This window comes from Bartonella sp. OC68QHHN (genome assembly GCF_042193875.1).
In the GTDB taxonomy this organism is placed as follows: Bacteria; Pseudomonadota; Alphaproteobacteria; order Rhizobiales; family Rhizobiaceae; genus Bartonella; species Bartonella grahamii_A.
Map to the genome: position 1 here is coordinate 1 of NZ_JBHIME010000011.1, position 47,100 is coordinate 47,100.

Below are 47,100 nucleotides of genomic sequence, written 5' to 3' on the forward strand. Positions count from 1 at the left end.
ATTGTGAAAAACCATCGCTGGAGCCACAGACATAGACAATACCGCATCTGTAGAGGGAGTGGTTAAAAAGTGAGAAACTGATTGATTTTGATGTAAATACCGCGCAGATCTTCTCCTACTACGTGGCAAACTGTTTAGAAATAAAACATTATCAATAAATACCGCAGATAAATACCAAACTTTTTCACCTCCATCTCCATCAACTCTCTATTTTAAACCATACGTATAGGTTCCGCCATCAATAGTTTTAATATTTGCACCAGAAAAATTCTCAGGGTAAAATGTGCTCCTCCACTTTGATCCACAATTAAATCAAGTTCTGTTGAAGAAGGATCAACAATTTCAATACCGGAATCTACAATACTTATTGTGTGAGAACCACGACCATTTTTGATAAAGAGATAATTACCCTCTCCTTCTGCAAGACTGACATTAAAATCGAAATGTAGACTCCTCAAAAGATTATCAATATAAAGCTTCGAATAATGTAAATCGGATTCTGTAGAAGTAAAAATAATATTTCCTACACCGCTTAGCTTCTTAATATAGGTTTCTGTGTTTCCATATCCATTAGAAATAGAGTATAATTTAGCGTTTTCTCCCTCTAAATTAATATCGTCTACTGTTGTCTGATAATTTTATATTCAGTATAAAAGCTGTTATTTCCAGCATAAAGATGGACTTGTCCCCAATCATGAATCTTTATTTTTCCTTCCAACATCGCACCAGCAAAAACCCATGATTGTGCTTGGTGATTGATTGTTAGATCATCCGTGTATCCAGAATCATATATCTTCTGAGTAGCTCTATCATATAAAGTAACTTCGCTCGCATTCCCTTCTGCTAAGATATTCTGCGCATCATTTTTAAAAAGTCCGCTCCTAAGTGCAACAGCCCCCTCATTGATTGTAAAACCCTCATTTTCCGTATCAGCTGTATCAGTATCTTCTGAGAATCCGTTATTAAAATTCTCTTTACCATCAAGATTCTGGACACCTCCTTTCATAACCTTTGTGTCAACAACCATCGCCCCACTATAGACATTTTGTAGTCCTAGGATTCCATCTTCAGCATAAATTTCGGTGTTATAAGCACTACTTTCTTTCTCTTTACGCGACAAACCAGTTCCAAGCCCCTCCTTACCTAAAATAATCTGATCACCACCATAGATTTTAGCCCCCTCAGCATTTTCACCACTCTCAACAATTTGTTTACCACCTTTTTTAACAGTGGCATATTCTGAACTGCTCAGATTTTGGACGAATTCAATACCACCACTCTCAATTGTCGTATCCCTGCTAACACTTGCTGCATCAATGTAGAGTTTTCCACCTTCTTGAACCGTATTATTGATGGAATAGCCCACATATTCATATTTAAAGCTATTTATTTCAGAATCTTCAGATTTACGATTAGTAATATAGACAAGCACCATCACTTATTATTGAATTTGTGAGTACTTTAAAGAATAGGTTTTCTAATCTCTTCCTTTCCTCTTCTAAAGACTTACTTCCTTCTACTTTTTGTTTATTCTCTATCCTTTTTGATCTCCCCTTTTTTTCTTTTAATCCCCTCACATCCGATAACAACTTCCTTGTCTCTTCCAGATGTTCACCGATACTTACTGGTGGTAATAACTTTTCTTTTGGTATCGTTACTCCATCTGCACTCGCAATCTTGACAAAAAAACCACTGGTCATTAATGCACAAAAACTTAATTTCAATTTGCGTTGCATTATTCACACTCCATAATTTCAAATTTAAATTCCCCCATTTAGAAAAAAGTGCATAGACCCAAACAACACAATGCAATTGCTCAACTTCATGTTTTTTAAGATAACAAAGCATTCGATGGATTAAACACTGACAGATCAAATATACACCCTATGTTTTAAAATGCATGCACAACTAAAAGATTTAATTTATTTTAGATACGCTTAAAAAGTGTTATAATTACATCTATGAAAAATATTTTTGAGATACCAAAGATTGATCCCTCAATAGATAAAAATGGCATTAAACATTAGAGGAAACAGTAATGTGAATGAGAGCAGCCTTTATGTCCACATATTTCATCTTTCATCCTCTACAGCATTTAAAACAATGTCTTTATTCTATTTAACTTGGATAATCTAGAGAACACTTATTCATGCTCATCAGTCCATAACCATTGTTCTAATATATAAGAAACGTCATAATATCGACTCGACAGTGATTTGAAATTTTTATAATTATAGTCAGTTAATTCATCATTTGATTTGTCATATACTGAAAGGGACATTCTATTCATGTCTATAAACTTAGAAATGCAAGGTATAAGCAACAGAAATTCCCCTCGTCGCATTTTGTTTGCAAGCCTTATTGGCCCAACAATTGAATTCTTTGATTTCTATGTCTTTGCCACTGCCGCAGCTCTCATATTTCCTCATGTGTTTTTTCCAACACAAAATGATCAAATTGCCATTTTACAGTCTTTCCTGATCTTTGGAGCAGCCTTTTTTGCCCGCCCCTTTGGATCAATTGTCTTTGGACATTTTGGAGATAAAATTGGAAGAAAAGCAACACTTATTGCTTCTCTTCTCACAATGGGTCTTTCAACAGTCGTTATTGGTTTTCTTCCTACTTATGAAACCGCCGGGTGGTTTGCTCCTTTCCTCTTAACCTTGTGCCGTATTGGACAGGGCATGGGATTAGGAGGAGAATGGGGAGGAGCTGTTTTGCTCGCAACAGAAAATGCCCCTCCAGAAAAGCGCGGCTGGTACGCGATGTTCCCTCAATTGGGCGTTCCAATTGGTTTATTTTTATCTATTGCTGTTTATTTAGGTCTGTTGTATTTCCTTGATCATAAGGAACTTTTAGCTTGGGGATGGCGCATTCCTTTTATTGCTTCAGTTGTTTTTATGATTATAGGATTATGGGTCCGTCTTTCAATCAATGAAACTGCTCAATTCAAAAAAACTCTTGAAAGTAAAGAACGTGTCAAAGTTCCTATCCTCGATGTCTTTTTAAAATGTCCACGAATCCTATTTCTTGGAATATTTTCTGGTATGGCAACATTTGTTTTGTTTTACTTAGTCACTGCATATTTGTTAAGCTACTCAACAAACCATCTGCAATTGCCATTTTATCAAGCTCTTCAAGTCGAAATTGTTGGTGCTATTTTCTGTGGAATTTTTACTGTCATCACTGGAAGACTCGCTGATCGTATTAGACGTAGGACTTTGATGATTTGGATTACAATCATCACCGGTATCTATTCTTTTGCAATTCCTTATTTCTTAAATTCTGGAGTTATAGGAGTCCTTGCAATGTCTGTTATCGGTTTGTCTATCATGGGGATGATATACAGTCCGCTTGGTGCTGTTTTGGCTTCACCATACCCAACAGCAATTCGATATACTGGTTCTTCTATTACTTTTAACTTATCAGGTATCGTAGGAGCCTCTCTTGCGCCTTATATTGCAGAATATCTGGTACAACATTTTGATACATCTTATATCGGCTATTATTTGCTTCTTGCTTCTTTTATTTCACTGATTTGCTTTGTCGGATTTACAGATGATGAAATATCCAACTAAAATATAATAAAGAAGCATAAAATAAGTACTGGCAGCAAAAATGCTGCCAGTTTCATTTTTAAAGACATGGGTTGCGGTATTTTCCACCATAATATTCCCGCAAACAAGGCACTCAAAAAGAAAAATAAAAAATCTGCTATATTGCTCATATAAGCAACAGTAAACATTCGTGATAGGATATGTGTTGTTCCCAACCACGAAACGCAAAAAAAAGCCAATATCACAGCCCACAAAACAAGCAAAATTCGATCAATTATCATGATGCCGTTTCATTTTTTAATTGTAGGCCATATCTTTAATATGCCTAAAAGAAAAATCACAATAAAAACCCAACGCCCTCCCCCTGATCCTTTCGCAATAAAAAGCGCTGGATTTACTATTCCTACCAATCCTATAAAAATCAGAACAACAGAGATGAGACGCATTAAACCTGTTTTTCCCAACAACGGTCTTCAGTCTGTTGCCAATACGTTAAATTATGATTTTCCATTTTATATTTTTTCCACTGTGCACGAACAAGACTCAACTGCTCATCATTTCTACCATCAAATATCACAACAAGCCGTTGATAAGTATCAATATTCGAACATACGGCTCCCTCTATGAGAAAACGAATCTTTGAATCATTTGGATTTTCTTGTCCTGTCGTCAGAAATACAGGCTGAAAGTTTGAATATTGATCACACTCAGTTCCATGTCCAATAAATGATTCATCCGCATAAACCCATAAATGCATATCCATAGAATCGCGTTGTTCTTCACTTACACATTGTATTGTTACCTTACCAAAACGAACCAATGCACGCTCTACAAGCGTTGGCAAAATATCTTTCAGCGCTGACTGCGTCAAATGATAGAATAAAATATCCAACCTCTTAAGCCCTCATCACTCTTTATAAAAAGCTAACATCTTTTTTAGAGAAACTTCCATACCCCCAATATAAAAGGAAACGGTTCAAGATATAAACCCTCTTTTTTGATTGAGATGCATTATCTTTTTGAACGTGTCTTTAAAAGACAAACTTTCTTATTTTCAACGTTAATAAAAAAGTTTTTTAAGTTATTTTCTAGATTCCTCTAGATTCTTTGTGGACTATAGTTGAAAATAAAATATAATGCACGGAAAATTTAAAGAGGACCTCATAGACCATTTTATATTATTTATTTTGTAAAAATATCCAATTCATGGAAGGATGTTTTTTCATACTTTATTACATTTTAACCGGAAGCAGTAAAAATATTTGCTATCGAATTAAAGACTGAGGATTTTCCCCAATTTATGCGTATTATTGAGTTCTACATCCTGAAGCGTGTCCTTGTTTTGTTTAGTTCTGTCATGATTGCAGCAGTGGGCGTTAGTTGGACAGTACAAATTCTTGCACGGATAAACTTTCTCACAACAAGTAAACAAACACTCCTCACAGTCTTACAATTTTCACTCTCATTGGTTCCTTCTGTTATTTTTCTTGTCATTCCATTTGCACTAGTGATTGCAGTTACAGCCATCCTTTCAGCAATGAATCAAGACTCAGAACTTGCTGTCATTAATGCCTCTGGTTTTCCTAAAAGTACTGTTTTGAAACCTATTCTTCTTCTTGCTATTGTTGCATCCTGTATCTCCTTTTCTATAGCTAATTTTGTTGTTCCTCAAGCGCGTCTTCATATGCGACAAATGCTAGCAAGCGCTCATTTTGATCTTATTAATCTATTCATTAGTGAAGGAAGCTTCCAAAAACTCGCCAATAACCTTTACATAGAAATTGGCGAACGAAATCCAAATGGAACACTTGAACGCCTTTTCATTGCTGACCAGCGTGATCCTAAGACTGATCTTTTTTATTATGCAACAGACGCATCCATTGTAAGCAATAAAAACGGCAGTTTTCTGGTTCTCAATAACGGTGAAATTGAAAGAGTCAACCATCAAAATAACAGTGTTTCAATCGTTCAATTTAGCTCATATACTTTTAGCCTAGGGGAGTTTATCCCCAGTGATAAAGCACCTACTCTTTATCCAAAAGATCGGTCTCTTTCTTATTTACAAAATCCTGATCCAAAAGATCCCTACTATCAAAGAAAACCACTCCAATATAAAGCTGAGTTTCACCGCAGATTAACACAATGGCTCTACCCTATTGTTTTTTCACTTATTGCATTAGCAGCGGCAGGGGATGTATGCTCCCATCGACAAGCTCGTCATTCCGCAAATTTCTCGGCAATTGCCCTTTCTTTTCTGGTGTATTGGATAGGATATTTTTTTGCAGAAAAAGCAAAGAACGACCTTGCATACGTTCCTCTTCTTTATATTATACCCATAGGAACAATTGCTTTTGTCTTTTTTATGCTTTTAACGAATCATAAAATTGGACTCCCTACAAAAGTTAATGAGATTATTCAAATCGCTTTTCAAAAAGTAATGAACAAATTTGAACATCGAAAATCTCAAGATTCCTCGGATGAAATATCATGATTGGGTGGACACTTGGACGATATTTTTTTATACGTTATCTTAAAATAACTTGTTATTTCTGGGGAAGCATTTTTGTTCTTGCTCTTTTAATCGATTTTACAGAGAATTCCGGTAGGCTATCCTCCCTTCCACATTATACAGCAAAAGATGCATTTTTCCTCTCTGTTTTACGCATCCCTTTTATCATGCAACAACTTATCCCTTTCATTGCACTCTTTTCTGCAATGGTAACGCTTATCTCGCTCAACAAAAAACTTGAACTTGTGATGACTCGTTCAATCGGTGTTTCTGCATGGCAATTTCTTATGCCAGCTTGTTTGGGAGCTTTTCTTTTGGGATTGTTTTCAATTCTTCTCATTAATCCACTTGCTGCATGGGGATTTTCTCAAGCAGAAAAAAAGATGACTGAATGGCGCAATAACAATGTACTAACACCTCTTCATAATACAGGTATCCACTGGTTAACACAACGTACACATTTAGGCAGAACAACAATTGGTGCTAAATTTATCACCGACCAAGGACTTTCTCTTCTCGATGTAACCTTTGTACAATACAAGGACAACGCAACCGTTAAAAATTGGATTAACGCCCCAAAAGCAACCTTGACTAATGGATCTTGGCTATTAAAAAATGGAACAATCTATAAAATAGGGTATCCTCCTGAAAAATTTACCGTATTGCAAATAAAAACCAATCTAAAACCTGAATTTTTAACGGAACGTTTAGTGAATCCCGCAACTATTCCATTTTACCAACTGCCAAAAAAAATTATGATTGCACGTTCATTTGGCTATTCTGCTAATAATTTTGATATGTATTTCCAATCTTTGATTGCATTACCGGCATTGCTTGTGGCAATGACCCTCATTGCAGCAACTGTATCTTTAAATTTTACACGTTTTGGACAATCTAGAACGTTGATTCTTGGTGGTGTAATAGCTGGGTTTATGCTTTATGTTATTTCCGTACTCGTTCAAGCTTTTGGTAATGCTGGATATATTCCACCAATTATTGCAGCTTGGACACCCGTTGTTATTGCGTTATTCTTAGGAATCTCTTTTTTACTTCATAAAGAGGATGGCTAAGTGAAAGCATTAACGCTTAAAAACATTATTTTAACAAAATTAAGTGCTCTCGCTTTTAAAAGTGTTATGGGAGTTATTTTAGGGGTTGCTTTGTCTTATTGTGCGCACGCTCAAAGCCTTATGTCTCCTTCTCAAAGTCGCATTCAAAATCCGGAACGCTCTCTTTTGCTCTCTGCGGATGAACTCATCTACAATCGTGATGAAAATACTGTTTCTGCACAAGGTAATGTCCAAATCGAATATGATGGTAATAAAGTTGTCGCTCAAAAAATTATTTACAATCAAAAAACAGGACGGCTTATAGCACAAGGGAACGTTGAAATTACTCAAAAGGATGGTAATAAAATTTATTCCAACCAAATTGATATGACCAAAGATCTTGGTGAGGGTTTTGTAAATGCCTTACGTATTGATACAGCTAACAATGTTCACTTTTCAGCCCAAAATGCTACACGCAAAAACAATCACATAACAGTCTTTGAAAATGCAACCTATACAGCTTGTGAACCTTGCTCTTATAAACCAGATCGAGACGTCCTATGGAAAATTAAAGCAAGAAAGATCATATGGAATAATAGCATCAAAAAAATTCGGTTTGAAAATAGCAGTTTTGAAGTTTTTGGTGTACCGATTATAAAATTTCCAAATTTTGAGATCTATGATCCAACTGTCAGGCGTGCTAACGGTCTGCTTACTCCTCATTTTTTTTATACTGATTATCTCGGTATGGGGATAAAGAATTCTTATTTTTGGAATCTCGCCCCTCATTATGATTTTACCCTTTCTTCTACCGTTTATGCCCAACAAGGGCTTTTAACCGAAGGGGAATGGCGTCAACGTTTAAAAATGGGCAATTATACTATTCGCTTTGCTCATATATATCAAATGAAACAGCATAGATTTGATAATGATACGATTGATGCACAGCATAAAAACCGTTATATGCTGGCTACAAAGGGGGACTTTCGTATTAATTCCCACTGGACTTATGGATGGGATATCCTTGCACAATCAGATCGACATTTTAGTCGTGCTTATAAACTTGAAAACTATAGCAATCCTATACAACTTTCTCAGTTCTATCTTAATGGTCTTGCAGGAAAAAATTATTTTGATATGCGTTTTTATCATTTTAAAGTTCAAGATTCAATATTGAATGATCCTCATTATGAACGTCATTCTCGGCAAGCGTGGGTCCTCCCACGCATCGATTATTTTTTTACACCAGATGACCCCATTTATAATGGAGAGCTTACCTTCTATAGTAATATGCAATCAATTTATCGTCGTCATGCTGACTTCAGTTCACCCGACCAGAATGGAAACCCTCTCAACATAAGACTTTCTGGTATGACTGGAAATAGTTTGCGTTTAACAAACGAGCTTCAGTGGAAAAAGCGCTTTAACACGTACAATGGACTCATCTTAATCCCCCTTCTCTCTCTACGAGCTGATATCCTTACAACCAATGCAAACGAAAATCATACAGCTTCTATAGAAAACAATGCCTTATCTGCAATTCATGGTACAACAATTCGTGGCATGGCAACAGCAGGGTTGGAACTACGCTATCCCTTCCTCATTACAGCTAATCATTCTACACATATTATAGAACCAACCGCACAAATTTTTATACGCAATAATGAACAATATATTGGGCAAATTCCTAATGAAGATGCTCAAAGCTTTGTCTTTGATGCAATCACTCTCTTTCAACGAGACAAATTTTCTGGTTATGATCGTGTAGAAGGTGGCACGAGAGTTAATATAGGTCTAAGATATTCTGGAAGCTTTAATGACAATTGGTCTCTTTATAGTCTCATTGGACAATCCTTTCATCTAGCAGGAAAGAATTCTTTTGCAGAAAAGGACTTTGTCAATGTCGGTATTCATTCTAGCTTAGAAGCAAAACGTTCAGACTATGTTGCAATGTTTGGTGCGACCCATAAAAGTGGCTTTTCCTTAGAAACGCGTGGACGCTTTGACAAAAAAACAGGAAAAATCCGCCGTAGTGAAATCGAAGCATCACAAAAATGGCAAAATTTTTGGGCGGCTCTACAATATGCCTATATCGCAAAGCAACCAGATTATGAATATCCTCAAGAGCGCCAAGAAATTTCTTTTCAAACAGGACTTAAACTGGCAGATTATTGGTCCATTAATAGCAACACCGGTTATGATTTAGTATCTGGTACATTTATAAAGCGAGGAATTAGCTTGAATTATACAGATGAATGTTTCGGGCTAACATTCGGTTATCAACAGGTAACGAATCCAGGCAGGAAAACACCCTTGCAAAACTTTAATTTCTCTCTTTCATTGCGTACGATTGCAGATATCAGAAAAAAGATAGATTAATTTATAAAGAGAATGTATCAGTCATTTAACTTATCATTGTTTTTATGAAAGAAAGCGTATATTTTAAGTTGTTGATGAGAATTAATAAACAATGCGAAAGCCTATTTACATGAATAAATTGAAAAAGCGTGTTCTTGCTTTATTTTATATCGCGTCTTTGAGCGTAAGCAACCTGCTAATAAGTGAATTTTTGATTCCGACAGTCTTTGCGCAGACTTCTATTGTGGTTACAGTTAATGGCAACCCCATCACAAATTACGATATACAAAAGCGCCTTGCTTTTCTCAGATTGCAACAAAAGCAAGGAAATTTGGTGGCACAGGCTAAAAAAGAACTTATCGATGAAACGCTAAAAAATATTGAAATAAAACGTCGTGATATTGAAGTAAGCAATGATGAAGTTGATAAAGCTTTTGAGAATTTTGCGACACAAAATAATATGACGATTGATCAGCTCAACCAGATTCTGATCCAAACTGAGATCACTGTGCAACACTTTAAAGATTACATCCGTGGACAAATAGGATGGGGGCGTCTTGTTAGTGCACGCTATCAAGCTGAAACAGGTATGATTAGCGAACAAGAAGCTGTACGCAGAATATTAAAAAACGGTGGTGTAAAACCTTCAACCAACGAATATACATTACAGCGAATTGTTTTTGTCATTCCTGCACATCGTCGTTCAGAAATCTTTGAAAGACGTCAAAGAGAAGCAAGCAATTTTCGCGCACATTTCCGTGGGTGTGCTAATGCTCACAATCAGGCAAGAGGTATTTTAGACGTTACTATCCGCCACTTAGGAAAGTTTCTGGAGCCCCAACTTCCCAATGCATGGGAACAAGCTATTCTTGCAACGCCTGCTGGAAAAATGACAAAATTACAAGAAACATCTGATGGAATCGAAGCAATTGCTGTCTGCAAAATAAAAAGAGTTTCTGATGATTATGTCGCTCGACTGATATTTTCACTTCAAGATAGTAAAAAAAGAAGCCCGCAAAAACTTGAAGAATTAAGCGACAAATATTTAGAAGAACTGCGGCGAGTAGCACGCATTCAAAATTCATAATGGCTGCTCTTATTGTTAGCGGTGGTGATCCTGCCGGAATTGGTCCTGAAATAGTAATAAAAGCGTGGAATTTGCGTGTTACGCGCCAAATTCCACCTTTTGTGCTTCTTGCTGATCCAGATGTTATTCGTTCGCGCGCTCGTTTTTTACAGATTGATGTTGAGGTGCAATCTGTTTTAATCAATAATTCCGCAAAAAACTTTCAAAACGCTCTTCCTATCATACCATTAAAAAACAAACAAAGTGATCAATTAGGTATACCTTCATCGAATAATGCCGCTGGAATCATTGAAGCAATTAAACGCTGTGTTCAATTGATTCAAAATGGCCATGCATGTGCACTTATCACTTGTCCTATTGCAAAAAAGAATCTTTATGATGCCGGTTTTCAATTTCCAGGTCATACAGAATTTTTAGCCGATTTAGCCCATAAAGCTTTTCATAAATGTTATCATCCAGTTATGATGTTAGCAGGACCTCGATTAAAAACGGTACCAATAACTGTTCATATTCCACTTAAAAATGTTCCTTCACAGCTTACCCGTGATTTAATTATTCAAACGGTACTTATTACTGAATGTGACTTAAAAACACGGTTTAAAATAACGTCACCCCGACTAGCTGTTTCTGGTCTTAATCCTCATGCTGGAGAAGAAGGTGCAATGGGAAAAGAAGATATTGAAGTTATCACTCCTGCTATTGAATATCTTAAAAAGAAAGGACTCAATATTGCAGGTCCACTGCCTGCTGACACAATGTTCCATGAATGCGCAAGAATGGCATATGACGTTGCCATTTGTATGTATCATGATCAAGCCCTTATCCCTGTTAAAACATTAGACTTTGATAGCACTGTTAATGTCACGTTAGGTCTACCTTTTATTCGCACGTCTCCTGATCACGGAACTGCTTTTGACATTGCTGATAAAGGGATAGCCTCTCCCGAAAGCTTTATTGCTGCTCTTAAACTTGCAAATCAACTTGCCGAAAATAGTTTAATACCATGCCAATAGATAATCTCCCTCCTCTGCGTGAGGTCATTGATATATATGGATTACAAGCGCATAAATCTTTGGGGCAAAATTTTCTTTTTGATCTTAATTTAACATCTAAAATTGCTCACCACGCAGGCAATATAAACGGAAAACCTGTTCTTGAAATTGGTCCTGGTCCTGGAGGTCTCACACGTGCCTTGCTAGCAAAGGGCGCCATTGTAACAGTGATAGAACGCGATGAGCGCTGCATACCAGCTCTCTTAGAAATAGAAAAACACTATCCTAAAAAATTAAAAATTATTTGTAATGATGCACTGAAGCAAGACCTCTCAAAACTCTTTGAAACAAGCCCAGAAAAACCTCGCATTATTGCAAATCTTCCCTATAATATTGGGACACAACTCTTATTAAATTGGCTTTCGGCTGAACCATGGCCTCCTTTTTATGAATCAATGACATTGATGTTTCAACGTGAAGTTGCCAAACGGATTACAGCCAAACCTCAATCTACTCATTATGGACGTCTTAGTGTCTTAACTGGCTGGCGTACTAGTGCTAAAATTGCTTTTGATGTGCCCTCTCAAGCCTTCATACCAATACCTAAAGTAACTTCTTCCGTTGTTCATATTATTCCGCGAACACAACCTCTTGCCTGTTCTGCACAAAAACTAAGCCTCGTCACAAAAACCGCCTTTGGACAAAGACGAAAAATGCTTCGTCAAAATCTCAAAACACTTGGAGGTGAAGTGCTGCTAGAAAAAGCTGGAATTGATGGAACGCGCCGTGCTGAAACGCTCTCGGTTTCCGAATTTGTAACTTTAGCGCATCTTTTGTAACTTTAGCGCATCTAGTGCTCTAAAAAATGCACGTTTTGTTATGCAATCTTTTTTAATCAAGACATTTATCGATCTTTTCAGCAATAAGCCCATCAATAAAAGAGCCAAGATAAGAACAGCGCTCGCGTTTTGCTGTTTCAGCTAAATAAATTGATTTGATAAAAGATAAAGACTGATCTAAATCTTCGTTAATCACAACATAATCATAAGAACGCCAATGCTTTAACTCCGTTCGTGCATTTTCCAATCGTAAATTGATGATATCTTCACTATCTTCTGCTCGACGATGTAAACGCGAAACAAGCTCTTTCATTGATGGTGGAAGGATAAAAACAGATACAGTGTCTCCTAGCATCTTTTTTTGCAGCTGCTCGGTACCTTGATAATCAATATCAAATAACATATCACGACCAGTACTCAATGCGTTTTCAACAGTTTCACGTAAAGTGCCATAATAATTTCCGTGAACTTCTGCCCATTCAATAAATTCATCTTTATCACGCTTATATTCAAACTCTTCCTTTGAAATAAAGTGATAATGTAGTCCATCTACTTCACTAGGACGCCTTTTCCTTGTGGTCATACTTACGGAAAGCTCTAATTGTCCATCTTTTAGAAGTAATCGAGAAATTGTTGATTTACCAGCACCTGAAGGTGAAGAGAGAATAAATAAAAAACCGCGGCGTTGATTTATTTTTATAGCACTCAACTTACTTTCAAAGACTGTCATTACATCACTCTACTTTGTTCATAAATGTTTCTCCAAAATTTGAATTATACATTATCTCAACCTTTCCCCTAATCAATGTGTTTCTTAGCAGTTCTCAATGTTATTCTGCTCTTTTTTGAGATAAGTTATTAGCAGTATATTCACTTCTTTCTTAAATATTTTTATCCATACGCTAATCCCATTGTGACAGACAAGAAAATGATTTTTATCATTCTCATAAAAAGTTTAAATAGAGAAATTTTACTATATTTTGGATTCTCATTTACGATGCAAAAAGATGTGTTATCATTATCAATTCAATGTCTTGCCTTTAATTCTCGCCACTTGCGAACATTCATATTATGTTCCTCCAAAGTTCGAGAAAAAATATGCCCTCCTGAACCATCAGCAACAAAATAAAGTGCATCACTGCTTGGTGGATGTGCCACCGCTTTCAAAGAATCTCGACCTGGATTTGCAATAGCTGTTGGAGGTAAACCATTAATTTTATAAGTATTATATGGTGTTTCCTTCTCAAGATCTGAACGATAAATTGCACGACCGGATGGTTTTCCTTTTCCTCCAAAGAGACCATAAATTACTGTTGGATCCGATTGAAGACGCATATGCTTTGTAAGGCGGTTATAAAATACCGCAGCAACCATTGGTCTTTCTGCTGCAATTCCCGTTTCTTTCTCAACAATTGAGGCTAATATAACAAATTCATCGATTGATTTAATGGGTAAATCAGGTGAACGCGTAGCCCATATAGCATGAATTAATTTTGTCTGTCCTTCACGCAATCTGTTTACAATCTCTTTACGCGTTGTCCCCCGAATAAAACGAACAGTATCCGTCATTAAACAGCCCTCTGGAGGCAATTTTTTTGGAAGGTCTCCAATCAAAATTTGATTCGCAGCTAATCGATCGAAAACTTGCTGAACTGTTAAACCTTCAGGTACTGTAAATGTATACTCAATAGATTTTCCTTTCACAAGAATATCCATAATATCCTGCATCGAAGCATGAGCCGGAATTAAATATTCACCAGCCTTCAAATGCGTTGTTTTTTGGTGATAACCAACCCCATAAACAAAAATATCTGATGATCGAATGAAACCACGTTTTTCTAGCAATGAAGCAATTTCACGAATTCCTGTACCAGGATGGATAAGAACAATTTGTTCTTCCTCAATTTTTCCCTTTTCTTCAAAAATACTTTTTCCAATATAAAGAGGAATACTTATGGCGAAAAGAATAATCACAATCAGCATAAGAAAAAAATGACCGAGAATAACCAACGGATTACGGATGATAGATGATTTTTTTCGTTTTTTATGTATTAACATATCATAACTATCCGCTAAATGATTCGAAGAGGAATCACTTACATCCTTTAATGATTTTCTATTTTTCACATCGGACATAATCCCTCAATAGCGATTAAGGACAATATTATAATTTCTCATTCACCTTATAATAAAGAAGAAAACTCAACAGCAGAAATTAAATAAAAATACTTATTATCCCCTAAAACGTCGCATCACCAACGATGCATTTGTCCCACCAAATCCAAAAGAATTAGAAAGAATCGTATCAATCTTTCGTTCACGCGGTTTGTGTGGTACAAGATCAATTTTCGTTTCAATCGATGGATTATCAAGATTAAGTGTCGCTGGAGCTATATTATCCCGTATAGCTAGAACAGAAAAAATAGCCTCAGCAGCTCCGGCGGCACCAAGTAAATGCCCGATAGATGATTTCGTTGATGACATAGAAACTTGTGGTGCATAATTCCCTAAAACATGCTCAACAGCGGCTAGCTCTATGGAATCAGCCATCGTTGATGTACCATGAGCATTAATATAATCAAGTTCACTCACATTCACTTGTGCACGCTTAAGAGCAGCCATCATACTACGCTGAGCCCCTTCACCACTTTCTGAAGGCGCTGTAATGTGGTAAGCATCACCAGATAAACCATAGCCTATAACCTCAGCATAAATACGCGCTCCTCGTTTTCTGGCATGCTCTAGCTCTTCTAAAATAACAACTGCCGCTCCTTCTCCCATCACAAAACCATCACGATCAGTATCATAAGGACGTGACGCCCGTTCAGGATCATCATTGCGACAAGTAGAAAGAGCTCTACAAGCTGCAAAACCCGCAAGAGATATCCGATTTATCGGAGATTCGGTCCCTCCTGCCACCATGACATCTGCATCACCAAACATAATTAAACGTGCCGCATCACCAATCGCATGTGCCCCTGTCGAACAAGCCGTTACAACAGAATGATTAGGCCCCCGTAAACCATATTGAATAGACACATAACCAGAAGCAAGATTAATCAAACGACCCGGAATAAAAAAAGGAGAAACACGACGTGGTCCCTTATCACGAAGCGTATAACCAGCTTCAACAATGCCCTCAACTCCCCCAATTCCGGAACCAATTAACACACCTGTACAAATCTGATCTTCATCACTCTTAGGAAACCATTCGGCATCTGCAAGCGCTTGGTTAGCAGCAGCCATCGCATAAACAATAAATGCATCAACTTTACGTTGCTCTTTAGGTTCCATATACAAATCAGCATTATAGGTCCCCTCTGTTCCATCCCCTAAGGGAATACGCGCAGCAATCTGACATGGCAAATCTGATACATCAAACTCAGTGATACGTCGGACACCACTTCTTCCTTCAAGAAGTCGTTTCCAACTATATTCAATATTACCAGCTAATGGAGATACCAACCCTAAACCAGTAACAACAACACGTCTCATAACTTCTAACCTTGAACTAAACTTCACCTCTCAAAGCTCTCTTTTCAAAAGAGCTCCGAAGAATATAGGCAAAAGCAATTTATGCCTTTGCCCTTTAGTAATCATGCAGAAGCTTTATCAATGAACTTAACTGCATCACCAACTGTGAAAATCGTTTCAGCAGCTTCATCTGGAATTTCTACCCCAAACTCTTCTTCAAAAGCCATAACGAGTTCAACCGTATCAAGGCTATCAGCCCCTAGATCATCGATAAAGCTTGCATTTTCTACAACTTTATCAGCATTAACCCCAAGATGTTCCACAATAATTTTCTTAACGCGCTCTACTGTATCACTCATGTTGAAATCCTCGAATTTATATTTTCCTATAATTTGGTTAACTATATCAGCTCATCTAATCAAGCAATAGATTGCATTACTTTAAAAGATTTTAGCAATGATTTAAAACATCCTGTGGATATCCCCTACAAAATGAGCCAATCTGACATTCTGACATCAATTGATCAACGACCATGTTAAAGAAATAGATGCATCTTTCTATTTCAATCGTTACTATCTAAAATAATACAACTCATAAATCAATGTGGAATAAAATAAATACTCAAATCATTGCCATTCCACCATTGATATGGAGTGTTTGACCTGTCGTATAGGCGGCTTCATCGCTTGCTAAATAAACAGAAGCAGCAGCTATTTCTTGCCCACTCCCCATACGCTTCATTGGAATCGCAGCCATAATGGCTTCTTTTTGCTTTTCATTAAGCTTGTCTGTCATTGCAGATTTAATAAATCCTGGAGCAATACAATTGACAGTGATGTTTCGCGAAGCAATTTCTTGTGCCAATGCTTTAGAAAAACCTATCAAGCCTGCTTTTGCAGCACAATAATTCGTTTGTCCAGGATTTCCCACGAAACCAACAACAGATGTAATGTTAATAATCCTTCCATAACGGCGGCGCATCATAGAATGTATTAATTCACGCGTCAAAAGAGAAGCAGCTGTTAGGTTAACTTCTAAAACATCATCCCAGTCTTTATCTTTCATACGCACAAAAAGACCATCCCTAGTGATTCCGGCATTATTAACCAAAATATCGACGCCATCCATTTCTCTTTCTGCAACTTCAGCCAATTGTTTAATCGATTGGCGTTCAGAAAGATTAGCTGGAAAAACAAAAACATTCTGCCCTAATTCTGCCGCCACTTCTCTAAGCTTTTCTTCACGTGTTCCATGAAGTCCAACAATGGCTCCTTGTGCATGAAAGCAGCGTGCAATTGCCTCACCAATTCCTCCCGAAGCCCCCGTTACAAGAGCTTTACGTCCTGTTAATCTAAACATTTTTTTAACTCCTTATAGATTAAACGCCAAGCATGCCTAGCGCTGATTCTATTTCATCAACTGTTCCCAGTGTTATCCCCTTTATATCTTTGTTAATACGACGCGTTAAACCTGTTAATACTTTTCCAGAACCAACTTCAAAAAGCGTATCAACCCCATTAGCAGCGATCCATTCTATTATTTCACGCCATCGCACCCTCCCAGTCACTTGTTGGACAAGAAGAGTAGCAATACGCTCTGGATTGCTCTCAGGTGCAACAGAAACATTGGCAATCAAAGGAACAATAGGGGGTATTTTGTTAACAGTCAAAAGTGCTTTCTTCATGGCATCAGCCGCAGGTTGCATTAAAGATGAATGAAAAGGTGCAGAAACTGGAAGAAGAAGTGCATGTTTTGCACCTTTTGTTGATGCAATCTCTACCGCTGTCTCAACTGCTTTTGCTTTACCTGAAATAACAATTTGCCCACCACCATTATCATTAGCAATCTGACATAGTCCTTCTCCAGAAACAGTTTCGCAAATTTCTTCCACAATGTGCTCTTCCAAACCAATCAGTGCTGCCATAGAACCTTCACCAACTGCGACAGCAGCCTGCATAGCATTGCCACGAATACGCAAAAGTCTTGCCGTATCTGTGAGCGTAAATGTACCAGCAGCACAAAGAGCCGAATATTCGCCTAAAGAATGACCAGCAACAAACCTTACCTTCTCTTCTATACGAAGCCCTAATTGTTTCATCACACAAATGACAGCCATGGATACCGCCATTAATGCCGGTTGTGCATTTGCTGTTAACGTTAAAACATCTGCAGGTCCTTCAAAAATGATCTTTGATAATTTCTCACCCAAAGCATCATCAACTTCCTCGAAAACCATCCGTGCGGCAATAAATTGCTCTGTAAGCGCCTTCCCCATACCAACAAGTTGACTCCCCTGCCCTGGAAAAATAAAAGCTGCACCCATTTATCAACTCCTAAAATTGTACAATTAAATTATTTTCTTTTGACCTTATTCATCCGCACAAATCAAGATAAAGCCCTTTATTTAAAACGAATACCACTCTTAAAATTATATTTTAAGGGCGGAATTTGATATAAAAACTTAGGGAAATAGGGGGCTATAAACTGAATAACACCCAAACTTATGAGACTTCCTAAAATTGCACCTGCTAAAATATCAAAGGGATAATGTACACCCACAAAGATGCGCGCCCAACAGATCAAGCACAAAAACACTGTGGCAAATTTAAAAGCAACTTTATATCGGTAAAAATAAAAGTTAGCTGCATAAGATGCAATGGTCAAGGCATGATTACTAGGAAAAGAAGCTGTTCCACGATGTTGAATAAGCGGTGTCGTCAACCCTACCACGAATGGGCGAGGATGAAAATAAAAAAGAGAAATGAGATAACCTATGAAAAGAGCCGCACAAATACTCATGCAAATGCTTAGCACGACACATCGTTCCCTCTTCCCACCACAAAACCACAACGCACAAAGATGGAGAGGAATAATATAAATTAAAAACTTTGCACAAAAAATACTAAACAAAACTACAATCGACCAAGCTTGATGATTGCCGACAAATATTTCAAAGAGTGTAACATTAATCTGGTTTAAAAAGTTCATTTTTCTCTCCTTTATGTTACAGTACTATCTTTTTTTAGAAGAGGAAAATATATCAAGATTTAACAAATCAATTTTTTTATGTGCATAAACTTGCTATTTTAAAAGATAACCTGTAGATATGAAGTGTTTGTTGCCGGCACTTTAGCTGGAGGTTGAACGGAGGGCTGTAAAATATCAGTAGGAAATACAATGTTTCCGGTCTCCCGTGTCTCCGCTCTCGGATGTCTCGAATCGTAAACGCGTCCTTTCTTCTTTGGATTTCCAAAAAAGACAAGTCGCAGAGGCTTTGCGCTAAAACCGGTGAGATTTAATTGAAGAAAGGCAAAACAATGGCTCTTTATGAACATATGTTCCTTGCCCGACAAGATATTGCACCGCAGCAAGTTGATGAACTTTTGAGTCTCTACAAAGGTGTCATTGAAGCACATGGTGGAAAAGTTGGGCGTATAGAAAACTGGGGACTTCGTCCTCTTGCTTACCGTATTCGTAAAAACCGTAAAGCTTATTATGCCTTGGTCAATATTGATGCACCAGCTTCAGTAATTGCTGAAGTGGAGCGTCAGATGCGCATTAATGAAGATATTTTGCGTTATATGACCGTTCGCGTAGAAAAACACGAAAAAGAAAAATCTGCTATGCTCTCACACCTTGATCGCAATAGTCACATTGGACACGATGAAGAGCGTCCTCGTTTTCCACGTCGTCAACGTGAAAATGCTATAGAAGGGGTAGAATGATGACTGATACTAATCAAAACTCTGCACGTCGCCCCTTTCATCGTCGTCGTAAAACATGTCCTTTTTCAGGGACCAATGCTCCTAAAATTGATTATAAAGACATCAAGTTGTTACAACGTTATATTTCTGAACGTGGGAAAATTGTTCCTTCACGAATTACTGCTGTTAGTCAGAAAAAACAGCGTGAATTAGCTAATGCTATCAAACGTGCTCGCTTTTTAGGCTTACTTCCGTACGTTATAAAGTAAGCGATCAATATGCTATGCAACTGGAGAGTTTCTCCAGTTGCTTTTCTTATATGGTTAAAAAATAGCTTGTTGTATCCTATGTTAAGTTATTAAATGTCAAAGTTGGGGTATTGACATGCCCCTAACTGCAGAAAGCAGGACAGCAATAAATGAAAAAAAATCGCACCTATGAGATATTAACCGGTATTTTGGCAGGATTATTTGCTGTTGTGATAGGAATGGCAATCATCAGTGTTGCAAATATCGCACCCTCTTTTTCTCTTCTTCTTGGCTGCTTTCTTTCATTGCCAATTTTTATTGTTGCGTTCGGTCAAGGAACATTAGCCAGTCTCATCGCCCTCATAAGTGCCACTGTTGTTCTTATCATAACCACTAATACCTATATTGCTCTTGGCTTTATGTTCTTATTTTTTCTTCCTGCTGTCTATGCTTCTTGGCTTCTTGGCCTTGCACGACCAGCGCAAAAAGAAAACGAACTGATATGGTATCCATTATCATCGGTTATTTTTCATTTAACTAATTTTATTGCTCTTATAGCAACTTTCATTGGGCTCTATGTTCAAACCCGTCCTTCCACACCCGTCATTGCAAAAAAAATCACCGAAAACATTGCACAAACTCTGCAACAATCACAGTCAATAAAAGAAGCCGATATACGCGCTTTTAGTGAGCTTTTAATGACGCATACAGCAACTTTTACTGCTGTTTCTTTGACTATTTATAGTTTGGTTTTTCTCATTGGTAACCTTTATTTTTCGATGATAGCAGCACAACATATGAAATGGCTAAAAAGACCCCGTGATGATTGGAGCCAAACTCTCCGCCTTCCAATTTCTGGAATTGTTATTTTCATTATTGTTTGCATAGCATCAATGGTTGAGTTGAGCGCTTCTCTTAACTTGAGTACCTGTGTCTTTAGTATTGCATACACTGTCATCATATTAATTAGCGGTCTAGCATATCTTCACAATATTACAAAAGGGGTAAACGGTCGGATTATTATACTTTCTCTTGTTTATATTGCTATTTTAACAGTCGTTTTTGTTCCACCTATTTTTTTCATGATGCTTTTGATGGGAATTTGGGCTGCTATTCAATACAACTTTCAATCACACAAAAAACTCCACTAAATTTATTTGTTCGAAAGGAAAAACTATGAATATTATTCTACTTGAGCGCATTCCTCGTCTTGGTCAGATGGGTGATATTGTCTCAGTTAAAGATGGTTATGCACGTAATTTTCTTTTGCCTCAAGGTAAAGCTTTACGCGCAAATGAAGCTAATAAAAAACATTTTGAGATACAAAGGGCACAACTTGAAGCACGTAATCTTGAACGCAAAAGCGAAGCGCAAAAAATTGCTGAAAAACTTGATGGACAATCATTCATTGTTGTTCGTTCTGCTGGTGAAACAGGACAGCTTTATGGTTCTGTGTCAACACGTGATATTGCTGAAATCATAACAGATGAAGGCTTTTCTATTGGGAGAAATCAAATCGAACTTAACCATCCAATAAAGATGATCGGTCTTCACACTATCACTCTTAGCTTACATCCCGAGGTTCAAATTTCTGTGATTATTAACGTTGCGCGTTCTACCAGTGAAGCACAACGCCAAGCAGAAGGTGAAACTCTCACTTCGGCTAAAGAAATATATAATATTCAAGAAGAATTATTAGAAGAAAGTCAGGAAGAATTATTGGCAGAAGAAATTAATGACAACGATATAAACAGTTCTCATCAAGAAGCTTAATTGCTATTTTTGCTTTCTGTTTTATATTTTTTTATTCCATTTTAAATATTTCCCATAAAATACTCACAATTTAAAATTGAGTATTTTATGGTTATCATACATAAAGAACCTAATTTTTATGAAAAAATTAGAAGTGTATTATTTAAAGGCATTACATGCCGAGAATTATAATACCTAAGAGGAAATGTCTTTTTTTTCCAGCAAAGAAAGCAAAAATAATTTAAAGTTCTACCCTTAAGGGTAAGGTTTGTATGAGTGGTAAGTTGATTATATCCTCACATGATCTGAAATAATTTCAGTTATAAAAAGTAATTCTACTTACACAGATATTGGAATTTTAAGGTCACATAACTTCAAAATACTTAAATTTAGAGTACCAAGACTTCTACTTTAAAATCACCTATTATAAAATAAAATAGATAGATGTTATATAAATAATACACAAATGATAAATGAGAACCGAAAAGAGCATTTTAAAAAATTATATAATTTTAACTTAAAATGAAGATTTGTAGCTCTATTCTTTTCATTACACGATTTTCAATTTATCGCCCAAAGTAGCTAGACTTGGAATTTTAGTGGAAAAATATTATGGAAGAAACTAACGTTGTTAATGTCAGCTCTTCAAAAAAAGAAGATTCTCCTTCTTTTCGGCAACTTCCGTATAATATTGAAGCTGAACAGGCATTGCTTGGTGCTATCTTTATCAACAATGATTCTCTTGACCGCGTTTCAGATTTTCTAAAACCAGAACATTTTTTTGAACCATTGCATCAAAAAATTTATCATGTTTTATCTCACCTTATTAAAACAGGAAAACGTGTAGATCCAGTTACAATCAAGCCCTATATCCAAATGGAAGACAAAATTGGAGATATTACTGTATACCAATATGTTGTTCGTTTAGCCACAGAGGCAGTCACTATTATTAACGCTGAAGATTATGGACGCGTCATTTACGATCTTTTTATCCGCCGATCTTTGATTAACCTTGGAACTCAAGTTGTCAATACAGCCTTTGATTCTCCTGTAGAGCTCACACCTACCCAACAAATCGAAACTGTTGAAAATCAGTTATTTGAGCTAGCAGAAAAAGGGAAATATGGAGGTGGATTTGAAAATTTTAATGAGGCTATCAAAAAAGCTATCGATATGGCAAGTGCTGCGAAAAAGCGCTCTTCACAATTATCAGGGATAGCCACCCATATTAAAACACTTGATGAAAAAATGGGAGGATTACAAGCATCTGACTTAATTATCCTTGCGGGACGCCCTGGTATGGGTAAAACCTCACTGGCTACCAATATTGCCTTTAATATTGCTAATGCTTATAATCGCAATGCCAATATCCAAGAAAATGAGGGCGGTATTGTAGGGTTCTTCTCACTTGAAATGTCCTCAGAACAGCTTGCAACACGTATTATTTCTGAACAAACAGAAGTCTCTTCTTCTGATATTCGGCGTGGTAATATTTCAGATGAACAATTTTCAAAAATTATTCGTGCAGTGAAACAACTACAAAAGGCACCACTTTATATTGATCAAACTGGGGGAATATCAATTACGCAATTAGCTGCTCGTGCACGGCGTCTCAAACGACAACATGGTTTAGATATCTTATTTATTGACTATATCCAACTCATGACAAGCAGTTCAAAGCGTTCATTAGAAAATCGTGTTCAAGAGATCACAGAAATTACCACAGGATTAAAAGCATTAGCGAAAGAATTGAATATTCCTATTATCGCTCTCTCTCAACTTTCACGTCAAGTAGAAAATAGAACAGATAAACGTCCACAATTATCCGATTTACGTGAATCTGGTTCAATTGAGCAAGATGCCGACATCGTTCTGTTTGTCTATCGCGAAGAATATTATCTCAAAAATGAAGAACCAAAGTTAGGTAGCTTGGAACATACAAAATGGCAAGAAATAATGGACAAAGCTTTTGGAAAAGCTGATGTTATTATTGCAAAACAGCGCCATGGGCCGACAGGAATCGTGCCACTTGCCTTTCAATCCGATTTCACACGATTCAGTGATCTGGCTGATAGCAATTATCTTCCAGAGCAAATTGGTTAAATTAACATGGTGCGTAGTCGTATTCAATTTATCTGTCAAAATTGTGGAACTGTCCATTCTCGTTGGGCGGGAAAATGTAGTGCTTGTGGAGAATGGAATTCCCTTATCGAAGAAACTATAAATGGCGGCATAGGAAGTGGTCCTAAGCAGAGTGCTCGTAAAGGACGCGTCGTCACACTCACATCTCTTTCTGGAAATATCGAAGATGCTCCACGTATTCATTCTGGTATTGCTGAACTTGATCGTGTTACCGGTGGAGGCTTTGTCCGTGGATCGGCACTCCTTGTTGGTGGTGATCCAGGTATTGGTAAATCAACATTGCTGACACAAACAGCTGCTGCTTTATCACACAAAGGATATAATGTCATCTATGTTTCAGGTGAAGAGGCTATTGCGCAAATTTGTCTGCGCGCACAAAGGCTTGAAGCTAACAATACAGAAGTGAAACTTGCTGCTGAAACCAATGTTGAAGATATTCTGGCAACCTTAAGCGAACATAAAAACCTTGATATGGTGATTATCGATTCGATTCAAACCCTATGGTCAGATACAGCAGATTCATCACCAGGCACTGTCACACAGGTACGTATCGGTGCTCAAGCAATGATCCGCTTTGCCAAGAAAACAGGAGCCGCCGTTGTTCTTGTTGGTCATGTTACAAAAGATGGGCAAATTGCTGGTCCTCGAGTTGTTGAACATATGGTTGATGGCGTGCTCTATTTTGAGGGTGAAAGAGGACATCATTATCGCATTCTTAGAACTGTAAAAAATCGCTTTGGACCAACAGATGAAATTGGTGTCTTTGAAATGTCGGATAAAGGATTACGCGAAGTGATAAATCCATCCGAATTGTTTTTAGGGGAACGTAATAAAAAAGCACCAGGCGCTGCTGTTTTTGCAGGAATGGAAGGGACACGCCCGATACTCGTAGAAATTCAAGCGCTTGTTGCTCCTTCTTCCCTTGGGACACCAAGACGTGCGGTTGTCGGATGGGATGGAAATCGTCTTTCTATGATTCTTGCCGTTTTAGAAGCCCATTGTGGCATTCGTTTTGGACAGCATGATGTCTATCTGAACGTGGCAGGTGGATATCGCATATCAGAACCCGCTGCTGATTTAGCTGTAGCCGCTGCTTTGGTATCTTCTCTTGCCAATATCGCATTGCCAACGGATTATGTATATTTTGGTGAAGTCAGTCTTTCAGGAGCTACCCGCGCTGTTGCACATTCAGCACAGCGCATCAATGAAGCAAAAAAACTCGGCTTTCAAGGAGCATTTCACCCCACAACAACAACCAAAATGGTGAAGTCGCTCAACTTTCAACAAAAAACTTTCTCCGACCTTCCCGAACTCGTTGCTACTCTTACCGTAAGTAAAAAATGATCTGCACCACAGATATGATAATATAGAAAAAACTCTATAAAATACAAAAGATCCTTGCTATAAGAACAAAAAATGTCATAACAAAAATATATTTGCGCACAAACTTAAAAGAACACAACTTTATGTATGAGGAACAAACAAATGATCATAACAATCCTTGATGGAATTGTCGTAGTAATCATCCTGTTGTCCGCTTTTCTTGCTATGCTTCGAGGATTTTCACGTGAAGTGTTATCGTTGATTTCTTGGGCAGTTGCAGCTGTTACGACACTATTTTTATTCAAACCTGTCTTACCTTTCTTTGAACAATATCTCTCTAATAAAATGATTGCATTGATCACAACATTGGTCACAATTTTTATTATTGTTCTCATTATTACTTCAATTATTACAATGAAGATCTCTGATTTTATTATTGATAGTCGAATTGGTATCCTTGACCGTGCTATTGGTTTTATTTTTGGAGCACTTCGCGGTTTACTTATCATGGTCATCGGTATGTTGCTGATTAATGCACTGATTAAACCCGAGCTTCAAGCGAATTGGTTAAAAAATGCAAAAACAAGGCCTATTTTAGATTCACTGGGACAAAAAGTTTGGGAAATACTCCCAAAAGATATTGGATCTGTTCTCGAAAAAGCGGAAAATTTGTTTAAAGACAGCGATAAACATACGTATGAGCAACACTCTCATGAAAAGATAATTTTCAAAAAATAGAGAATAGTTTTTCCTGAGGAAAGAGAAGCAAATGATGTAAAATGTGATATTAATGATTCCTCCATATCACAACTGAAAGAATATGATGATAAAAAGCGATGTTTTCTGTCAAGAATTTTCATTAGATGATGATACCCTTCATGAAGAATGTGGAGTTTTTGGTATTCTTGGGCATGAAGATGCAGCAACATTAACAGCTCTTGGACTCCACGCACTTCAGCATCGTGGGCAAGAAGCAGCTGGTATTGTTTCCTACCATAATAAAATGTTTCATCAAGAAAAGCATTTAGGTCTTGTTGGTGATCATTATACAAATCCTACAACACTTGCACGCTTACCAGGAAATCGCGCTATTGGACATACCCGTTATTCAACAACTGGAGAAGTAGCATTACGCAATGTTCAACCCCTTTTTGCTGAATTAAAAGCTGGAGGCATTGCTATTGCTCATAATGGTAATCTTACCAATGGTCTTACATTACGCCGTGAACTCATCGCTTCTGGAGCTATCTGCCAATCAACATCAGATTCAGAAGTTTTTCTTCATCTTATTGCCCGCTCACGTTATGAATCGTCCTCTGATCGTTTTGTTGATGCAATTCGGAAAGTAGAAGGTGGGTATGCTATGTTAGCGCTCACGCGTACAAAGCTTATTGCTGCACGCGATCCAACAGGAATTAGACCCCTGGTGATGGGAGAACTTGATGGTAAGCCTATCTTTTGTTCTGAAACTTGTGCTCTTGATATTATTGGAGCAAAATATGTCCGTGATGTTAAAAATGGAGAAATCATCATATGTGAAATACAAAAAAATGGGGAAATTACTAAAAAAATTATAAAACCAAAAAATGCAAAACCAGAAAAACTTTGCTTGTTTGAATATGTTTACTTTGCCCGTCCGGACTCAATCGTTGGAGGGCGTAGTGTCTATACAACACGCAAAAATATGGGAATCCGTTTAGCGCAGGAAGCCCCTTGTGAGGGCGATGTTGTGGTTCCTGTTCCTGATGGAGGAACCCCTGCCGCAATTGGCTATGCACAAGAAATTGGAATTCCCTTCGAGCTTGGTATTATTCGTAATCACTATGTTGGGCGTACTTTTATCGAACCAACACAACAAATTCGTGCTTTTGGTGTTAAGTTAAAACATTCTGCAAACCGTCCTGTGATTGAAGGAAAACGTGTTATTCTTGTTGATGACTCTATTGTACGTGGAACAACATCCCTTAAAATTGTGCGAATGCTGCGTGATGCAGGAGCAAAAGAAGTTCATATGCGCATTTCTAGCCCTATGATTTTCTATCCTGACTTTTATGGTATTGATACACCTAAAGTTGAAAGCCTTTTAGCAAATCAATACCCAGATTTAAAATCTATGTGTGATTTTATTGGAGCGGATTCATTAGAATTTCTTTCAACGGATGGATTATATCTTGCTGTAGCAGGGGAAAAACGAAATAACGCCGATCCACAATTTACTGATCATTACTTTACTGGATATTATCCTACGCATCTGGTTGATCAAGAAAATCTCTCCAAAATTCATCAATTATCTGTTCTTAAAACAAGAGATTAATGATGACAAAACGTAACTTTAGTCTCCGTGGGCGTGTTGCACTTGTTACTGGCGCATCAAGAGGAATTGGCTATTATTTGGCACTCGAGCTTGCTGCACGCGGCGCTCATATTATTGCTCTTGCACGAACAGTCAGTGGACTTACTGAATTAGACAATCAAATCCAAGAAAAAGGGGCTCATGCAACCCTTGTTCCTCTTGACTTGCATCATATGGAAAACATCGATACTCTTGCCCTCTCAATTGCCAAACGCTGGAAAAAACTTGATATTATCGTTGCAAACGCAGGAATCCTCGGAACACTCTCACCAATAGCGCATATAGAAAACACGGTATTTGAAGATGTTTTTCAAATAAATCTTTTCAGTCAATGGCGTTTAATGAAAGCAGTTGAGCCTTTATTACGTGAATCTGATGCTGGACGAGCCATTCTGTTATCCTCAAGCGTTGCGCACGCTACGCGCCCTTTCTGGGGAGCTTATGCAGCCTCTAAAGCGGCTTTAGAGGTGATTGCCCGCTGTTGGGCAGAAGAACTCAAACAAACCCCTATTAAGATTAATTGTGTCAACCCTGGTGCCACACGCACTGCCATGCGCGCTGAAGCTATGCCCGGTGAAGATCCACAAACTCTTCCTTCACCACAAGAGGTTGCAAAAAAGATAGTACATTTGTTATCACCTGATTTAAAGGAAACTGGAAAACTCTTTAATGTCCATAAAAATCGGTTTGTAGATTATCATGTACCTGATTGATCATCATCTAAGAAGTAAATCGTTTGACTCTCTCTTTTTCCTGTGCTTCTCAACAGAAGAATGAAGCCGCTTTATGATTCTTGGATAGCTTTAGCATCAGCCTTTTTCTCTTCTAAAGTAATACGTTTATTATAAGCGATAAAACTACAGGGGAGAAAAATCATATAGCTAACAGCTGTAATCAATAAAGTTTTCCATGTGTACGTCGCAAGAAAACCGACATAAATAACAATGACCAACATGCACGGTATAACGATATCGCGCCTTAAATTTTGATCAATTGTTTTTGCATTCCATACTGGTAAACGACTAATCAAAAGAAAAGCAATAATTACAGTATAAAGACTAAAAAATAATGCCCACCCCCAATTGGGCACCAAACCAAGAGCGCCTAAATAGGTAGGCAATAAAAGTAATAATGCTCCTGCTGGTGCTGGAACACCAACAAAATAACTTTTCTGCCACTTAGGTATATTGTTGTTATCCAACATCACATTAAAACGTGCTAATCGCAAACAACAAGCAACACAATAAACAAGGGCTGCAACCCAACCAATGTGATTTGCTTGATTCAAGATAAAGGAATAAACAATAAGTGCAGGGGTAACACCAAAATTTATAACATCAGCAAGAGAATCCATCTGTGCCCCAAAAGATGAACTACCATCGATTAAACGGGCAATGCGGCCATCAGCACCATCTAAAACTGCGGCCAAAAGCACCATTAAAATAGCAGCTTCATAGCGATGTTCAAAAGCCAAACGAATGCTGCTCATCCCTGCGCAAATTGCTAAAATAGTAATGATATTGGGAATGACATACCGCATTGATGTAGGTGAACGCCGCCGACTTGCGACATCATCATGCTGCCCCTCAGGATTGAATGAAGAAAATGGCGAAAAATTTTTCATTGTGAGTCCTAATCGTATCTGAAGTCCGTTATAGCACTCTTATCATCAAAAGAACCCAAAACTGTTTCTCCAGCAATTGCTGTCTGTCCAACTGCAACACGCAATTTCATTTCGGTTGGTATATAAATATCAAGGCGAGAACCAAAACGAATCAATCCAAATCGCTCACCAGTCATAACGGCATCGTTTTCTTTTGACCAACAAACAATCCGGCGTGCAACCATTCCCGCTATTTGTACGATACCAATTTTACCATGTTTGCTGTCAATTACCACCCCATTACGCTCATTAAACTGGCTAGCTTTATCAAACTCAGCATTGGTAAATCGACCTGGGTGATAAACGATAGACTCTACTGTACCACTGATAGGAATACGATTAATATGGCATGAAAAAATATCCATAAAAATGGAAATACGGATCATTTCATCTTTCCCTAATCCTAATTCTTCAGGTGGAACACATGATTCTACAAATGAAATACGCCCATCTGCAGGCGACATAACCCAATCTGAATTCAAAGGGATCACACGATCTGGATCACGGAAAAAGTATATACACCACACCGTGAGAACGAGACCAAACCAAAACAACGGGCTCCATATCCAACTAAGAATGAGCGAAATAACAAAAAACGCTACAATAAAAGGATAACCTTCTTTATGAACCGGTACAAAGCTATTATGAAAAGATTGCAGAATACTCATATAATTTCCTATTCATCGTAAACTTAAACAAGCAACAAATCTTTTTGTTCCCCTTGTGTCTTTTTATGTATTTAATCAATCACTCCATATAAAGATATAGAACATTTTGCCCTATTTATTTTTTACGATTAACAACACTCGTCTCATCTTCTTCACGCATTTTACGTAATTTTTCTTCAGCTTTCGATGCTTCAAGCTGCTTATTCCACATTGAAGCATATAAACCTTTCTTGCGTAAAAGCTCTGTATGCGCCCCATTTTCAATAATACGACCACTTTTAAGAACCAAAATTTCATCAGCGTTAATAACAGTAGAAAGACGATGAGCAATAATTAATGTTGTACGTCCACGGCTTACAATATCCAATGCTTGTTGAATTTCCTGTTCCGTCGCCGTATCAAGAGCCGCTGTTGCTTCATCTAGAATAAGAAGTGGGGGGGCTTTTAAAAGTGTCCGTGCAATAGCCACACGTTGTTTCTCACCACCTGATAATTTGAGACCTCGCTCTCCTACCATAGACTGAAAACCTTCCGGTAAAATTTCAATAAATTTTGATATTTGTGCCATTTCAGCAGCTTTGCGCATCTCTTCATCTGTAGCACTTGGACGCCCATAGCAAATATTATAGGCAATTGTATCATTAAATAACACCGTATCTTGTGGGACCATGCCAATCGCTTCACGCAAACTCTTTTGTGTTACGTCACGAATATCCTGCCCGTCAATTGTGATAGAGCCCGCATCAACATCATAAAACCGAAAAAGCAACCGAGAAATAGTGGATTTACCTGCACCCGATGGACCGACAATGGCGACTGTTTTTCCTCCAGGAACTTCAAAATCAATATCTCTGAGAATCTGACGTGTCGAATCATAGGAAAACTTTACCTGATGAAAACGAATGGTCCCATCACTTATCTTTAACGGTTTAGCATCCGATTTATCAACGATCTCCTGCTGAACATCTAAAAGATCAAACATTGCTTCAATATCCGTTAAACCTTGTCGAATATCACGATAAATTGAACCAATAAAATTCAGCGGAATGGAAAGTTGCATTAAAAGAGCATTAATAAAAACAAAATCTCCCAAAGTTTGTGTCCTATAAAAAACTTCATAAGCTGACATCAGCATCATGATCGTCATTCCAATACCAAAGATAAGAGCCTGACCAAAATTAAGCCAGCTTAACGATGTCCAAATCTTTGTTGCGGCTTTTTCATAACCTACCATAGAAGCATCAAATCGATCGGCTTCTAGAGTTTCATTACCAAAATATTTCACCGTTTCAAAATTCAAAAGAGAATCAACAGCACGCGTATTGGCCTCAGTATCTGCCGTATTCATTTGTTGCCGAATACGAATGCGCCAATCACTCGCCTTAATGGTAAATAAGATATATAATCCAACCGTTACAAAAACGATGAGAAGATAATGCCACCCATAACTTATGTAAAATACAAGTGCCGTTAATATAAATTCTAAAACTGTCGGTACTGTATTAAGAATTGAAAATCTTACGATCGTTTCAATTCCTTTTGTACCACGCTCAATCACACGAGAAAGCCCACCAGTTCGTCGTTCCAAATGAAATCGCAAGGATAACTCATGCATATGTACAAAGGTTTTATAAGCTAATTGACGAACAGCGTATTGACCAACAGTGGCAAAAAGGGAATCGCGTAATTGATTTAATCCAGCCTGCATAATACGTGCGACATTGTATGCCAAAACGAGCATGATGGGAATAATCCAGCTGGATGAGAACCATTCAGGTAGCTGAAAGCTTGAATCAAGCATATTCGTAGAATATTTAAAGAAATACGGTACAGATATAAGAACGAGCTTAGCCAAAACAAGATAAAATATTGCCCATAACACACGCATTTTTAGATCACGCCGACCTACTGGCCACATATAGGGCCATAAATTGCAAAGTGTGCGCAGAGTTTTTCCTGTATCTGATGATACAGTTTTTGTCATTTCATTGCGTTTCATAAAGTCCTTACTTCTCTATCATCCACACGAAAAAGGCAAAATACCCCCCTGTGGTTGTTTATAGGTTCATCTCTTCATTACACTTCCAATAAGCTATACCTACTCATTGTTTGAAGCTAGACTGTTTTTTGAAAAGGAACAAGAAATAATCCGCCATAAGGTTTATTATTTTGATCTGTATTCTCATACCATTCTGCCGCAAATAAATTCTCAGACTTTACACGCTTTTTTTTCAGTTCTGAATGAAGCCACTTTTTTGTTTTACCAATCTCTTTCAGCCCCTTATCAAGAATTTCGCCATTTTGTATTAAAATGATAGACTTCTTTCCTTCTTCCTTCTTAATAACAGAACAATCGCCATTGGTTTCTAAACGAACGAAAGCAGCTTCATGTAAACTACAGCCTTTAATACGCAACATTGTAATCAGATCATTCACACTGATACCTAACTTTTTAATCTTATCCACTTGAAATACTCCGTCTAAAACCAATGCAATATGTCGTCCTGCAATGAGACGACGAAAAAAAACAGAATAGCGCATCAGAAAATTAAGAGATGTGACCAAAGTCTGCCAAATAAATAAGACGATCAACAATTGAATACTGCTAACATCCGGACTATAAATAACGCCTCCAATGATACTTCCCATCACAAAATTACTTACCAAATCAACTGGCGTCATTTGGCTAAGACTACCACGACCTGTGGTTCTTAAAATCAAGAGGAAAGCGATAAGGCCTACAACTAATTTTAGTGCGACATACCCATAATGATATAAAAATTCCATCATATTCTCCTTTTGTATGAGAGCTGCTGAAATAGAGACATTAGTGTCGTTTTATTTCCCACACAGTTATACGCTTCCCACTCTGCGGATCCTTACTATCTTTTAAAAGAACCCCCTCGGCTGCAAGCTCATCACGAATTGTATCCGCAGCTTCCCACTCTTTATTATGGATAAGTCGTAGTCTTTCGGCAATGCGCTGATCAATAAATTTTGAGTCAAGAGGAGTGTTTTTTATAAATAATGGGCAATCTATTTCTTTAATCCATTCTTGTCGTAACAGTCCTAATAAACTCATCCCATTAGCAAGAGCCAAAGCATTCCCTTCTTTATAAAACTTTCGCAAAAGAGTCAGTGCTTTTGGAGTATTAAGATCATCACTGAGTGAATCTATCAAAGTATCATCAATTGCTTCATTGTTTTCCATCTCACTTTTTTTGCTGCGAAGCAATTCATACCAACGATACAGTTCGCCGCTCGATTGTATTAAACGCTGCGCTGTCCAATTTAATGGTTCACGATAATGCGTTTGCAACATCGAAAAACGCGCAGACAAACCAGCCCAATTTTGCTTCATTTCATCGGTTAAAATACCATTAAACTCCCCAAAATTATTCTCTAAAACAGAACGAATAGTTATGAAATTGCCAAAGCTTTTCGACATCTTTTTGCCTTCAACTTGTAAAAAACCATTATGCATCCAAAAATTCGCCATTCGCTCCGTCCCAAAAGCTGAACAACTTTGTGCAATCTCATTTTCATGATGAGGAAAAATTAAATCAAGTCCACCACCATGGATATCAAAAACATTCGCGGTCGGATCATCACAGGTTAAACCACCGCCATAGGGCGCTAATAACTTTGCCATTGACATCGCAGAACATTCAATATGCCAACCTGGACGACCTAAAACAGGAATTCCAGCCGGCGATTCCCAACCTGGCTCTCCTTCCACAGAAGGCTTCCATAAAACAAAATCCATCTCCTCCTTTTTATAAGCAGCAACATCGATACGCATTCCCGCCCTCATTTCATCTAAAGAACGATTTGCAAACGCCCCATAGTGGGGAGGACTTTTTATGCTACTTACAGAAAATAATATATGATTTTCCGCTTTATAAGCGTGCCCTTTTTCAAGCAATCTTTCAATTAAAGAGCGCATCTCCTCTAAATGCTCGGTTGCACGCGGCTGGCTGGTGGGCAATAGACAACCAAGTGCTATTGTATCTTGTTGAAACTGGGAATATGTACGTTCTGTTAATTGACGAATAGCGTCATTCAGTGACAAGTTTGGATATTCGCAAGCTGCTCGTGCATTAATTTTATCATCAACATCTGTAATATTACGCGCATATAGAACATGCTCATTGCCATAAACATGACGCAATAAACGAAACAAAATATCAAAAACAATGACAGGGCGTGCATTTCCTATATGCGCATAATCATAAACTGTCGGGCCACAAACATAAAGACGTACTCTTGTCGCATCTATTGGTGTGAAATTTTCTTTTTTACGTGTCAACGTATTATAAAATCGCAACTCTTTCATTATTGACTCCATGGACGATATTATGCACCGCTCCTTTTAGATGTATCTTATCTCAAATTATCGTATTACGCGGTTTAGGCTAAAAACTTTTATCTTATAGTAAATTCTTCTTACCATTTTCCCATTGTATTGAGGCTGTATCCATCATTTATCATAAAAACAATCTATTTATTTGATTGAACAAAAGCATTCTATCATTAGAGATGCTTTCCCTCCTTAAAGAAAACGAGCTTAGAAAAAATTCTATAGGCAATACAATATAAATCTATGTGAAAAATAGATAGCTTGCAGAAAGCAAATCTTAAATTTTTAACCACGCAAAGCTTCGTCAGTATTTTCAATATTCCACAATGGGTTTCTTAATGCCTCTTACGCCCTATATTTTATAATCAATAATTGAAAATAATGTGGCAATTAACTCTATTTTTTTACACCGTTCTCATGACAAAATTATTTTATCTGTACAGAGTTTTATTCAAAGAAAGCAATAAAAATAATGCGTAATAGATTGATGAACATCATTATTTTAATATTTCTTGTCATTTCAATGCCAATCTTTGCACAACAATCTCCACCTTATGAAAAAAAATTACTCCGACTAGCAGAAATTTTGGGATCATTGCATTCTCTCCAAAATCTTTGCGAGCCTCCAAAAAATAAATGGTATGATTATATGAATGCACTGATTGAAGCAGAACACCCCACTCCACAAAGACGTGCTTATTTTTATGAAGCGTTTAATGAAGCGTATCGTGCTTTCTCAGAAAATTATCATCATTGTACACAAGCAGCCATTGAAGCCAATCAAAGATACATTGAGGAAGGAAGAATTTTATCTGAAAACCTCCTCATGCATTATAAATAATTAATCTATACAAAAAGTATCTCTCTTAATTTTAGCGATATCAACGATACTCCTCTCACAAATGCGAGGGGCAATAGACAAGCTCTGAAAATAGAGAGGCTTTTAAAGAATAATATCTTGATACGCTTTTATCCATATGAGCGCCTTTTTCCCATACAAAATCGTTCTTTGGCTTCCTCTCCACACCTCAAAGGACAAAGATTTTTAACTAAATTTTCTCTGTAAATAATCTAGATTCTTTTTGAACAAGGTTCTTCTTGGCTTTCCACTCATGTAATTTGCTTCATAGCTTCTACAAACAAGCCTAAGCATATTCACCACGCATAAAAAACACTTATGTGCCAAAGAGGCTGACATACCCTATATTACCACTCTAAAAGATGGTATTTTACGGCACATTTATAATTTTAATCTGTTTATACCAAAGTTTCCATAAATTTAACAGGCTCTCCTTGTGAAGGTGTGACAATTTCACCTTCCCACATAACGCGCATACCACGGATAATAGTCCCAACAGGCCAACCTTTAACTTTTTGACCATCATAAGGTGTCCAACCGGCACGCGAACCAATTAAGCTATTCGTAATAATTTCTTCTCTCTTGAGATCAACAATGGTTAAATCAGCATCGTACCCAACAGCAATGCGCCCTTTACAGCTTATACCAAAAATACGACTAGGGCCATGTGAAGTGAGATCAACAAAACGTTCAAGAGATATTTTTCCTGCATTTACATGTGTCAACATAATTGCTGCTGTTGTTTGCACCCCTGTCATTCCTGAAGGTGAAGAGGGATAAGGTTGAAGTTTTTCTTCAAGAGTATGAGGCGCATGATCTGAGCCTAAGACATCAATAATTCCTTGTTGAACACCGTACCAAAGAGCTTCACGGTGGCGCGACTCACGAATAGGCGGATTCATCTGAATTAATGTACCGAACCTCTTATAATCATCAGCCGTGAGAGTCAAATGATGTTGTGTCACTTCAATTGTTGCAACATCCTTATGTTTTTTTAGAAAATCAATTTCTTCTTCTGTCGAAAGATGTAACACATGAATCCGTGCCTTCGTCTCATAGGCAATTTTTACCAAACGCTGCGTACATTTTAATGCCGCAACTTCATCACGCCAAATCGGATGTGATGATGCATCCCCTTCAATACGCAATATTTTACGCTCTTTGAGCCTCGCCTCATCTTCAGAATGAAAAGCTGCACGACGGCGTGTATTCTTCAAAATAAGGCGTACACTTTCATCATCATCAACCAAAAGATCACCGGTAGAGGACCCCATAAAGACTTTAATTCCAGCCGCACCAGGAAGTCTTTCTAACTCAGAGAGTTCATGGGCATTTTCACGCGTTCCTCCAACCCAAAATGCAAAATCACAATGCATTCGATGAAATCCGCGTTTAACCTTATCGCTTAATGTTTCTTCTGATATTGTCAAGGGATAGGTATTAGGCATTTCGAAAACTGCTGTAATACCCCCTAACACAGCAGAACACGAGCCACTTTCCAAATCCTCCTTATATTCATGTCCTGGCTCACGAAAATGCACTTGGCTATCAATAATTCCTGGTAAAATATGAAGCCCCGTACAATCAATGACCTCACTAGCCGATGCACATGTAAGGTCGCCTATTTCAGCAATACGACCATTTGTAATACCAATATCACGCTTGCTTCTTCCATCATGATTCACAAGTGTTGCACCTTTAAAAATTGTATCAAATGTTTTAAACATAGCCACGCTCCTTACATATTGCTCACTTATCGATTATGTAACTTTGAGCAGAAAGGCAAGAACCATGATTGAAAAACAAAATGCCATTTGCTTAAAAAACCGCGGGCTTATTCAAATTACAGGCGAAGAAGCAACAGATTTTCTACAATCCCTGATTACGACAGATGTAAAAAAAATCAGCCCACAAGCACTTTTCCCTGGAGCCCTTTTATCCCCACAAGGAAAGGTTCTTGCTGATTTTCTTATCGGAAAAAAAGAAGATGGTTACCTGATTGATATCAGGATGCCTTTAGCTGATACGCTTCACCAACGTCTATTGCTCTATAAGCTGCGTAAAAAAGTAGAAATTACACAACCATTACAAGAGCTTGTTACAGTTTCTTTGAATGATGAATCAGATCCTTTAAATTTTGATTCAAGTTTTGTTGATAAACGCTTCCCAGAACAAGAAAAAATAATACGAATCTATGGCAAAAAACCTTTTTTGACTTCAGAATATCATGACACATGGAATCAATTGCGTATCCGTTATGCAATTGCGGAAAGTGGTCAAGACTATGAAGTTGGCAAAGTCTTTCCTCATGATATTAATTACGATCAAATCAATGGACTTGCATTCAATAAAGGATGTTATATTGGACAAGAAATTGTTGCACGAATGCACCACCGCCGTGCAGCACGTCGCCGTATTTTTATTGTAAAAGGCCAGTGTGAATTAACCCCTCAATCTAGCATTGAAGCAGGAACAAAAGTGCTTGGCTACTTGGGAACATGTGTAGAAAATGAGGCTCTCGCTTTAATGCGTATTGACCACGTCAAAGATTCTATGGACCGTAACATCCCCTTTACTGTAAAAAACATTCCTGTCACTATAAACGTTGCTGAAAATATGAATTTTACCTTTCCTGAAAATACTATAGAAAATACGTATGGCTAAAGCTGAATTATTAAAAAACGGAGAAGCACGCGCTTGGCAAAGAATGCTCTCTGGACGCAGACTTGATCTTCTCAACCCTTCTCCTTTTGATGTTGAAATTGAAGATATTGCCCATGGACTTTCTCGCGTGGCACGTTGGAACGGTCAAACACGAGGAGAGCATGCCTATTCTGTTGCACAACATTCACTTTTGGTTGAACAAATATTTCAAAAACTTTTTCCACAATTGGGAAGCAACGAATGTCTTTATGCTCTTCTTCATGATGCTCCAGAATATGTCATCGGCGATATGATTTCCCCCTTTAAAGCTGTTATAGGAAAACAATATGAACGCATTGAAAAGGGCATCCAAGATGCTATCCACATGCGCTTTTCTCTTCCCGTTGATCTTTCTCAAAAACTTTTAAAAAAAATCAAACAAGCCGACCGTATCGCTGCATATTATGAAGCGATTACGCTTGCTGGATTTAATACAGAAGAAGCCCTTCGCTATTTTGGCTCTCCCAATAATATTTTACCCGATGATCTTAATTTATACCCCTATTCTACCCAACAAATTGAAAACGCATTTTTAACTCGCTTTAATGACTTGGATGCCCAAAGATTATAGACTCTTCGCATTCTTGATTCCTTGTCATTACAGACTCATAACACTGATTTATAATAATAATTCATTGTTTTTTCATGTTGAATGAGCGCCCCTAATATCGTATGATTCACTGTTTTCAAATCTGTTTATATTGAACCAATCAAAATCATTCTCTTGCACGTCATAAGCGGGGCCGGTATATGGGTAAAAATTTTTAAAGAAAGAATTTAAAATGCCTCTTATGAACCATCTCAAGTGCCAAGCGCTGTCGCAAAATTGAAAATTAGCAAAGTATATGATGGTGCCTGCTCTCTTATGAAGCGTAAAGATGGTAGTGCTCTATAAATTGTACACTTCATAGGGGCTTTACCGTTATCCCATCCCGAACCATCTTTGAGTGCTGCCGACATACCTGCAAAAAGATCTTTGAGCTTCTGATAAGCATCTGATTGAAAAAACTTATAAGTATTGGACTGTAAAAACTTCTCTAAATCTGTCGGTTCAGGAGGTGGTGTTGGGGATGCGGGCGCTAATGGTTGCGTTTGGGGTTGCATTTGTTCATTAACATGAGGTTTAAGTTCTTGTGGAGCGTCCTCCAGTGCATTTGGCATAGGGAAATGATTTCCTACACCAAGAGGCATTTCCGTTCTAGGAGCCGTATAGGGCATAAATGGTCCATATGGCTGCTGCATATTCTGTAAATAGGGGTTGTTTGGAGCATGTGCTTCCTCTGGTGCCATCAAAGGGGCGAGAGTCATTGCCCCTCCAGTAGCTATGGTACTCTTTGGACTTGCTTTCATGAATTGTCCAAATCTTTGCGCCCCTGTAACCGCTTTTGGAGCCATTCTGGGATAAAGATATCTCATAATATGCGGTGCAAATCTCGCTCCTGCTACTAAAGCCATTGGTATTATCGGTGCAACCATCACACTCTCCTACAAAACTATTCTTTAATTATTCTACAGAGCTTTCTTTTGATTCATGTAATCTAAAAAGGCATTGGATACTCCTCCTGCCAACGCTGATCCCATTGGACCACCTGCCATGTAACCAAAAGCCATAGGTGCTGTCTGAAGTGCCAGAGAACCTATAGCCCCTACATTTTTCCATGGGTTATTGCCTTGCACCATAGAGGCTGTATTATTATTCATCGTTGTGCCGTAATTTCTTGCAAAGCCATGACCGGCGTTCATAAGCATATTCAACCTATTCCAGCCGCTATTGTCTTGCTCCAGCCAACGTTCACGATTAACATCAACAAGTCGTTGATTGTAATTATCAAGCACACCTCCCCCCTGTATGACATTGGAATAGGCATTACCATAACCCTGTAAGAAGTTATTTGATGCTCCCAACTGATTTTGATTGGCTTGGTCTATCAGTGAATTCGCTTGCATCATGCGGTCCGCATCACGATTATACTGGTCTGCTGTAGCACTTGTAGACAAAGCACCAAGTTCATTTGCCAATACACCTGCATGTGCACCGGACCCATAACGACCCGCACCTGCAAAAGAGCTGTTAATCGTATCTCTTACACGGTCTAAACTATTTTGAAGGGCGGCATTAAAAAACGGATTCTGTCCAACCATACCACCAGAAGCCATATGTCTAAGATTCATGGTTGCCGACGTTGGATTGTAGATTGTATTCATCAAAGAGCGATTTTGATAATGATGAGGAATACTGCCAAGACCACTAATGCCATAGCGCGTTTGATCACTTAACGGGGCAATACGAGGTCCCCCATACACATTACCCCCAATCCCTGTGTCATACATTTGATACGCATCCCTACCCCCACGCTTAAATACATTTTCCATCCAAGCAGGAGGGGCGCTTGTCTGTACCTGCTTTTGTTCTGTTGTTGCTGGTGTCTTGCTCCCCATTTCACAATTCCTTCCTGTAATAAAGCATATCTATGCTGTAACCTTGCTTGTCCAATGCACGTTTCCAACCCAAACGACCCAAGATCTCCATTTCAAAAGCGCCATTCTCACGCGCCCAATCCTCTGCAACTTGCAAATTGTCAACTTGATCAAGAACACCCTTCCCACTACATTCACAAATGAGCGCGCGCTTCTTTCCTAAAACTGTCTGTTGTATCTGGGTCGTGAATACCGCTAAAAATCGCTCTTCATCATCCAAAACAAGCCATAACTGTTTCTTACCACTGCCAATAGATTCAATGAGTTCTTGCAACGTAATTTCATGTTTGAAACGCTCTACATACGCATTAAAAGATGCAATAATCTCTTCAAGATAAGGCGCTATACGCTCCATATCCCAAGAACTGGTCAAAAAGACTTTTGCCATTAGCCTCTACCAAAAGGACGTAAATCCACATTAAAGCCCGTAATCATCGTACAAGATATTGATTTATAATGATAATTCACTGTTTTGTATGTTGAATGAGAGTCCCGAATAACGTAAGATTCTCTCATTTCAAATCTGTTTATCTTGAAGCAATCAAAACCACTATTTGCACATAACAAGTGGGATGAGCGTGTGGATCAAATTTGTATAAGAAAGGAGTAAAAATGGTCCTTATGAACCGTCTTAATGCAAGGGCTGTCGCAACATTGGGGGCTGGCAAATATAATGATGGTGCTGGCTTGCTTCTTCATAAGCGTAAAGATGGAGGTGCTCAATGGATTTACCGTTATACCATTCATGGTCGGCGCCGCGAAATGGGCTTGGGTGCCTTGAGAGATGTTTCTTTAAAACAAGCTCGTGAATTGGCAACGGGGTGGCGCTCTGTTCTTCGTGAAGGGCGTGACCCCATTAAAGAACGTGAAAAACAAAAGCGTGAAGCAATAAGCAATCTCCATTATTTAAAAGATATCGCGTTGGATGCTTTTGAAAGTCGTAAAGCTGAATTAAAAAATGATGGTAAAGATGGGGATTGGTTTTTACCATTACGCCTTCATATTCTCCCTAAACTAGGCTGTCTTCCCGTTTCTGAGATTACACAAACAGAGATACGCAATACGCTTGCCCCTATTTGGCATACAAAAGCTGGAACAGCTAATAGAGCTCTTATCCGTCTCAACCTTTGTCTTAAACATGCGGCTGCATTAGGATTGAATGTTGATTTACAAGCAACAGAAAAAGCACGCGCGCTCTTAGGCAAACAACGTCATAAAACGCAAAATTTACCAGCCATGGATTGGAAAGATGTGCCAGCTTTTTATAAAACACTCTGTGAAGCATCAACCATAACACAACTGGCTTTGCGTTTGCTTATTCTTACAGGCGTTCGTACCAATCCTTTACGTCATATTCATAAAGATCAAGTTGAGGAGGATATATGGACCATTCCTGCTGAGAATATGAAAGGAAGGCGTGATGCTACAACAGAATTTCGCGTGCCTCTATCAACAGAAGCATTAGAAATTCTAAAACAAGCGCGCTTGCTTTCTCGTAATGATTTCTTTTTTTCTGCTAGAGGTCGTGGTCCCCTCGCTGAGAAATGTATGGCTACATATATGAGAAAAAATAAAATTGAAGCCTGCCCCCATGGTTTTCGCTCTAGTTTACGCAATTGGCTCGCTGAAACAACCGATGCTCCCTATGAGGTCGCTGAAACCATTCTAAGTCATACAGTAGGGGGTAAAGTAGAGCGTGCCTATCGTCGGACTGATTATCTAGAACAACGCCGTGTTTATATGGATAAATGGGCGGCTTATGTCACCGGTCAATCTTAAGATATGGGGTGAATAACCCCATGATCTGTGGATAACTTTAGCTCTCTTCTCTCTCATACTTTCTCAATAAGAGTCATAAATTATTACATCAGAAAAACTATGATAAAATATTGTTTTCTATAAATAAAATACCTTAAAAAATGAACCAAAATATGGTTAATAAATGGTTATGATTTGTTTTCTTTTTTTATAGTGAAAGGATTTTAGTATGACAGAAAATGATATTCTTTTGACAGACCGTGAAAGTGCAAAATTGCTTCATATGAGTGTTTCAACATTTCGCCGTCATGTTACCAATGGCTCTCTCCCAAAACCTTTAAAATTTGGTTTTTTATCGCGTTGGTTACAATCGGATCTTTTGAATGTCATCGAGCAAGCAAAACAGCAACGTTATAACGACGCGGCATAAAAAGAAAACCTTGTCACATAAGGATGGACAAGGCTTTCTCAAGCTCATCACCCTAGAGAGTGCACAATCCGTCCTATGACGCAACGTTATAGGATTTAAAATGATGTGTTCTTTTACGAATGTGCAGGGCATTACACGTGCTGTGCCGAGGGTTTGGCGTGGGCGTTATGGACCCGTTGCCCTGCTCATGATGATAGGCTACCTAGCTTATCCCTTGCCAATGGACATGATGGGCGTCTCTTACTCTACTGTTATGCCGGTTGTTCTTTTAGAGAGATCATACAAGCGCTCATTAGAATTGGCTTGCTTAGAAAACAAGCTTATGATCATACGCTTTCTTTATCCAAACAGTTTTGTGCTGATCTCAAACGAGCAAAACAGAAAGCAGAGAGAGCAAAAGCAATTTGGCAACAAAGCAAACCAATCAAAAATACTTTAGCAGAAACCTATTTACGCATGCGGGGTATTACATGTGATTTGCCTCCCGATTTACGTTTTCACGACAAGTGTCCATACCCCTCTGGGATAACACTGCACGCGTTGATGGCTCTTGTTAAGGGTGCTGGCTCCTTTGCCATTCACAGAACCTTTTTACAAGCCAATGGCTGCAAAACAGATCAAAAACCAGCAAAAGCCATGTTGGGATCTGTAACGGGTGGTGGGGTGCATTTAAGTCAGTCCAATCCCAAACATCTGGTCATTTGTGAGGGCATTGAAACCGGTCTAGCTCTGCTGTCTGGGTTGTTATCTGAGCCTGTGAATTTATGGGCGTCCCTTTCAACCCTATGAAAATGCAAAATAGATATAAAATATCTATTTTAACAGTAGCTATTGAAGAAATAGTAAAAATACATTACATTAGAACTACTTTGTAACACATTAAGTGGTCGTAAAATGGCTAAGACAACATTTACCTTTCGCGTCGATGATGTATTAAAAAATGAGTTTTCCAAAGCAGCAAAGGCGTGTGATAGATCTGCTGCACAATTATTGCGGGATTATATGCGCGATATCGTAAAAGAACAAAAAGAAAAAAGTGCATACGATTTATGGTTTCGGGAACAAGTTCAATTAGGGATAAATTCTGCTAATGCAGGTGATATAATATCTTCTGAAGAAATCGAAGCAGAAGCAAAGGAATGGCGCTTAAAAACACAAAGTAAACTCGATAGATCGATTTTATGAAGCTAATTTGGACACAAGTAGCACACGTTGACCGCAAAAAGATACGTGAATACATATCACAAGATAATCCTTCTGCTGCCTTAAAGTTTGATCAACTTTTATCTGAAAAAGTAGAAAAACTTATTAAATTTCCTACTCTTGGTCGTTTAGGACGAATTGTAAATACACGTGAACTTATTGTACATCCAAATTATATCATGATTTATGATATTTCAAATGGCGTTGTGCGTATTTTACGTGTGCTTCATACAAAGCAAAAATTTCCTTAATCAACTGTATTTTTATTTATTTGCTAATTGAAGCAAATTATTTTCTACAATACTGCGCTCCGTATCAGTAAATAATGATAAATTATTATTTTTCTAATATTGCGAATATGATTGGCATAATCACTTTGCACACCGCTTAGTTTCTACTCGTAAAAATAATGATGATACTCTTGGTAAACGACGTTTTATTATCAATGATGTCATGGTCGAAAAGCTTAGGGAACTCTTAAAAAAAAACCCCGTGGTCTCTTAATGGTGCGTGATGACTTGTCTGGTTTTTTATCCAATCTGGAACGTAAGGAATATCAAACAGACCGTGCTTTTTATCTAACGGCTTTTAATGAAGATGATCAATTTACCTATGACCGTATCGAGCGTGGAATAAACGATGACGGTTTTTCGTGAAATCTCTGGAGACAATAGCTCCCAAGGCGTTCGACCTATCATACGTTATGAACAGCATCCTTTAGTGAAAAGACATAAGACATCATACTGAGGCAATTTGGAAATCTTATAAAATATTAAACAATATAACAGTGAACCTTCAAAGCACTCCCCATCATTAGTTTTGGGGGGCTTTAGGGGCGCTTCTTATATGTATTATTTTATTTTTGATTGAAAAAAATATATAAGGGGGGAAAAGGAACCCTCAAAACCTTCAAAACTTGCGTTATAAACGCTCCGTATTTCTTCTATCAATTGCCCCTCCTCCATAGTTTTTTCCAAAAGCTCTTGTAAAAGGGGATAGGTTGCGGAGTGGGAGTGTACTCAATCTTTTCAATCGGTTGGTCACCTTCAGGTATCTCAGCTCCCACGCTTTCTTTAATTCTTTTGCAAAGGAATTCATAAAAATTACTGGCGTAATATTCGCAATTATCCAATGGAAACATAACATAGAGTGGGCATTCACCATCCCGAAACTGCGTATAATCAAAATAAAAGGTTTCACCAAAATCTGTTCTGCTAACGGCAAGCTGTTCTGGTGTCACAAAACCATTTTTTCTATTGAGTAAGTTTCGGTAAACAATATCACCAGCAGGAATACCTTCCCCATAATCTCCATAAATGCTAAAAATTTCTTCACCCCCTATTTCTCCTCCTACATATTTTTTTAAGAAAACTTTGTAAGATGATGTGAATTGCAAACCGAGAGCTTTCTCCGCCTTTTCAATCTGTAGATCATCTGTTTCATTCTCTTCATCATCTTCAGTACGAAAATTGATAATCTCATCATCATATTTATTCACTTTATCAATTAATACTACAACATCATCTAAGGTATAGGTTTTCATGGATGATCCTCAAAACTTGCGTTATAAACGCTCCGTATTTCTTCTATCAATTGCCCCTCCTCCATAGTTTTTTCCAAAAACGCTTGTAAAAAGGGATAGGTTGCGGAGTGGGAGTGTTCTCAGTCTTTTCAATCGGTTGATCACCTTCAGGTATCTCTTCTCCCGCGCTTTCTTTAATTCTTTTGCAAAGGAATTCATAAAAATTACTGGCGTAATATTCGCAATCACCAGATGGTAGCCGAACATAAAGTGGGCATTCACCATCCCGAAACTGCGTATAATCAAAATAAAAGGTTTCACCAAAATCATTACTACTCACGACAAGCTGTTCTGGTGTCGCAAAACCATTTTTTCTGTAATAATTTAAGTTTTGAAAAACAATATCATTAAAAGGAAAATCTACACAATCCTCATAAACGCTAAAGATTTCATCACCACTAATGTCTCCGCCTTTATAATATTTTAAAAAACTCTTGTAAGATGATGTAAATTGTAAACCGAGAGTTTTCTCCGCCTTTTCAATCACGAGATCATCAACCGCATTTTCTGCAATCCCAAAACTAACAATATCACCATCATATTTATCAACTAATTCTATGACATCTGCTAAGGTATAGGTTCTCATAGATTATCCCCCCTAAAAAATATTAACGATGCTTGCATTCTTGAAAAGAAAAAAATAATGGTGGTTTAACATTGCAATTTGGAAGTAAAACCACCATACAAAGAAATTTACTTCAAATTATCTGTAATCCTTTTACAGAGGAATTCATAGAAGTTACTTGCATAATATTGTGGATCTTTGGGTGGAAAATCAAAATAGAGTGCACATTCTCCATTCTGGAATTGAGAATAATCGAAGAAAAATGTCTCTCCAAAATCGGTTCTACTAACAATAAGTTGCTGTGGCGTTGCAAAACCATTTTTTCTATAATTTAAGTTTTTATAAACAATATCANGAGAGTTTTCTCTGCTTTTTCAATTAGTACATCATCAACTGCTTCATCTGTAGAGCCAAAATCGATACTATCGCTATATTTATTAATTAATTGTACAACATCATCTAAAGTGTAAGTTTTCATAATTTGTTCTCCATAAATTGTTATTTTCTAATTGCTATATCTTTATTTTCATAACCTTTAGCACGTTCTTTCCAGTATTTCTGTCTCCACAAAGCAAATGCATCCCTATCAATAGCTGATCCCATTGTGTTAGGATTAATGTGAATAGCAGAATGATGTTTATTATGAAACGCATTTGTAACTTCTGCTATGGGACCATCATGTGTTTGTAGCATATGGTGCAATTCAATAGGCTCGTTATCGAAACCTATAGGTGCTCTTCCTGTTTTCATTCTTTCAATATTTGTACCTGTCACTTTTTTCTTGTTGACTATCCACTCAGAAATTCTGTTGGGATCAAAAAGTTTTTCGCTCTGATAGACTTTGTTTATCTGAGTGATTTTTTCTCCATTGTTCGTTATTTCAAACCCAACCTCAATAGGTTTTGACCAGAATTTTCTCTCTTGCCCCAAATATTGAGTTGCAATAGCTTCATCGCTCATTTTTTCTAGCGATTGTGCGATTTCTTTCCCCACATGAGCAGTATTTACCTCAGAAGAAGTTGCTCCAACTTTTGCTCCTGTTATAGCCGCTTCTTCAGCTTTAGCAGCGAATTCGATGAGATCTTTTTCTACAAGCTTGCCCGCAAGCTTTATGCCTCCCTTGGCTGCTCCAGCAACTCCTGTCATTAGGGATGCTGTTTCAGTCAATAATTTTCCAAATTCAACACCAGCATTAAAGGAACCACCGGCACCGGCTCGCTCATATTCCTCCTCCATTTTATTAATGCGATCTACATAGGACTGTCCAAGGGTCCGACCAATTGTCGCCAAAATCTCACCACTGGTGAACAAATCCTTGAGCGCTTTCAAAGTCTCTTTGGGATGTTTGGCTATTTGCCAAAAACCATCAACCGTATCGTATATTTCAGCCGGTACACCAGCTACGATACCAGCCCCAAAGCTTATACCTTGCCCTGTACTAATC

Annotated in this window: 46 protein-coding genes and 4 pseudogenes; 25 read left to right on the top strand and 25 right to left on the bottom strand. The window is 37.9% G+C overall.

The window, feature by feature from the left end:
• Positions 1 to 856, bottom strand: a pseudogene (locus ACFIJ0_RS08820) (pertactin-like passenger domain-containing protein); the annotation flags it as partial.
• 556 nt (positions 857 to 1,412) lie between these two features.
• Positions 1,413 to 1,736, bottom strand: a complete 324-nt coding sequence (locus tag ACFIJ0_RS00645; protein ID WP_375622914.1) for a hypothetical protein — start codon at positions 1,734 to 1,736, stop codon at positions 1,413 to 1,415.
• 552 nt (positions 1,737 to 2,288) lie between these two features.
• Between ACFIJ0_RS00645 and ACFIJ0_RS00650 the strand changes: the two genes are divergently transcribed.
• The gene (locus ACFIJ0_RS00650; protein ID WP_375622912.1) at positions 2,289 to 3,578 is read left to right on the top strand and encodes an MFS transporter; all 1,290 of its coding nucleotides are present in this window, start codon (positions 2,289 to 2,291) and stop codon (positions 3,576 to 3,578) included.
• Here the strand turns inward: ACFIJ0_RS00650 and ACFIJ0_RS00655 are convergent.
• Genes ACFIJ0_RS00655 through ACFIJ0_RS00665 form a run of 3 tightly spaced genes read right to left on the bottom strand, consistent with a single transcriptional unit; the run spans position 3,575 to position 4,449 of the window.
• Positions 3,575 to 3,838: a hypothetical protein gene (locus ACFIJ0_RS00655; RefSeq protein ID WP_375622910.1), complete on the bottom strand. Its 264-nt coding sequence runs from the start codon at positions 3,836 to 3,838 to the stop codon at positions 3,575 to 3,577. The genes ACFIJ0_RS00650 and ACFIJ0_RS00655 overlap by 4 nt on opposite strands.
• 9 nt (positions 3,839 to 3,847) lie before the next feature.
• Complete coding sequence (locus tag ACFIJ0_RS00660; RefSeq protein ID WP_375622908.1) at positions 3,848 to 4,003, bottom strand: hypothetical protein; 156 nt, start codon at positions 4,001 to 4,003, stop codon at positions 3,848 to 3,850.
• Positions 4,003 to 4,449 carry a DNA polymerase III subunit chi gene (locus tag ACFIJ0_RS00665; protein WP_375622906.1) on the bottom strand — a complete coding sequence of 149 codons (447 nt, stop codon included), beginning with the start codon at positions 4,447 to 4,449 and terminating at the stop codon, positions 4,003 to 4,005. Before ACFIJ0_RS00665 ends, ACFIJ0_RS00660 begins: the two co-directional genes overlap by 1 nt.
• A 408-nt stretch (positions 4,450 to 4,857) precedes the next feature.
• On the opposite strand from ACFIJ0_RS00665, the gene lptF reads away from it, so the two are divergent.
• From lptF to rsmA, 6 genes are all read left to right on the top strand, one after another.
• Positions 4,858 to 6,048: an LPS export ABC transporter permease LptF gene (lptF, locus tag ACFIJ0_RS00670; protein WP_375622904.1), complete on the top strand. Its 1,191-nt coding sequence runs from the start codon at positions 4,858 to 4,860 to the stop codon at positions 6,046 to 6,048.
• Entirely contained in the window at positions 6,045 to 7,136 is a 1,092-nt protein-coding gene (gene lptG / locus ACFIJ0_RS00675) for an LPS export ABC transporter permease LptG (RefSeq protein WP_375622902.1), read from the top strand. Before lptF ends, lptG begins: the two co-directional genes overlap by 4 nt.
• The gene (locus tag ACFIJ0_RS00680; protein ID WP_375622900.1) at positions 7,137 to 9,494 is read left to right on the top strand and encodes an LPS-assembly protein LptD; all 2,358 of its coding nucleotides are present in this window, start codon (positions 7,137 to 7,139) and stop codon (positions 9,492 to 9,494) included.
• Between the two features lie 109 nt (positions 9,495 to 9,603).
• The gene (locus ACFIJ0_RS00685) at positions 9,604 to 10,560 is read left to right on the top strand and encodes a SurA N-terminal domain-containing protein (protein WP_375622898.1); all 957 of its coding nucleotides are present in this window, start codon (positions 9,604 to 9,606) and stop codon (positions 10,558 to 10,560) included.
• Positions 10,560 to 11,573 carry a 4-hydroxythreonine-4-phosphate dehydrogenase PdxA gene (pdxA, locus tag ACFIJ0_RS00690; protein WP_375622896.1) on the top strand — a complete coding sequence of 338 codons (1,014 nt, stop codon included), beginning with the start codon at positions 10,560 to 10,562 and terminating at the stop codon, positions 11,571 to 11,573. The genes ACFIJ0_RS00685 and pdxA overlap by 1 nt, the downstream gene beginning before the upstream one ends.
• Positions 11,564 to 12,391 (top strand): 16S rRNA (adenine(1518)-N(6)/adenine(1519)-N(6))-dimethyltransferase RsmA, encoded by an 828-nt coding sequence (rsmA, locus tag ACFIJ0_RS00695; protein WP_375622894.1) that lies wholly within the window; start codon positions 11,564 to 11,566, stop codon positions 12,389 to 12,391. The genes pdxA and rsmA overlap by 10 nt, the downstream gene beginning before the upstream one ends.
• Before the next feature lie 52 nt (positions 12,392 to 12,443).
• Here the strand turns inward: rsmA and gmk are convergent, their stop codons facing one another.
• From gmk to ACFIJ0_RS00730, 7 genes are all read right to left on the bottom strand, one after another.
• Positions 12,444 to 13,121, bottom strand: a complete 678-nt coding sequence (gmk, locus tag ACFIJ0_RS00700; RefSeq protein ID WP_375644027.1) for a guanylate kinase — start codon at positions 13,119 to 13,121, stop codon at positions 12,444 to 12,446.
• Between the two features lie 296 nt (positions 13,122 to 13,417).
• Positions 13,418 to 14,527, bottom strand: a complete 1,110-nt coding sequence (gene mltG, locus ACFIJ0_RS00705; protein WP_375622890.1) for an endolytic transglycosylase MltG — start codon at positions 14,525 to 14,527, stop codon at positions 13,418 to 13,420.
• Positions 14,528 to 14,623: 96 nt separating this feature from the next.
• Positions 14,624 to 15,886 (bottom strand): beta-ketoacyl-ACP synthase II, encoded by a 1,263-nt coding sequence (gene fabF / locus ACFIJ0_RS00710; RefSeq protein ID WP_375622888.1) that lies wholly within the window; start codon positions 15,884 to 15,886, stop codon positions 14,624 to 14,626.
• Between the two features lie 101 nt (positions 15,887 to 15,987).
• Positions 15,988 to 16,224: an acyl carrier protein gene (locus ACFIJ0_RS00715; RefSeq protein ID WP_004860281.1), complete on the bottom strand. Its 237-nt coding sequence runs from the start codon at positions 16,222 to 16,224 to the stop codon at positions 15,988 to 15,990.
• A gap of 262 nt (positions 16,225 to 16,486) precedes the next feature.
• Positions 16,487 to 17,224 carry a 3-oxoacyl-[acyl-carrier-protein] reductase gene (gene fabG / locus ACFIJ0_RS00720; RefSeq protein WP_375622886.1) on the bottom strand — a complete coding sequence of 246 codons (738 nt, stop codon included), beginning with the start codon at positions 17,222 to 17,224 and terminating at the stop codon, positions 16,487 to 16,489.
• Between the two features lie 19 nt (positions 17,225 to 17,243).
• Positions 17,244 to 18,188: an ACP S-malonyltransferase gene (gene fabD, locus ACFIJ0_RS00725; protein ID WP_375622884.1), complete on the bottom strand. Its 945-nt coding sequence runs from the start codon at positions 18,186 to 18,188 to the stop codon at positions 17,244 to 17,246.
• 77 nt (positions 18,189 to 18,265) lie between these two features.
• Positions 18,266 to 18,853 (bottom strand): undecaprenyl-diphosphatase, encoded by a 588-nt coding sequence (locus ACFIJ0_RS00730; RefSeq protein ID WP_375622882.1) that lies wholly within the window; start codon positions 18,851 to 18,853, stop codon positions 18,266 to 18,268.
• A gap of 329 nt (positions 18,854 to 19,182) precedes the next feature.
• Here ACFIJ0_RS00730 and rpsF point away from each other — a divergent pair, with 329 nt between their 5' ends.
• The 9 genes from rpsF to ACFIJ0_RS00775 all read left to right on the top strand — a co-directional run bounded on the left by rpsF (position 19,183) and on the right by ACFIJ0_RS00775 (position 28,100).
• Positions 19,183 to 19,590, top strand: a complete 408-nt coding sequence (rpsF, locus tag ACFIJ0_RS00735) for a 30S ribosomal protein S6 (RefSeq protein WP_375622880.1) — start codon at positions 19,183 to 19,185, stop codon at positions 19,588 to 19,590.
• Positions 19,590 to 19,838, top strand: a complete 249-nt coding sequence (rpsR, locus tag ACFIJ0_RS00740) for a 30S ribosomal protein S18 (protein WP_012754957.1) — start codon at positions 19,590 to 19,592, stop codon at positions 19,836 to 19,838. The genes rpsF and rpsR overlap by 1 nt, the downstream gene beginning before the upstream one ends.
• A 149-nt stretch (positions 19,839 to 19,987) precedes the next feature.
• Positions 19,988 to 20,968 (top strand): hypothetical protein, encoded by a 981-nt coding sequence (locus ACFIJ0_RS00745; RefSeq protein WP_375644028.1) that lies wholly within the window; start codon positions 19,988 to 19,990, stop codon positions 20,966 to 20,968.
• 25 nt (positions 20,969 to 20,993) lie between these two features.
• A complete protein-coding gene (gene rplI / locus ACFIJ0_RS00750; RefSeq protein WP_375622876.1) occupies positions 20,994 to 21,590 on the top strand; it encodes a 50S ribosomal protein L9 in 597 nt (198 codons plus the stop codon).
• Between the two features lie 591 nt (positions 21,591 to 22,181).
• Positions 22,182 to 23,672 carry a replicative DNA helicase gene (locus ACFIJ0_RS00755; protein WP_375622874.1) on the top strand — a complete coding sequence of 497 codons (1,491 nt, stop codon included), beginning with the start codon at positions 22,182 to 22,184 and terminating at the stop codon, positions 23,670 to 23,672.
• A 6-nt stretch (positions 23,673 to 23,678) separates the two neighbouring features.
• Positions 23,679 to 25,055, top strand: a complete 1,377-nt coding sequence (gene radA / locus ACFIJ0_RS00760) for a DNA repair protein RadA (protein WP_375622872.1) — start codon at positions 23,679 to 23,681, stop codon at positions 25,053 to 25,055.
• 141 nt (positions 25,056 to 25,196) lie between these two features.
• Positions 25,197 to 25,772 (top strand): CvpA family protein, encoded by a 576-nt coding sequence (locus tag ACFIJ0_RS00765; protein WP_375622870.1) that lies wholly within the window; start codon positions 25,197 to 25,199, stop codon positions 25,770 to 25,772.
• 82 nt (positions 25,773 to 25,854) lie between these two features.
• Positions 25,855 to 27,348, top strand: coding sequence for an amidophosphoribosyltransferase (purF, locus tag ACFIJ0_RS00770; RefSeq protein ID WP_375622868.1), 1,494 nt, complete (start codon positions 25,855 to 25,857; stop codon positions 27,346 to 27,348).
• A gap of 2 nt (positions 27,349 to 27,350) precedes the next feature.
• A complete protein-coding gene (locus ACFIJ0_RS00775) occupies positions 27,351 to 28,100 on the top strand; it encodes an SDR family NAD(P)-dependent oxidoreductase (protein ID WP_375622919.1) in 750 nt (249 codons plus the stop codon).
• A gap of 71 nt (positions 28,101 to 28,171) precedes the next feature.
• Here ACFIJ0_RS00775 and pssA read toward each other — a convergent pair whose 3' ends face one another.
• The 5 genes from pssA to cysS form a co-directional block, all read right to left on the bottom strand.
• Positions 28,172 to 29,011, bottom strand: a complete 840-nt coding sequence (pssA, locus tag ACFIJ0_RS00780) for a CDP-diacylglycerol--serine O-phosphatidyltransferase (RefSeq protein WP_375622866.1) — start codon at positions 29,009 to 29,011, stop codon at positions 28,172 to 28,174.
• An 8-nt stretch (positions 29,012 to 29,019) separates the two neighbouring features.
• Positions 29,020 to 29,718 carry a phosphatidylserine decarboxylase gene (locus tag ACFIJ0_RS00785; RefSeq protein WP_375622864.1) on the bottom strand — a complete coding sequence of 233 codons (699 nt, stop codon included), beginning with the start codon at positions 29,716 to 29,718 and terminating at the stop codon, positions 29,020 to 29,022.
• A gap of 115 nt (positions 29,719 to 29,833) precedes the next feature.
• Positions 29,834 to 31,717, bottom strand: a complete 1,884-nt coding sequence (locus ACFIJ0_RS00790) for an ABCB family ABC transporter ATP-binding protein/permease (protein ID WP_375622862.1) — start codon at positions 31,715 to 31,717, stop codon at positions 29,834 to 29,836.
• A gap of 116 nt (positions 31,718 to 31,833) precedes the next feature.
• Positions 31,834 to 32,505 carry a DUF421 domain-containing protein gene (locus ACFIJ0_RS00795; protein ID WP_375622918.1) on the bottom strand — a complete coding sequence of 224 codons (672 nt, stop codon included), beginning with the start codon at positions 32,503 to 32,505 and terminating at the stop codon, positions 31,834 to 31,836.
• Positions 32,506 to 32,545: 40 nt separating this feature from the next.
• Positions 32,546 to 34,054 (bottom strand): cysteine--tRNA ligase, encoded by a 1,509-nt coding sequence (cysS, locus tag ACFIJ0_RS00800; RefSeq protein ID WP_375622860.1) that lies wholly within the window; start codon positions 34,052 to 34,054, stop codon positions 32,546 to 32,548.
• A gap of 496 nt (positions 34,055 to 34,550) precedes the next feature.
• Here cysS and ACFIJ0_RS00805 point away from each other — a divergent pair, with 496 nt between their 5' ends.
• Entirely contained in the window at positions 34,551 to 34,919 is a 369-nt protein-coding gene (locus tag ACFIJ0_RS00805) for a TIGR02301 family protein (protein ID WP_375622858.1), read from the top strand.
• 416 nt (positions 34,920 to 35,335) lie between these two features.
• Here ACFIJ0_RS00805 and ACFIJ0_RS00810 read toward each other — a convergent pair whose 3' ends face one another.
• On the bottom strand, positions 35,336 to 36,664 hold the full coding sequence (locus tag ACFIJ0_RS00810) for a dihydroorotase (protein ID WP_375622856.1): 1,329 nt from the start codon (positions 36,662 to 36,664) through the stop codon (positions 35,336 to 35,338).
• Between the two features lie 64 nt (positions 36,665 to 36,728).
• Here ACFIJ0_RS00810 and ACFIJ0_RS00815 point away from each other — a divergent pair, with 64 nt between their 5' ends.
• Together ACFIJ0_RS00815 and ACFIJ0_RS00820 are read left to right on the top strand one after the other, a co-directional pair.
• Complete coding sequence (locus ACFIJ0_RS00815) at positions 36,729 to 37,601, top strand: YgfZ/GcvT domain-containing protein (RefSeq protein WP_375622854.1); 873 nt, start codon at positions 36,729 to 36,731, stop codon at positions 37,599 to 37,601.
• Positions 37,594 to 38,211 (top strand): YfbR-like 5'-deoxynucleotidase, encoded by a 618-nt coding sequence (locus ACFIJ0_RS00820; RefSeq protein ID WP_375622852.1) that lies wholly within the window; start codon positions 37,594 to 37,596, stop codon positions 38,209 to 38,211. Before ACFIJ0_RS00815 ends, ACFIJ0_RS00820 begins: the two co-directional genes overlap by 8 nt.
• A gap of 230 nt (positions 38,212 to 38,441) precedes the next feature.
• Here ACFIJ0_RS00820 and ACFIJ0_RS00825 read toward each other — a convergent pair whose 3' ends face one another.
• The 3 genes from ACFIJ0_RS00825 to ACFIJ0_RS00835 are packed head-to-tail and all read right to left on the bottom strand — an operon-like array spanning position 38,442 to position 40,506.
• Positions 38,442 to 39,116, bottom strand: a complete 675-nt coding sequence (locus tag ACFIJ0_RS00825) for a hypothetical protein (RefSeq protein ID WP_375622850.1) — start codon at positions 39,114 to 39,116, stop codon at positions 38,442 to 38,444.
• Between the two features lie 33 nt (positions 39,117 to 39,149).
• The gene (locus ACFIJ0_RS00830) at positions 39,150 to 40,079 is read right to left on the bottom strand and encodes a hypothetical protein (RefSeq protein ID WP_375622848.1); all 930 of its coding nucleotides are present in this window, start codon (positions 40,077 to 40,079) and stop codon (positions 39,150 to 39,152) included.
• 1 nt (position 40,080) lies between these two features.
• Complete coding sequence (locus ACFIJ0_RS00835; RefSeq protein WP_375622846.1) at positions 40,081 to 40,506, bottom strand: hypothetical protein; 426 nt, start codon at positions 40,504 to 40,506, stop codon at positions 40,081 to 40,083.
• 224 nt (positions 40,507 to 40,730) lie between these two features.
• Between ACFIJ0_RS00835 and ACFIJ0_RS00840 the strand changes: the two genes are divergently transcribed.
• The 6 genes and pseudogenes from ACFIJ0_RS00840 to ACFIJ0_RS00865 form a co-directional block, all read left to right on the top strand.
• The gene (locus tag ACFIJ0_RS00840; protein WP_375644029.1) at positions 40,731 to 41,897 is read left to right on the top strand and encodes a tyrosine-type recombinase/integrase; all 1,167 of its coding nucleotides are present in this window, start codon (positions 40,731 to 40,733) and stop codon (positions 41,895 to 41,897) included.
• Between the two features lie 208 nt (positions 41,898 to 42,105).
• Positions 42,106 to 42,306: an AlpA family transcriptional regulator gene (locus ACFIJ0_RS00845; protein WP_015856172.1), complete on the top strand. Its 201-nt coding sequence runs from the start codon at positions 42,106 to 42,108 to the stop codon at positions 42,304 to 42,306.
• 100 nt (positions 42,307 to 42,406) lie between these two features.
• Positions 42,407 to 43,089, top strand: a pseudogene (locus ACFIJ0_RS00850) (virulence-associated protein E); the annotation flags it as partial.
• A gap of 111 nt (positions 43,090 to 43,200) precedes the next feature.
• Entirely contained in the window at positions 43,201 to 43,491 is a 291-nt protein-coding gene (locus tag ACFIJ0_RS00855; RefSeq protein WP_375622842.1) for a CopG family ribbon-helix-helix protein, read from the top strand.
• Entirely contained in the window at positions 43,488 to 43,760 is a 273-nt protein-coding gene (locus tag ACFIJ0_RS00860; RefSeq protein ID WP_375622840.1) for a type II toxin-antitoxin system RelE/ParE family toxin, read from the top strand. Before ACFIJ0_RS00855 ends, ACFIJ0_RS00860 begins: the two co-directional genes overlap by 4 nt.
• A gap of 160 nt (positions 43,761 to 43,920) precedes the next feature.
• Positions 43,921 to 44,141 (top strand): annotated as a pseudogene (locus ACFIJ0_RS00865) (DUF3987 domain-containing protein); the annotation flags it as partial.
• A 314-nt stretch (positions 44,142 to 44,455) separates the two neighbouring features.
• Here the strand turns inward: ACFIJ0_RS00865 and ACFIJ0_RS00870 are convergent.
• The 4 genes and pseudogenes from ACFIJ0_RS00870 to ACFIJ0_RS00885 all read right to left on the bottom strand — a co-directional run.
• On the bottom strand, positions 44,456 to 45,052 hold the full coding sequence (locus ACFIJ0_RS00870) for an SMI1/KNR4 family protein (RefSeq protein ID WP_375661371.1): 597 nt from the start codon (positions 45,050 to 45,052) through the stop codon (positions 44,456 to 44,458).
• A gap of 46 nt (positions 45,053 to 45,098) precedes the next feature.
• Positions 45,099 to 45,677 (bottom strand): SMI1/KNR4 family protein, encoded by a 579-nt coding sequence (locus ACFIJ0_RS00875; RefSeq protein ID WP_375644031.1) that lies wholly within the window; start codon positions 45,675 to 45,677, stop codon positions 45,099 to 45,101.
• Between the two features lie 107 nt (positions 45,678 to 45,784).
• Positions 45,785 to 46,134, bottom strand: a pseudogene (locus ACFIJ0_RS00880) (SMI1/KNR4 family protein).
• Positions 46,135 to 46,154: 20 nt separating this feature from the next.
• Positions 46,155 to 47,100: HNH/ENDO VII family nuclease (locus ACFIJ0_RS00885; RefSeq protein ID WP_375644032.1), on the bottom strand; the 946-nt coding region annotated here is incomplete at its 5' end.

Excerpts from the sequence above, each read along its gene's own strand:
- ACFIJ0_RS00645 (WP_375622914.1), bottom strand. The coding sequence starts at position 1,736 with ATGCAACGCAAATTGAAATTAAGTTTTTGTGCATTAATGACCAGTGGT.
- ACFIJ0_RS00650 (WP_375622912.1), top strand. The coding sequence starts at position 2,289 with ATGTCTATAAACTTAGAAATGCAAGGTATAAGCAACAGAAATTCCCCT.
- ACFIJ0_RS00655 (WP_375622910.1), bottom strand. The coding sequence starts at position 3,838 with ATGATAATTGATCGAATTTTGCTTGTTTTGTGGGCTGTGATATTGGCT.
- ACFIJ0_RS00660 (WP_375622908.1), bottom strand. The coding sequence starts at position 4,003 with ATGCGTCTCATCTCTGTTGTTCTGATTTTTATAGGATTGGTAGGAATA.
- lptF (WP_375622904.1), top strand. The coding sequence starts at position 4,858 with ATGCGTATTATTGAGTTCTACATCCTGAAGCGTGTCCTTGTTTTGTTT.
- lptG (WP_375622902.1), top strand. The coding sequence starts at position 6,045 with ATGATTGGGTGGACACTTGGACGATATTTTTTTATACGTTATCTTAAA.
- ACFIJ0_RS00685 (WP_375622898.1), top strand. The coding sequence starts at position 9,604 with ATGAATAAATTGAAAAAGCGTGTTCTTGCTTTATTTTATATCGCGTCT.
- pdxA (WP_375622896.1), top strand. The coding sequence starts at position 10,560 with ATGGCTGCTCTTATTGTTAGCGGTGGTGATCCTGCCGGAATTGGTCCT.
- rsmA (WP_375622894.1), top strand. The coding sequence starts at position 11,564 with ATGCCAATAGATAATCTCCCTCCTCTGCGTGAGGTCATTGATATATAT.
- gmk (WP_375644027.1), bottom strand. The coding sequence starts at position 13,121 with ATGACAGTCTTTGAAAGTAAGTTGAGTGCTATAAAAATAAATCAACGC.
- mltG (WP_375622890.1), bottom strand. The coding sequence starts at position 14,527 with ATGTCCGATGTGAAAAATAGAAAATCATTAAAGGATGTAAGTGATTCC.
- fabF (WP_375622888.1), bottom strand. The coding sequence starts at position 15,886 with ATGAGACGTGTTGTTGTTACTGGTTTAGGGTTGGTATCTCCATTAGCT.
- ACFIJ0_RS00715 (WP_004860281.1), bottom strand. The coding sequence starts at position 16,224 with ATGAGTGATACAGTAGAGCGCGTTAAGAAAATTATTGTGGAACATCTT.
- fabG (WP_375622886.1), bottom strand. The coding sequence starts at position 17,224 with ATGTTTAGATTAACAGGACGTAAAGCTCTTGTAACGGGGGCTTCGGGA.
- fabD (WP_375622884.1), bottom strand. The coding sequence starts at position 18,188 with ATGGGTGCAGCTTTTATTTTTCCAGGGCAGGGGAGTCAACTTGTTGGT.
- ACFIJ0_RS00730 (WP_375622882.1), bottom strand. The coding sequence starts at position 18,853 with ATGAACTTTTTAAACCAGATTAATGTTACACTCTTTGAAATATTTGTC.
- rpsF (WP_375622880.1), top strand. The coding sequence starts at position 19,183 with ATGGCTCTTTATGAACATATGTTCCTTGCCCGACAAGATATTGCACCG.
- rpsR (WP_012754957.1), top strand. The coding sequence starts at position 19,590 with ATGACTGATACTAATCAAAACTCTGCACGTCGCCCCTTTCATCGTCGT.
- ACFIJ0_RS00745 (WP_375644028.1), top strand. The coding sequence starts at position 19,988 with ATGAAAAAAAATCGCACCTATGAGATATTAACCGGTATTTTGGCAGGA.
- rplI (WP_375622876.1), top strand. The coding sequence starts at position 20,994 with ATGAATATTATTCTACTTGAGCGCATTCCTCGTCTTGGTCAGATGGGT.
- ACFIJ0_RS00755 (WP_375622874.1), top strand. The coding sequence starts at position 22,182 with ATGGAAGAAACTAACGTTGTTAATGTCAGCTCTTCAAAAAAAGAAGAT.
- radA (WP_375622872.1), top strand. The coding sequence starts at position 23,679 with ATGGTGCGTAGTCGTATTCAATTTATCTGTCAAAATTGTGGAACTGTC.
- ACFIJ0_RS00765 (WP_375622870.1), top strand. The coding sequence starts at position 25,197 with ATGATCATAACAATCCTTGATGGAATTGTCGTAGTAATCATCCTGTTG.
- purF (WP_375622868.1), top strand. The coding sequence starts at position 25,855 with ATGATGATAAAAAGCGATGTTTTCTGTCAAGAATTTTCATTAGATGAT.
- ACFIJ0_RS00775 (WP_375622919.1), top strand. The coding sequence starts at position 27,351 with ATGACAAAACGTAACTTTAGTCTCCGTGGGCGTGTTGCACTTGTTACT.
- pssA (WP_375622866.1), bottom strand. The coding sequence starts at position 29,011 with ATGAAAAATTTTTCGCCATTTTCTTCATTCAATCCTGAGGGGCAGCAT.
- ACFIJ0_RS00785 (WP_375622864.1), bottom strand. The coding sequence starts at position 29,718 with ATGAGTATTCTGCAATCTTTTCATAATAGCTTTGTACCGGTTCATAAA.
- ACFIJ0_RS00790 (WP_375622862.1), bottom strand. The coding sequence starts at position 31,717 with ATGAAACGCAATGAAATGACAAAAACTGTATCATCAGATACAGGAAAA.
- ACFIJ0_RS00795 (WP_375622918.1), bottom strand. The coding sequence starts at position 32,505 with ATGGAATTTTTATATCATTATGGGTATGTCGCACTAAAATTAGTTGTA.
- cysS (WP_375622860.1), bottom strand. The coding sequence starts at position 34,054 with ATGAAAGAGTTGCGATTTTATAATACGTTGACACGTAAAAAAGAAAAT.
- ACFIJ0_RS00805 (WP_375622858.1), top strand. The coding sequence starts at position 34,551 with ATGCGTAATAGATTGATGAACATCATTATTTTAATATTTCTTGTCATT.
- ACFIJ0_RS00810 (WP_375622856.1), bottom strand. The coding sequence starts at position 36,664 with ATGTTTAAAACATTTGATACAATTTTTAAAGGTGCAACACTTGTGAAT.
- ACFIJ0_RS00815 (WP_375622854.1), top strand. The coding sequence starts at position 36,729 with ATGATTGAAAAACAAAATGCCATTTGCTTAAAAAACCGCGGGCTTATT.
- ACFIJ0_RS00820 (WP_375622852.1), top strand. The coding sequence starts at position 37,594 with ATGGCTAAAGCTGAATTATTAAAAAACGGAGAAGCACGCGCTTGGCAA.
- ACFIJ0_RS00825 (WP_375622850.1), bottom strand. The coding sequence starts at position 39,116 with ATGGTTGCACCGATAATACCAATGGCTTTAGTAGCAGGAGCGAGATTT.
- ACFIJ0_RS00830 (WP_375622848.1), bottom strand. The coding sequence starts at position 40,079 with ATGGGGAGCAAGACACCAGCAACAACAGAACAAAAGCAGGTACAGACA.
- ACFIJ0_RS00835 (WP_375622846.1), bottom strand. The coding sequence starts at position 40,506 with ATGGCAAAAGTCTTTTTGACCAGTTCTTGGGATATGGAGCGTATAGCG.
- ACFIJ0_RS00840 (WP_375644029.1), top strand. The coding sequence starts at position 40,731 with ATGGTCCTTATGAACCGTCTTAATGCAAGGGCTGTCGCAACATTGGGG.
- ACFIJ0_RS00845 (WP_015856172.1), top strand. The coding sequence starts at position 42,106 with ATGACAGAAAATGATATTCTTTTGACAGACCGTGAAAGTGCAAAATTG.
- ACFIJ0_RS00855 (WP_375622842.1), top strand. The coding sequence starts at position 43,201 with ATGGCTAAGACAACATTTACCTTTCGCGTCGATGATGTATTAAAAAAT.
- ACFIJ0_RS00860 (WP_375622840.1), top strand. The coding sequence starts at position 43,488 with ATGAAGCTAATTTGGACACAAGTAGCACACGTTGACCGCAAAAAGATA.
- ACFIJ0_RS00870 (WP_375661371.1), bottom strand. The coding sequence starts at position 45,052 with ATGAAAACCTATACCTTAGATGATGTTGTAGTATTAATTGATAAAGTG.
- ACFIJ0_RS00875 (WP_375644031.1), bottom strand. The coding sequence starts at position 45,677 with ATGAGAACCTATACCTTAGCAGATGTCATAGAATTAGTTGATAAATAT.